The organism is Streptomyces sp. NBC_01190 (genome assembly GCF_045039895.1).
Taxonomy (GTDB): Bacteria; Actinomycetota; Actinomycetes; order Streptomycetales; family Streptomycetaceae; genus Actinacidiphila.
Genome location: NZ_CP108580.1, coordinates 3,231,200 through 3,287,678, shown reverse-complemented (window position 1 = coordinate 3,287,678; position 56,479 = coordinate 3,231,200). Strand labels below are relative to the sequence as shown.

The following is a 56,479-nucleotide window of genomic DNA, read 5'->3' as shown; positions in this document are numbered from 1 at the left end:
CGGGGCTCGATGAGGCGGTCAACCGCTGGCGGGACCGGCTGCGCCTGCTGGCCAAGGAGATCCTCCAGGTGACGACCGCCGAGGGGGCGGCGCTCAGCACGCTGGAACCGCACGGGCAGGCGTTCCGCATCACCTACGCGCTGTTCCAGGGACACCCGCTCTCCGACGTCTTCATGGCGGGCGAACTGCTCAGCGCCTCCGTACTGCCGAGGTTCGAGCAGCGGGAATCGCTGCCGAACAACCACCTGTTCGACCGGGTGCTCGACCAGTTGATCCCGCAGAAGATGCTGACCACCACGACGGCCGTCGCCCGCAGCGGCTTCAGGGACAATCCGCGCCGTGCCTGGCTGGTCGACGAGGAACTCATGCCCGCGGTCATCGAGGTGGTGTGGCACGAGTACGATAGCCTCCGCGAGCCGCTGCGGCTGTGGCTGACCCGGCTGGCCGGCGACAACCTGGTCCGGGTCCGGGTCCGGGCGGCGCAGATCGCCGGCATCCTGCTCGGCCACGACTTCGACAGTGTCTACCGGGACCTGGTCGGGCTCTGGGCGCGGGGCAACGCGGTGTACCGGCAGGGAGCCGCGCTGGCGATGGAGATGGCGGCCGGGGACGAGCAGCTCGCGCCGCGGATCCGCCAGCAGGTCCGTGACTGGTCCACCAGCTCCGACTGGCGGTTGCAGGACGCCGCGGCCCGTACGTACGGAACGCTGGTCGGCGGACAGGACGCGGACGACGCGATCTGGTCGCTGCGCGAGCTGGGCAGGCGCCCCGAGCTGGCCCGGCTGAGCTCGGTCGCCTACTCGATGGCGCTGCTCTTCCTCGGCGGGGCCGCCAAGCCGGTCGCCGACGCCCTGGGCGAGTGGATCGACGTCCGCAACGACCACCTGCCGCGGCACGCGGTCCGCACCATGCTGGCGCTCGGCCGGTTCAGCGCCGCGCCCGATCTCCAGGACCGCCCGGTGCTCGCGCACCTGGCGATGCAGGACTCCATGAGCGCCCGCGTCCTGCTGCGCTCGTGGCGGCTGGCCCTGGCCGGGCAGGACGACGCCGAACGCGCGTGGGACCTGCTGGAGCGCTGGCTGGTGTCGGGGGACGAGGACCCGGACTTCGCCGGCTTCCTCAGGTCGCTCGTGCCCGGAGTCTGTGTCGGCCCGCTGCGCGGCCGGGCGCTGTTCCACCTCGGGGTGTGGTGCCGGCGCCACCCGGACGGGCGGCTGCTCGCCGAGATCCGCCGCCGTCTCGAAGGCGGTCAGGGCCCGACGTCCTGACCGGCGCGGCCGTTCCGCCGCTGTCCCGCCCTCGCTCCGCGCGTTCCCCGGCGCGCACCCGTCCACCTCTCCGTCCATCTGGCCGGACATCGCGCCCGTACATCCCGTTGGCACATCCCGTCCGGACGCTTCCGCACACTCCAGCACGTCCTCCGCACGACGAAAGGAATACCGGCATGCCAAGGCCCAAGGGACTGTTCGCCACCCTGCGCGACTGGTGGCGGTCCAAGTCGCCGCGAACCGGGGTCAACCCGGTCACCCAGTCGACCGACACGACCGGCACCCAGTCCATCGAGACCTCCGGCGTCTCCGCGGACGCGACGGCGCGGGACGAGGTCGCCCCGGGTCGGCGCGACGGGGTGAACCCGCCGAGCGGCGCCGCACTGTGGCTGGACGCCGCGCACGACATGTTCTCCTTCGAGGTCGCCCCGCACTTCCGCTGGACGAGCAGCGCCATGTCGCTTGAACTGCTGCGCCAGCGCGCGCTGATCCACCAGGACGCGGCCGTGGTCGAACTGACCCGCCGTGCCTGGCCGCTCATCCGCACCTGCGACCCGTCCGACCCGATGCTGGCGGAGAAGACCGTCAACGACGCCCTCCGCGCCGGCTGGTGGTACGACGACCAGGAGGGCGGCATCCACTGCGAGCCTTCGGTGCGGGTGCGCATCGACCCGGCGCTGCGGGCGCACGTCAAGCCGTACCACTTGTCCGAGCTGAGCATGGACCGCGAGCGCCGGCTGAGTCTCCAGCGGGCGGACAACGTGAAGGAGCTCGGCGAGAAGTGGATCGAGGTCGTCAGGGAGCTGGAGCGGTTGGGCGAGCTGACGCCGATCGAGCGCCGGCTCATGCTGCCCATGGTGTCCATGCTGGTCGACGCGGACTTCGCCAAGGTGATGCAGAAGCTGGAGACCGCCCGGCGCAGCGGCACCGTCGTGCTGGCCCAGGTGCTCGACCAGGCGGTCAAGAACCACGAGCAGGTCGGCCTCTTCGAGTACGCCAACGCCTATGACAAGGCACTGAGGGCCTTCTGCCAGCAGATGGGGCTCACCCCCTTCTCCTGGGTGGACCAGGCCGTCAACGACGATCACGGGGAGCTGACCCAGTGAAACGGAAGCGCCGCGGGCGGCCGGGCACGAGCCGGTCCGCCATGGCCGCGCTGGTGGGCGCGAGTGTCCTCCTGGCCGGGGTGGTCACGGCCTGCGGCACCCCGGACCCGGGTCCGGCGGCGTCGTGCTCCTGGATGGCGCGGACGGCGGACCCAGTAAGAACAGCGAAAACAGCGGACCCGTCGAAAGCGGCCAGCCCGGCGAAAACGGCGGCGGACAGCGGCAGTTCGGTCGTCCTGGTCGATGATTCGACATCGGTCCAGGGCTCGGCCGGCGGGCAGCAGGGCAGGGACTACGCGGCCGCGGCCAAGGACGCCATCGCGGAGCTGGTCGGCAGGCGCGACACCTTCTCCGTGGGCGCGTTCAGCGGCGATGCGGGCCGGATCACCTGGATCGCCCGCGACCAGAGCGCCGACTGGAAACTGGACAACCCCGATCCGGACAACCGGACGGAGCGTCAGAAGGAGGCCGCGGACTGTCTGGCGAAGGACATCTCCGACGCCGAGCGCGGCAACCCCACCGGCGGCGGTACCGACGTACTGGCCGCCATGACGTCCGGCGTGGGCGCGCTCGCGGCCGACAGCGGCGCCACGAACCGGCACCTGGTCGTGCTGACGGACGGCCTGTCCACCACCGGCTGCGCGGATCTGCGCTCGGCCGGCTTCCGGACCGACGAGGAGATCACCGCCATCGCCGGTGTGTGCGCCGCGCGCCGGGAGATTCCGGCCCTGCACGCGGTGAAGACGGAGATCATCGGGCTCGCGCAGTCGGCGAGCGACCAGAAGAAGCCCTCTGCCCTGCAGCGCGATTGGCTGGCGGATCTGTGGACCGCCCTGTGCGCCAAGGGCGGTGGAGCGTGCGCGGTTCCGCCGGTGACCGTCGACACGACGCGTCGGACCCGGACGGTGGCGGGCGCCGCGCGCGATCCGCTGGTCGGCTACGGCGACGGCCGGGTCCGCACCTACTCGTTGCCGGGCGCGGCGCTGTTCGCCACCGACTCCTGGGCGGTCAGGGACAGCGCCAGGGCTGTCCTCACCACCATCGCGGTCAGCGCCCGCACGGTGGACGGCAGCCGGGTCGTGGTCGACGGTTACGTCGACCCGCGCGGCGGCCCGGGCAACAACCACCAACTGTCACAGGCCCGCGCGGACGCCGTCGGGGGTGTGCTGAGAGAACTGGGCGCGACCCATGTGACCACCCGCGGCCTCGGTGTGGCACCGGGGTGCCCGGCAGCCACGGGTCGGGCCGCACCCGACCCGGACCAGGCCGACCCGGACCAGGCACTCCAGTGCGACCGCCGGGTCGACATCAACATCATCGGCCAGTGAAAGGACGCGGTCAGCCATGAGTGGTCAGACCACCAACGGGGCGGGGCCCGCTCAAGCCGCCAACGGGGCGGGACCCGCCTCCAGGTACCAGTCGGCGCTCGACCACCCGGTCGGAGCCGGCACGTTCGTCGACCGGAACTCGCTGACGAGCCCGCCGGAGGTCAACCGGGAGCCCGACCAGACGGACAGCCGGGAGCAGGCCGTCCTGATGCGGGCCTTCACCCAGGCCAACGCCACCCTGGCCGCGGCTCAGGAGCGGCTCGGCGCCGACGGCGTGGCGGTGGTGAACGCCTACCAGAAGGCGCACGCCGCCGTCGCCGCCGTCGAACGGTTCACCATCGGGGAGACGTCACAGCACGCGCAGGGAAAGGTGGCGGTCGTCCGCACCCGGCACGCCCAGGACGGCCCGGAGAGCCGGCAGCGCCGGACGAGGGAGTGGCGTCTGCTCGCCTTCGTCACCGGCGTCGGCAGCGGGGCGTTCGACACGGTCTTCGTCGGCACCATCATCCGGCGGTTCTTCGGCATCGCCCCGGACACGGTGAGCTACTGGCTCTCCTACGTCCCGGGAATGGGCATGGCGATCAGCCTCTACGGCGCCGCCGGCCTGCTCGCCGAATCGGTCTTCCGGTGGCGGAACCGGGCCGACCGGACACTGGAACGCACCCGCCGCGGCCTGCGCACCGCCGTCGGCGACCTCTTCCGCCCGCGTACACCCCGTACCGAGCACCGTGCCGCCGATGACCTGCCCTGGCCGAACGCCGCGGGTCCCGTCGCCCTCGTCCTCGCGCTGTTCTCGGTGATCGGGGCCTGGGCGGCGATGCGCGCCCGCTACGGAGCACAGGAATTCCGGGAACTCGCCGCGTACCAGCCGATGATCGTGATCTTCATCGTCGTGCTCAGCGTGGCGACCGTGGTGGCCAAGGTGCTCGCGCACAATCCGTTCGCGGACCGTGCCCGGGAGGCGGGCCAGGCGGTGGCCGCCGCGGACCGGGAGTTCACCCGGCTGCTGGCCCGGGCCAGGCGCCGCCTGGTGGCGCACACCAAGGTGTGGCTGCGGCTGGACGCCGCCGTCCGCCAGGCCGAGACCACGGCGCACGCGGTGCTTGAGGACGCCTACGCCCGGATCGTGGAAGAGCGGGCCGACAGCGGCCGGGCGGGACACATCACCCTGCCGCTGGCCCGGCCGGTCTGGCCGTGGCCCGCCGCGCAGAACCGCCCGGACGAACCCGGTCTTCATCTCGAACTTCTCGTACGCGGCCGGGAATTGCTCGAAACCTTCGCGCCGGAGCCGCTGCACGCCTCGCTGCGCGCCACCGCGGCGAGTTCGAATGCCCAATTCAGGCTGCCCGGTCCCGGGGAAGCGTCATCGTGACCGCGTTGACACGCCTTCGCGAGGAGGACCTGAAATATCTGGAACTCCTGCAGACGGTGATCGCCCGGCACGGCAACAACTCATTTCTGGTCAAGAGTTGGGCGGTGACGCTGAACGCCGCATTCATCGTCGTCACCGATCGGCGCCAGTCGTGGCGAGGGGTGATGATCTCCCTGTCATTGGCGGCCGGATTCTGGCTGCTCGACAGTTATTATCTGCGGCAGGAGCGGCTCTTCCGGACCCTGTACGACAGGTTTGTCGTGCAGGGTCCGGCCGGCCCGCCGCTGTTCACCATGGACGCGGCGCGGTACGGCGACAGGGTCGGCTGGCGGAGCGTGGCGCTGTCCCGGACGATGCTCTGCACCTACGGCCTGCTGGTCGCGGTCGACATGGTCGTCGTGCTGCTGGCCTGACCCGGCGGTTCCGGCACTGGTCAGGGGCGGGGCGACGGGGTCCACGGGAGCAGCACGCCGTCCCCGTGGGTCCGGGGGACCAGATGGATGTGCAGATGCCGGACCGTCTGGGTGGCGGCCGGACCGCGTGATGTGATCACGTTGCAGTCGCCCCCTTCCGCGGCGAGTTCGGCCGCTCGCCGCATCGTGATCGCCGACACCGCCGGATCCGTGGCGACATCGGCGACATGCGCCTTCGGCAGGACCAGCACGTGGCCGGCGGTGACGCCGCCGTCCCTGGGCAGGATCGCCAGCGCGTCCGGCCATTCGCGAAGAACGGCGGCGGGCGCGTCACCCCGCACAATGCTGCAGAACGGGCAGTCGGGCGGTGCGCTGCGGGATCCGTAAGGGGATTCGTCATCCGGCACCTCATGGTGCTTTGTTGAAATTCCCATCACTCCCCCGCCTCAGGCCCCGCCATTCCCACCACGCGCATTTCCGCGGGGTCCACCTTCGGTGGCGGGCGAACTCTCTTTATATACCATAGAATTCGCCACCGTTCATCAGTGCCGACCATGCCTGACCTGCCCGCCGGGCGCCTTCGTTCAGGCAATACCGATTTCCGCCCGACGCATTGTCGTACGCCTGCGGCGGGCGTTAGGGGGCCAGGGCCGCGCGGGTGAGGGTGGTGGCGGTGTGGACGACGCTGGCGATCGCGTCCTCGGGGGCGACACCGTGCAGATCGGTGAGGTTGAAGAGCGCGTCGGCGCTGACCACGACCGCGAGATCGCGTTTGAGCTGGGCGAGGGCCTCGGGGTCGGTGGCCGCGAGGGTCTCGGCGACGGGGGAGAGGGCGTGCTCGATCAGGCCGAAGCGCAGGCCGGGGCGGGCGACGGCGTCGCCGGGGCGGGTGACGGTGGCCGCGATCATGGCGCGGACCACGCCCTGCCTGGCCAGCACGTGGCGGAGCAGGAACTCGGTGGCGACGGCGACGCGTTCGACCGGGTCGGCGGAGTCGGCGACGGGTGCGAGCGCTTCCGCCGGGGTGGGGAGCTGCCCGGCGATCGCCTCCTGCAACAGGCTGATCAGGTCGGGGAAGTAGCGGTAGGCGGTGGCCTCGGAGACCAGGGCGAGCCTGGCGACCTCGGGCATGGCCACTTCCCGGCCGGTACGGCTCAGTTCGGCCGCGGCCCGCACGATCGCGGTGCGGGTGCGGAGTTTCTGGTTGGCACGGCCCGCCGTGCTCTGCGCTGTCATCGGTCCACCTTTCGTCCGCCGGTTCCGCGGCCAGGAGCAAGTCGGCTCCCATGATGAGAGCAAGCTTGCATCGTATGACGCAAGCGCCCTACAGTCATGAGAGCATACTCTCACAAAGGAGCGAAACCATGGCTGACGTCTCGATCGTCGCCCCCGACGGGGGCGAGGTCATCGATCTGGGCCCCGCCCGGATACGCGTCCTGGAGGACGGCGCCACCACCGCGCACCGCCTCGGCATCGGCGAGATCACCCTTGCCCCGCGCAGCGCCGGGCCGCCCCAGCACCGGCACGCCGAGCATGACGAGGGGTTCTACGTGGTGGCCGGCACCGCCCGCTTCACCGTCGGCCGCACCGATCACGAGGCGCCGGCCGGCACGCTGGTGATGGTGCCGCCGGGGGCGCCGCACACCTTCGCCAACCCGGGCGACGAGCCGCTGGTGATGATCAATACGTTCACCCCGGACCTGTACGTGCGGTACTTCTCGGAACTCCGGGACACGCTCGCGAGCGCCCCGGAGAACCTCGCCCCCGCGCAGGTCACCGCCGAGGTGATGGAACGTTACGCCACCACGCCGGCAACGGACTTCGCCTGACGACCCTGGCGGCCGGTTCGCTTTCTAGGTGCGGGCGGCGCGGGGGTAGGGAGGGGCGTGGTCGGGAGTGCGTGTCGTGCGGGCGGTTCGCGGATCGTAGATTGGGGCCATGGTCGAGGCAGCATCCCAGGAGCCGTTGGAGCAGCAGCGCGCCGGGCGGGGGCGGCACGCCGCCCGCAGACCCGCCGGTGGCGGTGGCGGCGGGCTGCTGCGCTCGTCCGCGCTGATGGCGGTGGGGACGGTGGCCTCGCGGGCCACCGGGCTCATCCGGCAGGTGCTGCAAGCCGCCGCGCTCGGCACCGGCCTGCTGGCCACCACCTACAACCAGGCCAACACCGTGCCCACCAGCCTGTACTTCCTGCTCATCGGCGGCGCCCTGAACTCCGTGCTCGTCCCCCAACTGGTCCGGGCCCGCGCCACGCACCCGGACGGCGGCGCCGCCTTCGAGCAGCGGCTGGTCACCCTGGTGCTGTGCGTACTCGGCGCCGGCACCGCCCTGGCCGTGTGGGCGGCGCCCGTGATCATCAGCCTCTACCAGCGGGACACACCGGCCACGCACGACGCGTTCGAGCTGACGGTGGTCTTCGCCCGCTTCCTGCTCCCGCAGATCTTCTTTTACGGCGTGTTCAGCATCTTCGGCCAAGTCCTCAACGCCCGGCACCGGTTCGGGGCCATGATGTGGACGCCGGTCCTCAACAACGTCGTCCTGATCACCATGTTCGGCCTCTACCTCGGCCTGATGACGGTGCCCGGCCAGGTCGCGGACATCACCGGGGCGCAGGTCCGGCTGCTCGGGATCGGCACCACCGTGGCCCTGACCGTCCAAGCGCTCGCCCTGATCCCCTACGCCCACGCGGCGGGCTTCCGGCTGCGGCCGCGCTTCGACTGGCGGGGCGCGGGCCTGCGCAAGAGCGTCAGCGCCGCCCGGTGGACGCTGCTGTTCGTGCTGGTGAACCTGGTGGCGAGCACGGTGGTCACCCGCTTCGCCTCGGCCGCCGACGCCGCGCTGCCGGACAGCGGTGTCGGCTTCACCGCGTACAGCTACGCCCAGCAGATCTGGACCCTGCCGCAGGCGATCGTCACGGTCTCCCTGGTCACCGCGCTGCTGCCCCGGATGAGCCGTGCCGTGGCCGAGCGGCGGGTGGCCGACCTTCGCGCCGACCTGTCCCGCGCGCTGCGGGTCAGCGGGGTCGTCATCGTGCCGGCCGCGTTCTTCTTCCTCGCCTTCGGCCCGCAGATCGCGCAGTTGCTCTTCGCCCACGGCGCCGCCGGCGCCGCGGCCACCGCCCCGCTCGGCCGCATGCTGCAAGCCTTCGGACTCGGCCTGATCCCGTTCTCCGCCCAGTACCTGCTGCTGCGCGGCTTCTACGCCTTCGAGGACACCCGCACCCCCTTCCGGCTCGCGGTGTGCGTCGGCGCCGTCAACGTCGCTCTCGCCACGGGCTGCCACCTGCTCCTGCCGCCGCGCTGGGCGGTCACCGGCATGGCCGCCGCGTACGCCGTGTCGTACGGGATCGGCATGCTGCTGACCGCGCTTCGGCTGCGGCGGCGCACCGGAGGACTGCTCGACGGCCGGCGGATCTGCCGCACCTACGGCCGGCTGATCGCGGCCGCGACCTCCGCCGGGACCATCGGCTGGCTCGTCGCGCGCTCCTGCGCCCACGGCCTGGCCGCGGCCGTCTGGGCCCCGGCCCTCTCCCTCGCCGCCGGCGGCACCACGATGGCACTGCTCTTCCTGGTCCTGGCCCGGACCCTCAAAATCGCCGAGCTGCGCAACCTGCCGGGCCTGCGCTGAGATCCGCTTCCCAGGGTGCGCGGTCGCACCGGAAAGCCGCACGGACGGTCGGCGGATCTCCACCGAACGTCTGGTGGCCGCCGGGGTGCCGGTGCGCGCCATCGTCAACCCGCTGCGCGGGATCGCTCCCGTCCGACGTGCTCGCCTTGTCCCAGCGGCCCATCGCGGCGGCGGCGTTCGCGGAGAAGGGCGGCCCGGCGGCGTGGAAGAACCTGCCCGTGTGGGCGGCCGTCGGCACCGGTGACAAGGCGGCGGGCGCCGATGTCGTACGGTCCATGGCCGAGCGCGCGGGCGCGGACATCACCGACATCGACGGCTCCCACGTCATCATGATCTCCGAGCCTGACGCGGTGACCCAGGTCATCCTGACGGCGCTGGACAGCGCGAGCTGACGCCTGGGGCGGACCCGTGCGGCCCGGCCGCCGCGGGGGTTCGCCCGACCCCGGGGCGCGGGTCTCATCGTGGCTGGTCGCGCGGTTCCTCGCGCCCCTGAGGGGGCGCAGCCGGTGCCGGGGTCGGCGCCGGCCGGCGCTCCCGCCGGCGCCCGTGCCGGTTCCCTCGGCGGTCAGCGGGCTTCCGTGGCGAGCCTTCTGGCCAGGTCTTGGAGGCCGACGCTGTTTGATGCCTTGACCAGGACGACGTCTCCGCGGTGCAGTCGGCCGTGCAGGAGGGCGAGGGCTTCCGGGATGTCCTGGACCACCGCCAACTCCGGGGTCAGCCCGGTCTCCCGGGCCGCCTGGCGGGCGCCGTCGAGCACGGCCAGCACCTCCGCCCCGCCGCCCAGCCCGGCGATCAGTGCGAACCCGTGCCGTACGGCCGCGCCGCCGACCGCCTCGTGCTCGGCCGCCGACTTCTCGCCCAACTCGGCCATCTCGCCGAGGACCAGCACCTTGCGCCGGCCGCCCGCCAGCGCGTCCACCGCGCTGAGGGCGGCGCCCACCGAATCCGGGTTCGCGTTGTAGGCGTCATTGACGACGGTGATGCCGTCGGGCCGCTCCAGGATCTCCATCCGCCCGGGCGACCGCCGGACCGCGCCGGTCAGGGCGGCTGCGATGTCCGCCGGATCCAGGCCGAGGCCATGGGCGACGGCCGCCGCCGCCAGGGCGTTGGAGACGTGGTGGGAGCCGACCAGCCCGAGGGTGACACGCTCCCGCCGGTCACCGGCCACCAGCGTGAAGGAGGCGCGGCCCCCCTCGTCCCTGACGTCCTCGGCCCTGACGTCCGCGCCGGGGCCGGTGCCGAAGGTCAGCACCCGGGCGGCGGTCCGGCCGGCCATCGGCAGCACCAGCGGATCGTCGGCGTTGAGCACCGCTAGGCCGCCGTCGGCCGCCGCGGGCAGCGCCTCGACCAGCTCCCCCTTGGCCACCGCGGTCTGTTCCCGGCCGCCGAACTCGCCCAGGTGCGCGGTGCCGATATTGAGCACCAGGCCCACCTTCGGCGGGGTCAGGCCGGCCAGGTACGCGATGTGGCCCCTGCCGCGCGCGCCCATCTCCAGCACCAGGAAGTCGGTCTCAGCGGTGGTGCGCAGCGCGGTCAGCGGCAGGCCGATCTCGTTGTTGAAGGAGCCGACCGGCGCGATGGTCCGGCCGAACCGCTCGAGCACCTGTGCCAGCAGGTCCTTCGTGGACGTCTTGCCCGCCGAACCGGTCAGGCCCACCACCGTGGCCCGCGCGGCCCGGGTCAGCACTTCCTTGGAGAGGGCGCCGAGCGCCTTCACCGAGTCCTCGACGAGAACCGCCGGGGCGTCCACCGCGCGTTGGGCGAGGACCGCGACCGCGCCGGCCCGGACCGCCGCCGCGGCGAAGTCATGACCGTCGACCCGCTCACCCGGGATACAGACGAAGAGATCGCCGGCACCGGCGTCGCGGGAGTCGATGACCACCGCGCCGCTGACCACGGCGCCGGGGTGGCCGACCTGGAGCAGGGTGCCGCCGGTCACCTCGGCCACCTCACGGAGTGTCATCTCGATCATCGTCGGCCTCCTCCACGCCGTGGTCGTGGGGCGGTCCACATGACTCCACCGGCGGTTTCCACCGTACCTTCGGTCGCGACGATATGACGGAGGGTCACCGAAATTTTTTCCGCGGGCGGTCGGCGGGTGGTCGGGAGCCCCCGCCGTCCGCCCGACCGTCCGCCCGACCGCCCGTCCGCCCGACCGCCCGTCGCCCGACGCCCGCCCGAGGATCGCCCCCCGCCCCGGGATCGATGACCGGACGGCGATGTTGCGCCAGGTGAAGGTTCTGCGACAGCAGAGGGAACCGGGGTTCCTGCGACGCGAGGTGCTTCTTAGGGTCGGCATGCACGTATCGCACGCCATGCCCCACCGACTCGTCCCCCGTTGGAGGACCTCCGTGCGCGAGAAACTGCGCAAGAGCGTGATCACCTCGGCCGCCGCGACCACCGCCGCGACGCTCGGCCTGCTGCTGGGAGTGCCGGCCTCGGCCGCCTCCGCCGGACCCGGCGCGCCCGGGATCGGCGACCCGTACTACCCGACCTACGGCAACGGCGGCTACGACGTCTCGCACTACGCCCTCGACCTCGGCTATCAGCCCGCCACCGACACCCTCACCGGCACCACCACCATCACGGCCACCGCCACCCAGAGCCTGACCGCCTTCGACCTCGACTTCGCGCTGACGGTCAGCAAGGTCACGGTCGACGGCCGCCCGGCCGCCTTCGCCACCAGCGGCGAGCAGGAACTCGTGGTCACCCCGGCCCGTACGATCCCGCGCGGGAAGCACTACACCGTCGCGGTCACCTACTCCGGGGTGCCGTCGAGCGTGCAGCGCTACGGCTTCACCTCCTGGCAGCGCACCCCCGACGGCGGCGTGGCGGCGAACGAACCCGAGTCGGCCTGGTGGTGGTTCCCCAGCAACGACCATCCGTCCGACAAGGCCACCTATGACGTCGACATCACCGTGCCCAGCGGCGAACAGGCGATCAGCAACGGCCTGCTGGTCTCGCAGCGCACCCGCAGCGGACTGACCAGCTACCACTGGCGGCAGGACGACCCGCAGGCCACCTACCTCGCCACCCTGGCGGTCGGCCACTTCGACATCACCCACGGCAAGACCCGTACCGGCGTCCCGGTGATCAACGCGTACAGCACCGACCTGCCGGCCGCCACCGCCGCCAACGCCCGGGCCAGCGTCGAACGCACCGGTGAGATCATCGACTTCCTCAGCGGCTGGTTCGGGCCCTACCCCTTCCACGCGGCCGGCGGCTACGTCCCGGACGTCACGTCGCACTTCTCGCTGGAGGCCCAGACCCGGGTCTTCTACAGCCCCAACTTCTACACCTCGGCCCCCAACACCGATGTCGTCGCTCATGAGTTGGCCCACCAGTGGTGGGGCGACGACGTCTCGCTCGACCGCTGGTCGGACATCTGGCTGAACGAGGGATTCGCCAGCTACGCCGAGTACCTGTGGGCGGACCACCTCGGCCAGGGCACCCCGCAGGAGCTGGCCCGGCAGGTGTACGACGCGCACCCGGCCGACGACCCGTTCTGGACCGTCAAGCCCGGTGACCCGGGGCCGCAGAACCAGTTCGACGACGCGGTCTACGATCGCGGCGCCGTCGCCATCCAGGCGCTGCGCGACACCATCGGCGACAAGGCGTTCAAGAAGCTGCTCAAGGCGTGGCCGGCCCAGCACCACTTCGGCAACGGGACGATCGCCCAGTTCCAGCAGCTCGCCGAGCGGATCTCCGGTCAGGACCTGGCGTCGTTCTTCACCACCTGGCTCTACACCCCCGCCAAGCCCGCTTCCTTCCCGGCGTCCTGAGGATCCGCGCGGCTTTCCGAGGCCCACTGTGGCCCCTGAAGCCCCCTGAGGTCTGCTGAGGTTTCCCGAAGTATCCCGAGACCCGTCGCCCCGCCGGTGCGCCCGGCGGGGCGCGGTCGTGTGCTCCGGCGGCCGGGACACCGCTCTCCCGATGGTGGGATCATCCCGTCATTGCGCTGGTGGAGTGACAGCCGGGACAAGGTCTTTCCAAAGGCCGGTTTTCCCGCGACAGTCGGCATTACTCCATCCGGGCCCCTCTGGGCCTGTTGGCGAGAACGGAACGGAGGTCCCACCGTGACCATGGCGGAATGGCTGAAGCAGAATGTGACCACCGACGAGAGAGCGCTCGGCTGGTACAACGGACCGGAGTGCGAGGACCGCATCATCCGCGCCTACCGTGAATTGCTCAGCGGCTACGAGACAGACCCCTCGAAGATCCTCAAGACGACCTGCTTGGTGGAGGGAGAACACGCCGGTGTCGTCCGGGTGCACGACGCCAATTTCTTCTCCATCTGCGCGCACCACTTTCTGCCTTTCTTCGGAAAGATCAGCATCGCGTACGTACCGGGCGACCGAATTCTGGGGCTCGGCAAATTTCCCCGGCTGGTGCAGGCGTACAGCCGTCGCTTCCAGATCCAGGAGTATCTGGTGAAGGAGATCGCCGAGGAGATCATGTCCTCCGGCGGTGCCCAGGCGGTCCGGGTCACGTCAAGCGGCCGGCACATGTGCATGTGCAGCCGTGGGCCGTCCGACCAGACCGTCATCACCGACACCTCCTATGTGGCGGGCCACCAGGAGCTGTTGGGGAAGTACGGACTGGCCGAGTGATCCGGGCCCGGGTGGCGGGCGGCGCGCGTCGCCCGCCACCCGGGCGAGCAGACCGCCGCGGCGGCCGGTGGGGCGCCCCCGCCGACCGCCGCGGCGCCCCCCAACGGGAGAACCCTTGCTCCGCAGCTATGGAAGCGGTCCCGGCCGCGCCACGCCGGACGCGCCCCGGAAGGCCCGACGGCACGCGGCCCCGGTTCGCCGTCGGGCGGCCGCGACCCGCCGTCGGGTGGCCGCCACCTGGCTCGCCGGTGTGCAGGCCGCCATCGGACTCGGCGCGGTCTCACCGGTGAGCTCCGCCGTCCAGTCGTCGTTCGGCCTGTCCTTCTCCACGGTCGCCTGCGCCACCTCCTTCATAACGGCCGTCGGTGCGGTGTTCGGCATTCCGGCCGGGTGGTGGACCAGCCGCTTCGGCGCCGGCCGGGCGCTGCCGGCCGGCCTCGTCGTCATCGCGGTCACGGCCGGCCTCAGCGGCCTCGCCGACTCGTGGCTGCCGCTGCTCGCGCTGCGTACGGTGGAGGGGGCCGGCTATCTGCTGGTCTTCGTGGCCGGGCCGATCGTGCTCACCGGTATGACCAGCGGGCGCGGGCGGGCGGCGGCCCTCGCGCTGTGGGGCACCTGCGTCCCCACCGGACTGGCCGTCGCGGCGGCGGCGGGCGGGGCGTTCGGCGCGGCGCTGACCTGGCACGGCTGGCTCGCCGTCACGGCGATCGGCCCCCTCCTGCTGGCGGCCTACTTCCTCGCGGCCACCCCGCCACCAACGCCCCCCGGTTCCGCTTCCGCGCCCGGCCCCGCTGACGAGCCCACTGCCCGACCCCGGCCGGACTCCCCGCCGGTGGCCGGCGCGATCGCGGCGGCGGTGCGGTGGCCTGGGTCGGAGCGAGGGGTCCGGCCCCGGTCCGCGGGCGAGCCTGTGCCCGGCTCCCGGCCGGCGGCGGGTTTGCGCGCGGCGGCACGGCGGCTTCGGGTCGCGGGCACGGTTCGGCCGCGGTCCGAGGCCCGGCCCCGGCCCGGGTCGCGGTCCGGCCCGGCGGGGGCGACGGGGGCGGCGGAGGCGGCGAGGGTCGGGTCGCGGCGCCGACGGGCCGGCCGCGGGGACGAGCGGTGGGGCGAGGCGGTGGGGCGGTTCTGCGTGCTGGCCGGGGCGTATGCCCTGCTGTCGCTGATCGGGGTGGCCGTGGTGGTGATACTGCCGAGGTTTCTGGTCGAGGTGCGGCATCAGAGTGCCGCGGCGGCCGGCGCGGTCGTCGCGGTCGTCGCCGCCGCGAGCGCGGTGGGCGGTCTGCTCGCCAGCCGGCTGCTGCGCCGAGGTGTCCCCGTCAAAGCCCTCGTACCGCTGGCCGCGCTGATGCCGCTCGGCTGCGTCCCCGCCTTCTCCGCCGCCGTGCCGTCCGCCGCCGGCCTGGGCGGCGCGGTGGTCGTCCTGCTGGTGGACGGGCTGCTGATCTCCGCGGTCTTCGCCGCCGTACCGGCCGTCGCCCGCGGGCCGGCCGACGTCAACCTCGCCAACGGCGCCCTCGTCCAGTTCGGCAGCCTGGGGATTCTGACCGGCCCCCCGGTCTTCGGCCTGGTGGTGGGGTACACCGGCTGGAGCGGCACCGCCGCCGCGACACTCTGCTGTACGGCGCTCGCCTCGGGTCTGCTGCTCGTCACCGCCCACCGCGTCAGCGCGGCGGCCCCCGACCGACCGGCCGCCGCGCCCGGGCGGTGCGGGCCGGACCCCGGGGCGCCCGCCGAAACGCTCGGCCGGAGGTCCGAATGAGAATCGACTTTCTGCAACCCGTGGACAACGCCTATCGCGAATACTGTCTGCACTGCCGTGCGGCCGCCGTCGAATGGTGCACCGTCGGCGGCAGAAAGGAGTGCGTCTGCCGGGTGTGCGGCAGGCACTCGGCCCGGGCGCTGATCATCGACCCGGGAATTTCCTGGTGGACCGACGAGGTCGGTGAGTACTGGCACGAAAGCGCTGGCGTATTCGTCCGAGATCCGGCACGCCGCTTTCTTTTCTTCGAAAGGGTGGCTTTCCCGTTCTCGATGACGGTTCCCGCGGGCCATGTGGACCGGGGTGAAACCCCGGACGTCACCGCTGCCCGCGAACTCATGGAGGAAGTCGGAATCCGGGCCGGCCACCTTGAGCACATCGCCAGTGAGCGCCTGCGGGGAGACAGTTGCAGAAGAGGTTCCGACGCACATCTGTGGCACGCCTATCTTCTCGATGTCACCGCCGCCCCAGAAGTAACGGTGAACGACGAGGGCGAATCCCCGGTCTGGCTCTCCCTCGGCGAGGCCCGGTCGCGCCGGCTCACCTTCGCGGTGGAGACGATCATCGAGAAGCACGGCCGCCGACTGGTCGCCACCGCCGGGCGGCACTGAACCGCCGGGCGGGGCGCTGAACCGGCGGGCGACGCCGGATCGTTGAGCGGCGCTGGATCGCCCAGCGGCGCGGACCACACCGGTCAGGCGGACACCGCTGTCGGTGCCCGCCTGACCGGCGGCGGTCAGAAGTCGTTGTCGTAGGTGACGCTCTGCGGATCGTCGACCACATGCATCGCCGCTTCCTCGGCGGACGCCGCCCCGCCCGAGATGCCGACGTCGGTCGCCCACAGATCCGCGCTCTCGCCCTCGGCCAGCGGGACACCGGGGTCGTGGGAGACCAGCCGCCCGCTGCGGAGTTCGCCCACCTCCGGGTCGACGACCTCGCCGTCGGTGAGGGAGTCGCCCACCCCGTCCCCCCACAAGGGAGCGACGTCGGGCTCCTCCTCGGCGAGGAGCTGGTCGAGGGACTCGCCCCTGCGCTGCTCCTCGGCGGTGACACCGAAGCGGTTGACGCCCAGCGGCCGCTCCGGCGGTGAGTAGCCCTCGTCCTCGTCGTCTTCGAGTCCCCGGTCCTCAAGGGTGTCGAGCGGGTCGAGCAGCCCCTCGTCGTCCTGTACCTCGGAGCCGTCGGGCTGATACACCTCGTCGCCCATCAATTCGTCCTCGGGCATGCCCATCCTCCAGGTCCTGTGACGCCAGCCGTGCACTTCTACGCTAAAGCCCCTCCTGCCCAGCCCCTGTCCCACCCCCACAAAGTCCCCGCAGACCGGTCCGGCCCGCATCCACCTGCCCCAAGCCGCCGCCGACCTCCCGCCGGGGCCCCGTGTACTTGTCGGGGCCAGGGGAAGCGGGGCTAAAAGGGGCGCGAGGAACTGCGCGAGAAGCCCCACCGCACCCGCACCCGGCGATTCCCCGCAAGGATCTCCCCCGTCCCCGCCAGGGGCGAAGGGCACCGTGGACTTGCCCGGAGCGGGGGAAGCGGGGCTCAAAAGGGGCGCGAGGAACTGCGCGACCAGCCCAAGCGCACCCGCAGCCGGCGAAGCCCCGCAAGGGTCTCCCCCGTCCCCGCCAGGGGCGAAGGGCACCGTGGACTTGCCCGGGTAGGGGAAGCGGCGCTAAAAGCGGACGCGCCAAAGGCACCGCACCGCTCAGCCCGGCGGCACCTCCCGCACGACCTCGGCAGGTCGTTTGTCATCCCGCAACCCCAAAAAGCGCGGATGCCGCAGCATGCCGTCCCGTGTCCACTCGGTGAAACCGACCTGGGCGACCAGTTCGGGCGCGACCCAGTGCGGGGCGCGTTCACGGACCGGATCGGCGAAGGGAGACCGTGCCTGCTCCAGCGCGTCCATCCGGGAGCGCAGAGCCCGCAGCGTTCGCTCGTTGAAGCCCGTGCCGACCTTGCCGGCGTAACGCAGCCGGCGCCGCTCGTCGTAGTAGCCGAGCAGCAGCGCGCCGTAGCCGGTCCTGCTGCCGGCCGGCTCGGTGAAGCCGCCGATCACGAACTCCTGCCCGCCCTCGCACTTCAGCTTGAGCCAGTGAGTGGTCCGGCGGTGCTGGTACGGGGCGTCGGCGCGTTTGGCGATCAGCCCCTCCCAGCCCTTGGCGCACGCGTCGCGCAGCAGCCTGGCGTCGTTGGCCGAGTGGTTGCGGTGGGTGGTGTAGCGCAGCGGGCCGTGGAAGGCGAGGGCGCCGCGCAGCAGCGTCTTCCGGGTGCGCTGCGGCAGGCCCGTCGTGTCCCAGCCGTCGATGCCGAGCAGGTCGAAGAGGTAGTAGTGGACGGTGACCGGGCTGGCCCGTACCGCACGCGGATCCGTCAGGCCCATCCGCTGCTGGAGCAGCGAGAAGTCGGTACGGCCGTCCCGCAGCGCGACGATCTCACCGTCCACCGCGAAGTCGCCGCACGCCTGCTCGGCCAGCAGCTCGACGAGTTCGGGGTAGGTGCTGTTCATCACCCGGCCGGTACGTGAGACCAGCCGGACACCGTCGGCGTCGCGTACGGCCAGGGCCCGTACCCCGTCCATCTTCCGCTCGAAGAGCCAGCGTTCGTCGAAGGCGGGCGGCCGCCCGGTGAGGGTGGCGAGCATCGGGTGGTCGGCCAGCGCGAGCCGGTCCTCGGGGGCGGGGCGCAGCCGTACCTTCTCGACGGCGGGGAGCCGGGCGAGGTCGGCGGGCAGGGCGGGCTCGTCGGTGCCCCGGGCCCGGGACGATGCCCGCACGTCGGCCCCGGCGTCGGGCGCCCGCTCCCTCGGGGGGCTCACCCCTCAGCCTCCGCCGCCGCCACCTGCCGCAGCGTGCGCCCCGTCCGTACCGAACGGGCCCGCTCCGGGTCGGGCGTGGCGCCGCCCGGTTTGGCCGACCGGTCGGCCTCCTTGATCAGCAGCCACACCTCCCCCTCGCCGCGGTTGTTGCGGATCCGGGTGAGCGCGTAGCCGCCGTGCAGCTTGGCGCCGTTCATCCGGAAGGAGGCGTGGCCCTTGCGCAGGGCGTCGGCGAAGGGGATCTCCGCGCCCGAACGCCGGTCCCTGCTGAGGTTGCTGAAGTGCCCCTCGTCCCAGAGGATCACCGTCCCGCCGCCGTACTCGCCCTGAGCGATGACCCCTTCGAAGTGCCGGTACTCCAGCGGGTGGTCCTCGGTGGGCACCGCGAGCCGCTTGACCTGCGGATCGGGCGACGGGCCCTTCGGGACCGCCCACGACTTGAGGGCGCCGTCGACCTCCAGCCGGAAGTCGAAGTGCATGCTGCTCGCGTCGTGGATCTGGACGACGAAACGGTGTCCGCCGTCGCCATCGCCGCCGCCGCCGTCGTCCGCGCCGGCCCGCGCCTGGCTCTCGGCACCCGCCCGGGGTCCGTCCGGCTCGCCGGTCCTGGCGAAGTCCCGCTTGCGCCGGTACTCGTCCAGCGAATCCCTGGGGGCCACCACCGTCTCCCTCCGGTCACCTCTCGCGCGCGCTCGGATCCGATTCAGGTCGCTCGCGGAGTACGCGGATCACTGTCTGATCGCTCGCGGGCCGTTCCGTTCACCCGCCTCTCAGCGCCTCTCCATCCCGGCCGACCGGTAAACCGGACAGTTCGGGCACTCGGTCTAGACAGATCGGTCTGACCCGGCATCAGAGTGGGATCGCGACACGACCCCCATCAGCCCAAAGGCCCAACAACTTGACTTCAACAGACAGGTCTGTCTAATCTCATCCCCGACGTCGTTCCGCTCGGCGTCACCCTCCGGCACCAGGAGCCACCCGTGTCCAGTCGCCTCCGATTCGGTCCCACCGCCTCCCTCACCCTGCTCGCCTCGATCGTGGTGGCGCTGCTGGCCGCGTCCAGCGCCCCGACCCCGCTCTACGCGGTCTACCAACGGGAATGGGGCTTCTCGCCGATCACCACCACGGTCGTCTTCGGCGTCTACGCACTCGCCGTCCTCGCCGCGCTGCTCGTCTTCGGCCGGATCTCGGACCACATAGGCCGCCGCCCGGTGCTCTTCGCCGCGCTGGCCGGCCAGGCAGCCGCGATGGTGGTCTTCGCCACCGCGGGCAGCGTCGACGCGCTGCTCACCGCGCGGGTGGTCCAGGGTGTCTCCACCGGCGCCGCGCTCGGCGCGATCGGCGCCGGGCTGCTGGACATCGACCGGGTGCGCGGCGCGGTCGCCAACTCCTTCGCCCCCGCGACCGGCACCGCCACCGGCGCGCTGATCTCCGGGATCGTCGTGCAGTACCTGCCGTCGCCGACGCACCTGGTCTATCTGCTGCTGCTCGGCGTCTTCGCCCTCCAGGCGCTCGGCCTGGTCGCGCTGCCGGAGTCGGTGAGCCGCAAGCGCGGCGCGCTGGCCAGCATGAAGCCCGACATCGGGCTGCCGCGCGCGGCCCGCGGGTCGGTCGCCATCGCCGCCCCGGTGCTCTTCGCGGTCTGGGCGCTGGCCGGCTTCTACGGGGCGCTCGCACCAGGCATCACCGCCGGCCTGGTGCACTCCCACTCGGTGGTCTACGGCGGCCTCGGCCTCTTCGTCTTCGCCGCCGCCGGCGCCCTGTCCGTGCTGGTGCTGCGCGCCACGCCGACCCGTACGGTGATGGTGCTCGGCGTGATCTCGCTGATCGTCGGGGTCGGGGTGACGCTGCTCTCGATCGGTTCCGGCGCGGGCGGTACGGCCTCGGTGACCGGCTTCTTCGTGGGCACCGCGGTGGCCGGTGTGGGCTTCGGCGGCGGTTTCCAGGGCGGTATCCGGCTGGTGGTGCCGCTGGTGGAGCCGCATGAGCGGGCCGGGGTGCTGTCGCTGCTCTACGTGGTGTCGTACCTGGGCATGGGCGTGCCCGCGGTCATCGGCGGTGTGCTGGTGGTGCACGGCGGCGGGCTGCTCGACACCGCGCGGGAGTACGGCGTCGCGGTGGTCGTGCTGGCCGCCGCCGCGCTGGCCGGGCTGCTGCTCAGCGGGGACCGTACGCCGCGGGCCACCGGGCGGATCGTCGCCAGGTCCGGCGCCGGACCGCTGGCGGACGCCGGACAGCCGGCCGGCCCGGCGACCGCCGCCGAGCCCGTACGTGGGCCGGTCCGTCAGCCAGAGCCGATCCGTGAGCCGGCCCGCGCTTCGGTGGCGGCAGGGGCGGAGGCCGCGGAACAGGCGGCCCGGCCGGCCGCTGAGAGCTAAGCTAGACAGACCTGTCTGACCAGTTGATGGGGATGAGGGACATGGTGACCAGGACACCCGACGGGAACCCGGGCCCGGCCGAGCCCGCCGCGGCGGCGCTCGCCGAGCGGTCGGCGACGCGGCCCACGACACCCAACACGCCGGCGGCGACCGGAGTGCGCCCCACGCCCGCCGGGCCCGCCGCCCCCACCACGCCCAAGCGGTCCGCGGCCAAGGCCGGGAACAAGGCCGGGGCCAAGGGGGCCCCGGCCCCCGCGGGCAAGGCCCAGGCCAAACCCTCCGCCCGCGACCGCCTGCTCGCCGCCGCCAACGATCTCTTCTACCGCGACGGTGTGCAGAGCGTCGGCATCGACCGGGTCATCGAGCACGCCGGGGTCGCCAAGGCGTCCCTCTACAACGCCTTCGGCAACAAGGAAGGGCTGGTCCGCGCCTATCTCGAAGGCCGCCACGACCGGGTCGAGGAGCGCGTCAACCGGACCCTGACCCGTTTCCGTACCCCCCGGGAGCGGCTGCTCGGCGTCTTCGACGCGGCCGGCGAGACGGTGACCGCGCCGGGATTCAACGGCTGTGCTTTCGTCGCCGCGTCGGCCGAGGCCCACCCCGGCGGCGCCATCGAGTCCGTCTCCGACGACCACCGCGGCTGGATGCGCGCGCTGCTCACCGAACTCGCCGCCGAGGCGGGCGCGGCCGAGCCCGAAGTGCTCGCGCAGCAATTGCACTTGCTCTACGACGGCGCGGTGCTCTCCGGCCGGATGGACCGCGACCCGTCGGCCGCCACCGCGGCCCGTGCGGCGGCCACCGTGCTCTTCGACGCGGCCCCCAGGAACCCTGTGCGGCGACCGGCCGCCGGCCTGCCGGAAACGGGCCCCGCCGCAGGCTGAGCCCGTCGGCTGGCGGTCACTCGAGAAGCCGATGACCGCTCGGGTGGCCGTATCCCTAATGTCGGTTTTACAGTGAATTGGTGGATGTGTGAGTTCCGGGGCTAGAAGCCCGGACGACATCCGGGGGCCCGGCGAAGTCCGGTGGCCTGAGCGGTCGGGACCAACTCGGCCGTAAATGAACTTCACTTCCGACATGGAACGAAGGAGGTGGCTTGAATGGCCACCCATTCGACCGACACGTCCCATTTGGACACCCATCCCGACCTGGTGTCCCTGCGAGACCGGCACACGGCGATGTCGCACAAGCCGGTGAGCAACATGCTGGAGGGCCTGTGCATCATCACGGGCCTTTACCTGGCGATCTCGCCCTGGGTGATCGGTTTTCAGAACTTCAGCCAGAGCCTGCGGGTGACCAACCTGATCATGGGCATCGCGCTCGCCGTGCTGGGCTTCAGCTTCGGGTCGGTCCTCGAGCGGGCCCACGGCCTCGGCTGGGTCGTAGCGGCGATCGGTGTGTGGACGATCATCGCCCCTTGGGTGGTGTCCGGGCATCCGGTGTTCTACAAGATCATCTGGAACAACTCGTTCACCGGGGGTGTGGCGGTCCTCGTCGGCCTCGCCACGATGGCCCTCGGTCTGATGGCGACCCGGCGACTCAGCCGCCGATCCTGACATACGTCCGCAGGGACGTATTGACGGCAGCATGACCCGCCGGACAGTGGGCGGCCCCGCTCAGGGGCCGCCCACACCCATGCCGGGCCTCCTGCCGGCGGGACTCCCGGGACTCCCGGGACTCCCGCCCGCCCCCGGGTCTCAGGGCGCGCTCGTCTTCGGGGTGCCGCGCAGCGCCGAGGCGGTGGCCGCGAGCAGGGACATCGCCGCGGCGGTCGCGAAGACGATGATCAGACCGTGGTGGAAGGGCGACGAGATCAGATGCGGGAAGAACTCCTTGCCGGTCAGCACCGCCCGGTTGTGCGCGGGCAGCCGGGCCAGCGTGCCGGACGGCTTGAGCAGCGTCTCGATCGGATTGATGCCGAGGAACGCGGAGAACACCGTGGAGACCGGCGGCAGTCCGGCCGCCTGGTGCGCCACCCCCGGCGGTACGCCCTGGGCCCGCAGCCCGGCCTCCAGCGCGCCCGGCAGCCGGTTGGCCAGTCCGATGATCAGCAGTGAGAAGAAGACACCGATGGAGAGCGACGTACCGGAGTTCTGGAAGGTCGACCGCATGCCGGAGGCGGCTCCCCGGGTGGACGCCGGCACACTGCTCATGATCGCCGAGGTGTTCGGCGCCGAGAACATCCCGGAACCCATCCCGTTGAGCAGCACCAGCAGCGCGAACGCCCAGTACGGGAAGTCGATCGGCAGCAGGAGCAGCCCGACGAAGCTGGCGCCGAAGAGCACCAGGCCGCCGGTGGTGAACCAGCGCACCCCGAACCGGTCGGACAGCGTGCCGGAGACCGGCCCGGCGAGCAGAAAGCCCGCGGTCAGCGGCAGCAGGAAGATGCCGGCCCACAGCGGCGCGTCGGCGAAGTCGTAGCCGTGCAGCGGCAGCCAGATGCCCTGCAACCAGATGATCAGCATGAACTGGAGCCCGCCGCGGGCGACCGACGCCAGCAGCGCCGCCGCGTTGCCCGCCGCGAAGTGCCGGTTGCGGAAGAGCGCGAGGTCGAACATGGGCTGCGCCACCCTCGTCTCCACCATCCCGAAGACGATCAGCAGGACCGCGCCGGATATCAGACCGGTGAGCACCTTGGGGCTGGTCCAGCCCATGGTGTCGTGGCCGTAGGGCTGGATGCCGTAGGTGATGGAGATCAGGATCAGACCGCAGCCCAGCGCGAAGGTGAGGTTGCCCCACCAGTCGATCCTGGCCGGCTGGCGGGCGGATATCTCGCGCAGCGAGCGGTACGCCCAGATGGTGCCGAAGACGCCGACCGGCACATTGACCCAGAAGACCGCCCGCCAGTCCCACGCGGAGAGCAGTCCGCCGAGCACCAGGCCGATGAACTGCCCGGACAGCGCCGCGATCTGGTTGATGCCCAGCGCCATGCCGCGCTGCCTGGCCGGGAAGGCGTCGGTGAGGATCGCCGCCGAGTTGGCCATCAGCATCGCGCCGCCGAGCGCCTGCACGATCCGCCAGGCGATCAGCCACATCGCGCCCTTCCCGCCGTGCGCCGGGTCGAAGGAGAGCGCCACCGAGGCGAGGGTGAAGACGACAAAGCCGAGGTTGTAGATCTTGACCCGGCCGACGATGTCGCCGAGCCGGCCGAGGCTGACCACCAGGACCGCGGTGACCAGCAGATATCCCATGATCATCCACAGCAGATAGCTGATGTTCCCGGCGGCGAAGGGGTCCAGGTGGATCCCGCGGAAGATGGCCGGCATGGAGATGATCACGATCGAGGAGTCGACCGTCGCCATGAACATCCCCAGGCTGGTGTTGGACAGCGCCAGCCACTTGTAGGAGTCGGACCCCTGGGCGGAGCCGGCGGACTCGGGGCGGTCCGCGCCTCCGGCGACGGCGGGGGACGCGGCCCCGGCGGCCTCAGACATGGGGGGTGATCCTCTCCAGCAGCGGGATGGCGGCGGCCAGTCGCTCCTGTTCCGCGGGGGTGAGTTCGGCGGCGATCGCGGCGGTCAGCCGGCGGGCCCGCTCGCGGCGGGCGCCGTGCAGTCCCTCCCGGCCGGCCTGGGTGAGCGAGACGACCATCCGGCGGCCGTCGGCCGGGTCCTGGTCACGGCCGACCAGGCCGCGGTCCTGGAGGGCGCCGACGATCGTGCACATCGACTGCGGGCGGATGCCTTCCGCGGCGGCCAGTTCGGAGGCGGTGGCCGGGCCGTCCCGGTCGAGCCGGACCAGGGCGGAGGTCTGGGAGAGGGTGAGTTCGCCGTCAGGACGGAATTGGCGGAGCCGGCGCACCAGCGGGCCGAGCGCGGCCCGCAGCTCGGTGGCGGTCCGCGCGGCGAGGTCCCCGGCGGGGTCCGGGGCGGGTTCCGCGAGGGCGGCAGCGGGCGGGGCGGGGTCCGGGGCGGCGCCAGTCCGTACGAGGCCGGTCGGGGCGGGTTCCGCGGGGGCGGCCTGCTCGGGAGGGCCGGTGGGAAGGCCGGTCGGACCGCCGGTTCCGGCGCGGCTGGTTGACATAATCTTCAGTATAAACTTAGCAGTCCAGCCTTATGGTATAGCTGACGTCATGAGTGAATCTTCAACCTCCCCCACCGGCTCCCTGACCGCGACCACGATCAGCATCGCGGGACACGGCGACGACCGGATCGAGGCGTACCTGGCCCGCCCCGAGGGTGAGACGACCCGGGGCGGCGTCGTCGTCATCCACCACATGCCCGGCTACGACCGGGCCTCGAAGGAGATCACGCGCCGCTTCGCCGAACTCGGCTACGACGCCATCTGCCCGAACCTCTACCACCGCGACGCCCCCGGTGCCGCGCCCGACGACGCCGCGGCGGTCGGCCGCGCCAACGGCGGTGTGCCGGACGAGCGGCTGGTCGGCGACGTGGCCGGCGCCGCCGCCCACCTGCGCTCGCTGTCCACCTCCAACGGCAAGGTCGGCACGATCGGTTACTGCTCCGGCGGCCGGCAGTCCGTACTCGCCGCGTGCAGCACCCCGGTCGACGCGGCCGTCGACTGCTACGGCGCCTTCGTCACCGGCGTGGTCCCCGAGGGCTTCCCGATGAAGATCACCACCCTCGTAGACAAGCTGCCCGACCTCGGCGCACCGCTGCTCGGCCTCTTCGGCGCCGAGGACCAGTACCCGAGCCCCGAGCAGGTCGCCGAGCTCGACCAGCGGCTGACCGACCTCGGCAAGGAGTTCGAGTTCCACAGCTACGAGGGCGCGGGCCACGCCTTCTTCGCGGTGGACCGCCCCAGCTACAACGTGCCCGCCGCCAACGACGGTTGGGAGCGGATCGAGACGTTCTTCGGCCGCCACCTCGGGAGCTGACCATGTGCACCTACCTCACCGTCAAGGACGAGATCGACGGCAGTGCCAAGGGCCCGAACGGCTCCTGGTTCCATGTCTCCGACGTGACCGTCTACTTCGACCACCCGGTCCACGCGATGGCCGAGCACACCCTGAACATCGACTTCACCGACCCGTCGAAGGGCCCGTCGGCGCGGGTCGCCGTCGAGCTGACCGCCGACTCCGCGCGGAAGCTGGTGGCCGCGATCCAGGAGGCGCTGGACGCGGTGCCGGCGGAGATGCAGCGGGCGTGAGGCGCGGGATTCGCTGAGGCCGTACGGACAGTCCGGACCGTACGGGCCGTTTGGCCGGCGAACCATGACGGCGGCCCGGGGACGCGGTCCCCGGGCCGCCGTCATCGGTGCCCGGGTCGGCGGGGTGTGCCAAGGCTCTGTCGAGGGGCCGTCCAGGCGACCCGTAAAGTATGAATTGAACCCATATGGCACCACGAATCGACCCCGATGATCGAGTCCATGGGCGGTCAGGGCTTCCCGTTCACGAGCTTTTTGCGCATGCTTTGAGTACCCGAGTGTCGTGACCCATGGCTTTCGGGCGACAATGCGGAAGTCGAAGCGTGAGCGGTCGACCCTTAACGAAGCGAGGATCCCATGTTGCGAAACGGGCTGGAGCCGTGGCACCTGATCGTGGTGGCGATCGTCGTCATCGTGCTCTTCGGTTCCAAGAAGCTGCCGGAGGCCGCCCGCGGCCTCGGTAAGTCGATGCGCATCCTGAAGTCCGAGGCCAAGGCGATGAAGACCGACGACACGCCCGCCGCGGGCAGCGCGCCGGCCTCCTCGACGGTCCAGGCCCCCGAGGCGATCACCCCCAGCGACGTGGTCCCCGCGCACGAGGCCGGCGCCGCGAAGGCGGAGCCGCAGCACTCGAGCGTCAAGTAGTCCGGAGGGGCGGCCGGCGTGCCCCGGGCCGACCGGACCGCCCGGGCCGCTCCCTGCCGCCGTCGCCGGACCACCGGCCGGCGGCCGGTCGCTCGCGCGCTCCCTGCCCAGGGCTTCGTCTCGGGGTAGCCCCAGCGCCCCTGATGGTGCGGGTTCGCCGCGGCGACCAGCCGCGTACCGGCGGATGATCGGGCGATCGAGCGCGGCCGAGCGGGCCGAGCGGATGCAGTAGTACGGATCGACGCCGCCCCGGACCTCCCTCCGTCCGGGCCCGGCTGACTTGGTACGTTCATGTCAGGACGTCCGGGTTTCGGGCGAGTGAACCGGGTGGCACAGTGGGGGGCCTGTGGGGGCATCGGGGTTGGGGGCGGCCGCGCACGCGGTGCCCCCGGAGTTCGTCGCGGGGTTTCCGGAGGCGCTCGCGGAGGTCTCCCGAAGCTGTCGCACCCTCAGCCGGGCGGAGCGGGAGAGCCGGCGGGTGCTCGGTGAGCAGGCCGCCAACTCCGGGCTGGCCTTACGGGAACTCACCGCGGAACACCTCGCCGCCGCCCGCCGCGCCTGGCCGCACCTGCCGGGGGTGACCGCCGCGCACGACGCGGCCGAACTGCGCCGGGTCGGCAGCGCCGTACTCACCGCGCTGGAAACGGGTATCGCCGCGCTCGCCGAGGGCCACGACCGGGCCCAGCGCCACGCCGTCCACCGCGCGGAGGCGGAGCGCCGGGCTTTCGTGGACGCGCTGCTCTACGGACGCAGCGACCCCGGACAGATCGCCGAGCAGGCCGAGCGGTACGGGCTGCGGCTGGCGGACCGGCACCTGGTCGCGGTCTCGGCCGCGCCCGAGGGGCAGACCTACGACCGTACGCATCCGCTGGTCCAGCGGGTGGAGCGGGAGTTGGCCGGGCGGTTCGGTGACCACGACGCGCTGATCGCGCCCAAGGACGGCCGGCTGGTGTGTATCGCGCCGACCACGCAGCAGGCGGTGCTGGACGCGTTCGTCAAGCTCACCGCGAGCCACCGGGTCGCGGTCAGCCGCCCGCACAGCGGCGCGCCGGGTGTGGTCCGCTCCTACGAGGAGGCGCTCAGCGCGCTCGACCTCGCCGACCGGCTGGGCCTGACCGCGCCGGTCCTCAACGCCGCGGAACTGGTGGTCTTCCCGGTCCTGCTGCGGGACCGGGCGGCGATGGCCGACCTCATCCGTACGGTGCTGGGGCCGCTGGCCCACGCGCGGGGCGGCGCGGAGCCGCTGCTCGAGACGATCACGGCGTACGCGGCGGCGGGCTACATCGGGGCGGAGGCCGCGCGGCGGCTGGACCTGAGTGTGCGGGCGCTTTCTTATCGGTTGGAGCGGATCGCTGCGCTGACTGGGTTTGACCCTGATGACGCGTTGCAGCGGTACACCCTGGAGACGGCCGCGCTAGGCGCCCGCCTCATGAACTGGCCCACCCGCCCCCTCTAACCTCCCCCTCCCCGGGGCGCGGTTGCCTTCCCGGCGGGGGGCGCGGTCGCTCCCGGCCTGCGGGCCCGTCGTGGTTGCCCGCGCAGTTCCTCGCGCCCCTTGGGGGGCCGGAGTTGGCGCTTTGTTTGGCGTCTCGGGGGTGCCGCGTACCTGTGCCCCAAAGGGGCGCGGGGAACTGCGCGACCAGCCACAATGCAGCCGCAGCCCGGATGAGACGGAAGCACCCCGTTGGATCCGCTCAGGCACTCCGAGGTTGCCGCAAAGCTTCGGGGCGGCGGGCCCGGGCCCAAAGGGGCGCGGGGAACTGCGCGACCAGCCACAGCGCAGCCGCAGCCCGAATGGCACGGAAGCCCCCCACCGGATCCGCTCCGGCGGTGGAACCGTACGCGAGGAACTGCGCGACCAGCCACGACGCAAGCTGCGGCCCGGATGAGACGGAAACGCTCGCCGCGGGACCGGTCAGAGCGTCAAGCCTCGCAAGGCTCCTCGCCCGCCGAAGCGCCGCAGGCATCCTCGCAGTCGGCCTTCAGCCCCGCACTGATCGCCACCCCAATCTCCCGCAACGTCTCCAACTGCTCCGGGGTCAAAACATCGAAAAGCTTTTCCCGCACCGTCGTCACATGCCCAGGCGCCGCCGCCGCCAAGGTGGCATACCCCTCCGACGTCAGCGAGCACACCCACCCGCGCCGATCCCCGTCGGCCGGCCGCCGCTCGACCCAGCCGTTCTTCTCCAGCGACGACACCGCGTGTGAGAGCCTGCTCCGGGAGGAGAGCGACGCACTGGCCAGCTCGCTCATCCGCAAGCAGTGGTCCGGCGCCTCGGAGAGCCGGACCAGGATCTCGTAGTACGCCATGGGCATGCCGGACTCCCGGCGCAGCTGCCGGTCGATATGGGCCCCGAACTCCACACTCGCGGCCAGGTAGGCCCGCCAGATCTCCTGCTCCCGCTCCGTCAGCCACCGCACATCGCTCATGTGACCCAGCATACGGGTGGTTGAACTCTCAACCCCATGTGCGCTAAGGTTTCCGTGAAAGCTCAAGCATTTCCAGCTTCACCCGCACCGCCCGCCCCACCCGCACCTTCGCGCGCTCCGCGCGACCGCGGCACCCGTGCCCGCGGTACGTGCGGTACGCGCAGCACTTTCCACACCCTGGTCCCCCTTTGGAGCTCTCGCCATGACCACGCAGACCGACGTGATCGACGGATACGTCGCCGGTACCTGGACCATCGACGCCGTGCACTCCGACGTCTCCTTCTACGTCCGTCACCTCGGTGTCTCCAAGGTCCGCGGGCACTTCGCCACCTTCGAAGGCACCATCGTCACCGCCGAGGACCCGCTGGACTCCACCGTCACCGCGGTGATCAAGACCGGCTCGGTCAGCACCAACAACGAGATGCGCGACAACCACGTCCGCAGCGCCGACTTCCTCGATGTCGAGCAGTTCCCGGAGCTGACCTTCACCTCCACCGCGGTCCGCCCGCAGTCCTCCGAGCTCTTCGAGGTCGACGGCGAGCTGTCGCTGCACGGCGTGACCAAGGCGGTCACCCTCAAGCTGGAGCTCAACGGCTTCGGCAAGGGCCAGGACGGCAGCCCGATCGCCGGCTTCTCCGCCGCGACCGAGATCAGCCGCACCGAGTTCGGCGTGACCGGTGGCGCCGCCGGTGCCGCGGTCAGCGACAAGGTCCGTATCGCCCTTGAGGTCGAGGCCGTGCAGGCCCAGGCCTGAGCCGTAACGATTCTCCCGGCGGCCGCCGCCACGCCCTCGGGCGTGGTCGGCGGCCGTTCGTCGTCTCCCGCCGGGCCGGCTCCTCCGCCGGCACCCGTGACGCAGCGGCGCCCGCCGCGGTTGCGGTCGACCGGACTCGCGGCGGGCGCCGCACCCACGACCACGTTGACGCACGTACGACCGCCACCGCCGTAGGGGAAGGACGACGGTGACGGACGGTACGGGGGCCGGGTGCGCCGATCCGACAATCGCACCTGGGGGCGCGGGCCCCGGCCGATTGCTCCGTTCATCGGCGTGCCGCCGCCGGCGGGCGGGGGCGGTGGCGGACCCTTGCGCGGTTTCGCCGGGTGCGGGTGCGTTGTGGCTGGTCGGCGTAGTTCCGCCCCCAGCGCCACCCTTTGGGCCCGCTTCCCCCGCGCGGACAGGTCCGCGGGGCCCAACGCCGTGCGCCGGGTCAGAGGGGTTCGGAGGATTTGACCGGGGGAGTGGGGGTCGAGGGCTGCTCCTCGGGTGCGGCGGGACTGGACCTCTTGCGGCCGCGTCGCAGTTCGAGCGCCAGCGGGGTCAGCGACGCCACGACGATCAGCGCGACGATCGGCAGCAGATACGTATCCACGTGCGGGATCGACGAGCCGAGCGCGTACCCGCCGAGCACCAGCCCGACCGTCCACACCGTGCCGCCCACCACCTGCCACAGCACGAAGGTGCGGGCGGGCACCTTCAGTACGCCGGCCAGCGGGTTGAGGACGGTGCGGACCACCGGGATGAAGCGCGCCAGGACGACGGCCTTCGCGTGCCCGTACCGGTCGAGCAGCTCCGCCGCCCGGTCGGCGCCCTCGTGCAGCTTGCGGCTCCGGCTTCTGGCGAGCAGGGCGGAACCGGCCCGGCGCCCGATGGTGTATCCGGCCTGCGCCCCCAGGAGCGCGCCGGTCGCCGCGGCGATCAGCACCTGCCACAGGGAGAGGTGCACCGCGTCGGACGCCCTCGGGACACAGAGCAGCCCGGCGGTGAAGAGGAGCGAGTCGCCGGGCAGCAGGAAGCCGATCAGCAGACCCGTTTCCGCGAACATCACGAACGCGATGCCGAGCGCGCCGAAGGAGGAGAGCAGGGACGTGGCGTCCAGCACGTTCACGGCCTGGTCGAGCATGGGCAGCGGCATGGCGGTGGTGCCCTCTCATAATGGGTCGGGTAGGTGGGTCAGTGCGTCGGTCGGGGCGTAGATCGGGGCGCGGGTCGGTGCGTCGGTCAGGGTCGGGTCGATGGTCGGGTCCATGGGCGGGTCGTCGCTGGGTCGGGGTACCCTGCCGACTACAGTGATGTAGTCGGTCGACAGCACTGTAGGCGAACGAGCGGGAAGGAGCGATCCATGCCGGACCTGCCAGGGCCGGAAGGCGGCGCGGCCCGCCGCCCGTCGGGCGAACTCGAGGCGAGCGTGCTCGCCGCCCTGTGGGCGGCCGGCGGCCGCCCGCTCACGCCTGCCGAGGTCCAACGCGACCTCGGTACCGACCTCGCGCGCACCACGGTCACCACCATCCTGGCCCGGCTCTACGAAAAGGGCACGGTGAGCCGGGCCCGGGCCGGCCGTGGCTACTCCTACCTCCCGGTCCAGGACTCGCCGGGACTCGCCGCCCGGCGGATGCGTACGGAGCTGGACAAGTCGGCGTCCGACGACCGGGGGACGGTGCTGGCGCGCTTTGTCTCCGGGCTGAATCCGGCGGATGAGGCGCTGCTGCGGGAGTTGCTGTGGGAGGGGGAGCCGGGGGCGGGGGCGGCGCCGGACGGGGGTGGGGCCGGGCGTTCGGCGGCCGTCGGCGATGTGGCCGGCGGCGTTGCTCCGTCCAGGTCCGTAGGGGTGGGTGACGCGTCGGCGGGTGACGTGGCGGACGGCGGTTCGGGTGCCGGGGGTACGGCGGCCGGCCGTTTTCCGCGTCCTGTGGCCGGCTTCGACGCGGCCGACGGTCCCCGGACCTCCCCGGGTGAGCCGGTGGGGGACGGCGGCGAGGGCTCGTCGGAGCCCGGCGGGGAGCGGCACTCGTGAACCTCAGTGTGTGGGTGCCGTTGCTCTTGCCGCTGCTGGCCGCGCCTTCCGCCCGGCGGCTCGCGGATGCGTTGCCCCCGCGTGCGGCGGCCTGGCTGCTGGCGGGGTCGGCGGCGGCGCTCGCCGTGTGCAGTACCGCGGCGCTGGCGTTGCTGGCCGGGGCGGGGGCGCTGCGGTTGCCGCCGGTGGCCGCGCTCGGGCACCTCGTCCTGCCGGTGGTCGGTGATCAGGTGACCGTACCGGCCGCGTGCCTGGCCGCCGTGGTGCTCACCGCCGTCGCGGTGGCGCTGGTGCGGACCGGGCGGCGCCACGTCGTACAACCCGCGCGGGCCCGGCGGGCGGCCGCGGCGGCCGGTACGGCGGTGGGGGATCTGACCGTACTGCCCGACGCCGGTCCCGACGCGTACGCGCTGCCCGGGCGGCCCGGGCGGATCGTGGTCACCAGCGGGATGCTGCGGGCGCTGGACCCGGCGGAACGGGAGGTGTTGCTCGCGCATGAGCGGGCGCATCTGAGTGGGCGCCACCACCTCTTCCTCACCACCCTCGCGCTGGCCTGCGCGTGCCATCCCGCGCTGCGGGTCCTGCGGGGGCCGCTCTCGTACGCGCTGGAGCGGTGGGCCGACGAGGCGGCGGCGGTGGCGGTGGGGGATCGGCGCCTCGCGGCGCGCGCGATCGGGCGGGCGGCGCTTGCCACGGTTCGGCCGAGCGGGGCGGTTCTCTCCGTGGCCGCGGGGCCGGTTCCGCGGCGGGTCGCCGCGCTGCTGGCGCCGGCGGCGCGGCCCGCTCCGCCCGCGCCGCGGGCGATAGCGGCGGTCCTGGCGGCCTGCCTCACCCTCTCCGCGGGGTGCGCGCTGGAGGCGGCGCACGAGCTCCACGGCACGATTGAGGTGGCGCAGGCCGAACGCTAGCGCTCCCGGGTGACCACCTCTCCGGTGCGTTGTCGGCTGCGGGCACGTCGTGGCTGGTCGTGCAGTTCCTCGCGCCCCTGGGGTGGTGGTGGGTTCGGTGGACGGTTGTGTGCGGGTGTGTGGTGGTTGCTCGCGCAGTTCCTCCCCCCAGAGCTTCGCCTGGGGGTACCCCCAGCGCCTCCTTGGGTTGTGGTCCGCTCGGGGAGTCGGTCTCTGCGGGTACGTCGTGCTCTGTCCTGCCGGCGCTCCGGGGCTCCGCCTACCCGACCCGAGCCCCGTCAGGGCTACCCGCGCACCCTGCGTGCAAGGGAATCGCCCCGCTAGGGGCGCGAGGAACTGCGCGACGTCGCCTACCCGCGGGTCGCCGCTTCCGGCCCCGGTGACGCGAAGCCCCACCGTATGCTGAGGCAAGCGCTCACAACCGGGGGACGCGTGAATCCCACCTCGCTCCAGGCCCAGTTGACTCTCGCGCGGCAGCGCCTCGCCGAGGCCGAGCGGATGGTCGGGGAGTTCCGGGGGCGGGAGTCCGCCAAGCGGGGTGCCGCGGCAAAAGCGCGGGCCGTCGCGGCGGGCACCGGCAACCGACTGGTTTCCGCGCAGCACCTGCGCGAAGCCGGCCTCCGCGAACGAGAAGCCGCGCGGGCCGCTCAAGACGCCGACTCCTGGCTGCGCCGAGCCACGTCGTACCAGCGAGAGATCCTCACCCTCCAAGCCCAAGTCACCCGCGCGGAGGGGGCGGAACGGGAGACGCTGACCGGCCGCCTCGCCACTACGGAAGCCCGAATGGAGCAGGTCATCCGCGAACTCCGCGCCCCAAAACCGGAAAAGCTGCGCATCCTCATGCTCGCCGCCTCCGCCGAGGGCGACTTACGGATCGGCCGGGAGGCAACCCGCATCCGCGCCGCCGTCGAACGCGCCTTGCACCGCGACCTGGTGGAGATCGACCTGCGCCCCTCGGCGACGACCGGCGACCTGCTGGACGGCCTCGCCCGATTCCGGCCGCACGTCGTGCACTTCTCCGGCCACAGCGGCGAGGACCTGATCGTCTTCGAGTACGACACCGATGCCTTCCACGGCGGCGCGGTCGTCTCCGCCGGCGCCTTCGCCCGCGCGCTCGCGGCTACCGACGCCCCACCCCTCCTGGTGCTGCTCAACTCCTGCGGCTCGGCTGCCCAAACCCCCGGCCTGGTCGCAGAGGTCGGCCCCTTCGCCATCGGCATGTCCGACAGCGTCGCCGACCAGGACGCGATCACGTACGCCGCCCAGTTCTACGCCGCGGTCGCCAACGGCCAGTCCCTCGGTTCGGCTCACGCCTCCGGACGTTCCGCGATCGAACTCGCCGGTCTCCCGGGGCACGACCTGCCCACACTGGACCACCGCGCCGACGTCGACCCGTACGGGACTTTTCTCGTCACCCCGCCGGAACAACAGCCGTAATCCGTAAGCCCGTTGCCGTAGCGGCAAGTAGGCGGAGGAAGCCGAAGATATCTGACATCGAGGCAGGATTCTCCTCCCCGCCGCACTCCCGCGCGTTCCCCGTACACCCTGGAGACCAACCGGCGCAGGAGGTTGCCATGGCGTCCGAACTTCTCAAGGAGCTGCTCCGGACCGCGAATCCCGAGGATCTCGCGCTCCTCAGCGATCACCATCCGCACACGGGTCACGCGCACGACGCGGATGGCACGGACCACGACCCGCATTCCTTCGGACATCACGCGGCCCACGCGCTCGGCGAGTTGAGTGAGGCGGCATCACTTTTCATCGTCGGCCGCCAAGCCTGGGGCCAGGTACGGCGGATGAAGGCCAAGCGCGCGAAAGCGGCGGGAAGGGACGCCGCCACCGCGCCCATGGCCGCGGATCCGTCCCCGCCGGCCACCACAACCCCCGCCTCGACCTCGACGGAAACGGCCTCGGCCCAGCGCCCGGCCGTCCTCTCCTACGCGCGGCGGGCGGTCGCCCGGCATTACGCCATCGCCGACGAGAACGACCTGGAACTCATCTTCGACGAATACGACGCGGCCGAAGCGGCCTGGCGTTTCGACTTCCGGACCATGGCGCCCGGCACGTACTACGTGGCCGTCAAGTCGAACGGCAAGCAGGCCGTGGCGGTGAACTTTCACCACACCATTGGCTGAACGACAGGGGGGATCTGTCATGGCTCAACATCCCGGCACCACAACCGCGCACGGGCTCTACCGGGTCAATGTACGACTCGCACAGGGGGAGATCGTCCAACTGGTCATCGAGGACGTGCAGTACCTGTCGGCTCCGCACAACCGGATCTTCCACCAACAGGACCCGGTCGTCCGGCACTTCCACGTCCCGCAGCAGAACGGAACTCTGGAGATCCTCTACAACCCGGGATTCCTCACCAACGCCGAACACACCCTGGAGGACGCGGCCCTCGCGATCGCCTATGGGCTGGCGCTGGCGTCCGTCATCAGAAAAGTCCGGGTACGGTCGGCCGGGGCCGGCAAGAACGAGGTGCTGGAACTGGAGACCGGTGAGATCGCGGGCCATTCGTACCACCCGGCCGACCAGATCCGCGACGGCCTCACCGCCAAAAAGCACGGCATCCACACGGGCACTTACTCCTGGGCTGGCCTGCGGGATGGAAAAGCGACCGTCCACAACGTGATGGACTGGCTCAACGATCACCCCGGTCAGGGCTATTACATCGTCGAAAACGGCCGCCCCCAGGAAAACCCCGCGATCCTCCACGAGATCCGCTTCAGCAACCTCATCAAACTCTGAGTCACATTCCCCGTCGGGCCGCTTCCCCTCGTTCGGATCTTGGTGGGTGAAGGAGGCGGAGGAGGGAGGCGACGCGGTGGGGGTACACCCGGGCCGCCAGGCCGGGCGGCATCCCGGACGAAGTCCTGGCGGGAGGCGACGCCGCGAAGGTCCGAACGACAGACCCCGGCTAGGGCCGGGAGTGGGTGGGGAGGGTGGCGGAGTCGGCGGCGGTGTGGCCGTGGGTCCAGCCTTCGGGGTCGCGGCCCTTGAGGCGGGAGGTGGTGGTGGTCGGGAAGAGGCGGCGGGTCTCGTCGTGGACCGCGAGGTCTCGGGAGGCGAGGGCGGGGAGCAGGTCGGGGGCGGTGTGCGCGGCGGCCTCCTCGGCGCTCGCGGCGGTGAGGCGTTCGCGGATACGGGAGGCGTACGCGATGAGAAAGGACTCGCGGAAGTCGCGGGAGCGAGAGGCGCCGCGGTGCAGGGCGCGGTCGGCCTGGACGAGGAGTGAGGTGTAGAGGAGTTCGACGGCGTCGAGGTCGGCGACGTGGCCGACGACGGTGGAGAAGCCGAAGTCGGCGGACCATACGGCCTCGCAGCGGTTCGCGGCGGCGACGGCGTCGAGGAGCAGCGCTTTGGCGCCTTCGTAGGGGCGGTCCACGCCGAGGCGGCGGGCGCCGGGGCGGTCGGCGGCGCCTTCGCCGCTCGCGCCGAGCAGCGCCGCGTCGATGCTGTGCCGGGCCATCAGGTGCTGGGCCTTCGCCGAGAGCGCCTCGGCCTCCTCCGGGAAGCCGGTGGACTCGGCCTTGGCGAGCAGCGCGCGGATCCGGCCGAGCATTTTGCTTTCGCCGGCGGGGGCGGGGGCGTGCTTCGGGGGGACGAGCGGGGTGATGCGGGGGAGGCGGCCGTAGAGGCAGAGGGTTTCTACGGTGAGGGTGGCCGCGGAGAAGCGGCCGAGGCGTTCTCGCGTGGCGAAGGCGGTCAGGGCGGCGGCGCCTTCCGCCAGGGCTTCCGCGGCTTTGCGGTGGCGCGGGGTGAGTTCGCGGTCGACCATCCGGAGGAGGTCCGGGGGGTCCCAGCCGCGGGCTCGGCATTCCCTTTCCAACCGGGCGGCCGCTTGGCCCGCGACGGCGGCCCACCCTTCTCCCCCGGCCGCCAGCGTGGACGCGGCGGCGTCCACCTCGCCCTCCGCCCCACCCGCGGCCACGGCCCGCGCGAACGCGGCGTCGAATTCTTCCACGGCTCCAATTGTGAGCGATGCTGTCGCCTGGTCCCGCCGCCCCCCGCCGCAGGGCTTCCCCCGTCCCCGGGGCGCGGCTCTCACCGTGGCTGAGCGCGCGGTTCCTCGCGCCCCTGTAGGGCGCCGCCTACTGCCGCGGCGGCGAAAGGTGGAGCGGGAGTACCCCCAGGCGAAGCTCTGGGGGCGGAACCGCGCGCGCAACCGGCCATGGTCCGCACCCCGAAGACGGCCCGACGCACCCCGCCCCTACCGCCGGGTCCAAAAGAAGAGTGCGGCCCCGACTGCCACGACGGCGGCGCCCGCCACCAGGGAACCCCACGGGAGGCTGGTGAGGAGCACGGCGCAGCCGGCCAGCCCGGCCAGGGGCACCGCCCGCGGGGGCCGGCCCTCAGCTCGGGTGAGACGCAGCGCGCTCGCGTTGGCCACGGCGTAATAGAGCAGCACGCCGAAAGACGAGAAGCCGATGGCCCCCCGCAGGTCGGTCGTCAGGGTCAGCAGCAGCACCACCGCGCCGACGGCGAGTTCGGCCCGTACGGGCGTCCCGCCGCGGACCTCCGCGAGGACGCCGGGAAAGTGCCGGTCCCGCGCCATCGCCAGTACCGTCCTGGAGACCCCGAGGATCAGCGCGAGCAGGGCGCCGAGGGCGGCGACCGCCGCACCGGCCCGGACCGCCGGGGCCAGGGCCGACGCCCCCGCCGCCCGTACCGCGTCCGCGACCGGTGCCGGGGCGGCGGCGAGCCGGTCGGGGCCGAGGACGGCGAGCAGGGCGACGGCGACGGCCGCGTACACCGCCAGGGTGATGCCGAGTGCGGTCGGGATCGCCCGCGGGATGGTCCGGGCCGGGTCTTTGACCTCCTCGCCGAGCGTGGCGATCCGCGCGTAGCCGGCGAAGGCGAAGAAGAGCAGGCCCGCGGCCTGGAGCAGGCCCCGGGCGGAGGTGGGGCGGCCACCGGCGGCCCAGCCGAGCCGAGCCGCCTCGGCGTGTTCCGAGGACAGGCATACGGTGACGGCCGCCACCAGTACGGCCAGCGTCACCGCGACGATCAGCCGGGTCAGCCAGGTGGCCTTCCGCAGGCCGAGGCAGTTGACTGCGGTCAGCGCGACGACGGCGGCGACCGCGACGGCCCGCCGCTCGCCCGGCCACACGTACTGCCCCACGGTGAGCGCCATCGCCGCGCACGAGGCGCTCTTTCCCGCGACGAAGCTCCACCCCGCGAGGTAGCCCCAGAACGGGCCGAGCCGCTCCCGCCCGTACACATAGGTGCCGCCGGACCGCGGGTACCGGGCGGCGAGCCGTGCGGAGGAGGTGGCGTTGCAGTACGCGACGGCGGCGGCCAGCCCGAGCGCGGCGAGCAGCCCACTGCCGGCCGCCCGGGCGGCGGGCCCGAACGCCGCGAAGACGCCGGCGCCGAGCATGGCCCCGAGCCCCACCACCACGGCGTCCGTGACACCCAGCCGCCGCGCCAGCGGTATCCCGTTCATCACGCGCGCATGATGCCATGCCCAGGTGACGGGACGGGGGGCGATGCGGGCGGCTTTTCTTCGACGGCCGGGCGGGGGCCGGCCGCGGGGGTCAGGGCGTGTCCTTCGGATCTCGGTGGGTGAGGGAGGCGGCGGAGGGAGGCGACGCGGTGGGGCACCCCCAGGGGAAGCTCCGGGGGCGGAACTGCGCGCTCGGCCACGACGGGCCTGATGGGACGGGCCGATCCGTAACGGACGGGGCCGTAAGGGCCGCGGGGTGCTCTACGGGGTCAGAGGGGAGAGCGGCATCGGGCGGACCTTGCCCTCGATCATCGCGCCCAGGCCGCGGACGGCGACCGTGTCGGGGTCGGGGGCGATGTGGACCGGCATGCGGGTGGCCCGGCGGAGCATCAGATCGAGGCCGGGCATCTTCGCGCTGCCGCCGGCCAGCATGATGCCGCGGTCGGCGAGGTCGGCCACCAGGTCCGGAGGGCAGTCGCGGAGCACATTGGTGATCGCGTCCAGCACCGACGTGAGCGGCGTGCGCATCGCGTGCCGCACCCCCTCCGTCGAGACCAGCACCGAACGCCCCATGCCGCTCAGCACATCGCGGCCGTGCACCTCCGTGGTCTCGGTGCCGCCCGTGGCGGGCGCGCCGAGCATCTGGTGCAGCGGCCGCACCGCCCGCCGCGGCAGCATCAACTCATGCCGGCTGCGCAGATGTTCGATCACCGCCCGGTCGATCGCGTCCCCGCCGACCGGCACCGTCTCCGCCGACACGATCGAGCCGAGGGCGAGCACCGCCACCTGGGTCGTACCGGCCCCGCACACCACGATCATGGTGGCCTCGGGCTGCTCCACCGGAAGCCCGCAGCCGACCGCCGCCGCGATCAGCGTGTCCACCAGCTCGACCCGGCGCGCGCCGAGCCCGTAGAGCGTCTCGACCGCCGCCCGCCGGGCCACCGGCTCGCTGCCGTGCGGTGTGCACACCGCCGCCCGGATCACCGGCATCCCGCGGAACACCGACATCCGCAGCCAGCGGCGGCCCAGCTTCTGCCGCAGGATGTGCCGCAGCATCCGCTGGGCCATGGAGACGTCGACCACCGCGCCGCCGGCCACCGGGCGTACCACCCGGATGTGGGCCGGGGTGCGGCCCTCCATCATCTCGGCGCGGGCGCCGACGGCGATCAGCGCGCCGGTACGGATGTCGACGGCCGCCACGCTCGGCTCGTCGGCGACCAGTCCGCTGCCGCGCAGATGCACCCGGGTACGGGACGCGCCGATGTCGACCGCGACCGAGCAGCGGCGGAGCTGGACCAGGGTCGGCGAGAGCGGGACGTGGTCGTCGAAGGTGAGGTAGGAGGGGTTCGCCGTCACAGCGCACCGCCCGCGGAAGCCGGGCGGGTGCCGCGGAGCGCCGCGGTGACGGCCGGGACGGCCGGGACGTCCCGGCGGGCCGGCTGCCCGGCCGGCGGCGGAGTGTCGGCGGGGGAGGGACCCGTGGGCTGCGGCCCGGTCGGCCCCGGCGGCTTGGACCCGGGGCGCGGGGGCTGCGAGGCGGGCGGTTCCTGCTGGTCCATGGCGGGGCTCCCGGGAATGCGGTCGGCGTCCAAACGCGGGCTGTCGAGCAGAGCGGACTGGAGGAGACGAGTCCGGCGAATGCCCGCCTTCATGACAAAAGGATTTGACGCATTGTCGGATCGCGCGACCGCACTTAACCCGACCGGGCTACCCTCACCCCCCAAATCCCCCCCTGATGGGCGAGCCCGGCGTGCCGATCTCCGGCCGTGGCGGTATCAGGGGCTGCCGCTGCCGCTGCCGCTGCCGCTGCCGCTGCCGCTGCCGCTGCCGCACCCGCGCTCGCAGCCCCTGCCCGCGCCAGCCCGCCGCAGCCCCCGCCCCGCCAGGGGCCACGCCTCGGGCCTACTGAACCTCCTCCAGCCGGAACCCGACCTTCAGCCCCACCTGGTAGTGGTCCACCGCCCCGTCCACGATGTGGCCCCGGATCTCCGTGACCTCGAACCAGTCCAGGTCCCGCAGCGTCTTGCCGGCCCGCTCGATGCCGTTGCGGACAGCGGCGTCCACGCCCTCCTTCGAGGTGCCGACGATCTCGGTGACGCGGTAGGTGTGCTCGGCCATGGTGCTCTCCCTTTCGGTGGACAAAACCAACGGAATGAACGGAATGAACGGAATGAACGGGAACTACGGGAACTCAGCGGGTGGACCCCCAGGGCTGCTTCCCCGGCTCGCCGGAATCAGTGGTGGAACGCCGTCGCCCTGCTCTCCGGCATGTTCATCGGCCCCTGCTGCCGCCGCAGTTCGGGCAGCAGCCGGTTCACGTCCTCGATCAGCAGATCGGCCAGGTCCTCGGAGAACCCGTTGCGGCACACCACCCGCAGCACCGCCAGGTCCTTGCGGTCGGCCGGGTAGGTGTACGCCGGCACCAGCCAACCGCGCTCCCGCAGCCGCCGGGACAGGTCGAAGACGTCGTACCGCGTCACGTCCGGCGTCGTGTTGAAGGCGAAGACCGGCAACTGATCGCCCTTGCTGACCAGTTGGAAGTCGGCCATCTCCGCCAGCCGGGAGGCGAGCGACATCGCCACCTCGCGCCCGTTCTGCTGCACCGCCCGGTAGCCTTCCCGGCCCAGCCGCAGGAACGTGTAGTACTGCGCGACCACTTGGGCGCCGGGCCGGGAGAAGTTGAGCGCGAAGGTCGGCATCTCGCCGCCGAGGTAGTTGACCCGGAAGACCAGCTCCTCCGGCAGCGCCTCGGCGTCCCGCCACAGCGCCCAGCCGACGCCCGGGTAGACCAGCCCGTACTTGTGGCCCGAGGTGTTGATCGAGGCGACCCTCGGCAGCCGGAAGTCCCAGACCAGGTCCGGGTCGAGGAAGGGCGCGATCATGGCGCCGGAGGCACCGTCCACATGCACCGGGATGTGCGTACCGGTCCGCTCCTCGTACGCGTCGAGCGCCGCGCAGATCTCGGCGACCGGCTCGTACGACCCGTCGTAGGTGGAGCCGAGGACCGCGACGACGCCGATGGTGTGCTCGTCGCAGTGGGCCAGCGCGCTCTCGGCGTCCAGGTGCAGGCGGTCGCCGCTCACCGGCACCAGCCGCGCCTCCACCTCCCAGTAGGCGCAGAACTTCTCCCAGCACACCTGGACGTTGGCGCCCATCACCAGATTGGGCCGGGCGGTCGCCGGATAGCCCGGGGTCCGCTTGGCCCAGCGCCGCTTCAGCGCCATGCCGGCCAGCATGCACGCCTCGGAGGAGCCGGTGGTGGAGCAGCCGACGGTCGCGTCCGGGTCGGGGGCGTTCCACAGGTGGGAGAGGATCGAGACGCAGCGCCGCTCGAGTTCGGCGGTACGCGGGTACTCGTCCTTGTCGATGATGTTCTTGTCGGCGCACTCGGTCATCAGCCGGCCGGCCTCCGGCTCCATCCAGGTGGTGACGAAGGTGGCGAGGTTGAGCCGGGCGTTGCCGTCGAGGAGCAGCTCGTCGTGGACGAGCTGGTACGCCGCGGCCGGCATCATCGGCCGCTCGGCCAGCTCGTGCTTGGGCGGGGCGGTGGCCATGCCGCCCAGCGGGTCGGCGCCGTCGAAGAACGGGTTGACGGACACCTCGCGACGGGAGCCGGAGCCTTTGTGCAGGGACATACGGGTCCTCCGGACGGTGGTGGTGAACCGAGCCGTACGCCCTTGGTGACCGCGGTGGGCCTCACGCGTCGTACGTGACAATCGCGACAATACGGTCATCTCGCCCGGCTCGCAGGTCGTCGGCCGGGTCGCTGCGCAGGCCGTCGTGCGGGCGGTGCTGCGGGCTGTCGTACGGGCCGTCGTGGCGGGCCGCGGGCCGCGGGCCGCTCGGTTGCGTTGCCGTTCGGGGCTCAGCCTTCCCCGCCCGGCGCGTCCTACCGGACCGAGCACGGTCCTGCCGGACGCGCGGGCCCGCCACCGGGCTCAGAACCCGCGGGTCCGCTTCGCCGCCCCGCGCGCCTTGCGCGGCCGGGCACCACCGGGCGCCTTGAGCGTCAGCCGGACGATCTCATGGCCCAGATTGACGCCGATCGCTATCGCCAGGGCCAGCGCGGCGGCCTTGGTGAGCTGGGTGAACCCCTGGTCGGTGTGGTGCTGGGTGAGCGCCAGCAGCCCGAAGTAGGTGGCGGAACCCGGCAGCAGCGGGCCGATCGCGGCGGTCACGTACGGCAGCACGGAGACGTACCGATAGCGGGCCATGAGCTGGCCGAAGAGGCCGACCAGGCCGGCCGCGGCGGCGGTGGCGGCCACCTGGTTGCCGCCGGCCCGCTGGTGCAGCACGCCGAAGACCGTCCAGGCGACCCCGCCGTTGAGGGTGACCAGCGGCAGTACGTGCCGCTCGCACTGGAGCAGTACCGCGAACGCCAGCGTCAGCACCATCGCGGCGACCAACTGCACCCAGGGGTGGTCGTAGGCCCGCGGCGCCTGGTCCGGGTCGAGGTCGGCGCCGAGCGACACCCCGGCGTACAGGATCAGCGTCACGCCGACGACGATGCCGACGATCAGGTACATCACTTCGAGGAGCCGGGCCGAGGCGGTGATGTAGAAGCCGGTCAGGCCGTCCTGGACGGCGGCGACCAGCGCCCGCCCGGGCAGCAGCGCGAACAGCCCACCGGTGATCACCGCGGAGGACTGTACGGCCCCGCCGCCCGGTATCCAGTGCCCGTAGCGGTCGATCACCACGCCCATCGCGGCGGCCGGCATCGCCGCCGCGGCGAACTGGTAGAACTCCGGCAGCCCGCGCCCGGCCAGCAGCCAGGCCAGCCGGTCGCCGAGCATCGCGGCCAGCGCCGCCGCCACGAAGACGGTCGGACCACCGCCGACCAGGATGCTCGCCGCGCCCGCCAGCAGCCCGGCCGCGCCGGTCAGCGCCCAACTGCTGTACGGGTGCCGGTTGCGGCGGATGCCGGCGAGCCGCCGGTAGGCGTCCTCCAGCGTCACCTCGTGCGCGGTGATCGCGCCGACCAGCGCGAAGACCGCCGCCAGCCGGGTGTAGTCGGTGCCGCGCCGCCGGACCGTACGGCTCATGGCCAGCGGCGGCTCGGTGAGCGAGGGCTGGTACGAGATGCCGATCAGGGTGAAGGTGACGGCGGGTTCGACGCGCGCCAGCCCGTAGGCGTACGAGACGCCGAACATCGCCGCCTCCACGTCCTCGGCGCCCTCGCCGCCGGACAGCAGCAGTTCGCCGATCCGCAGCGTCAGGTCGAGGATCCTCGGGACGGGGACGGTGTGCGCGGCCTCGGCGCGCTCCAGGGGGACGCGGGGGACCGGCCGTTCGGTGGCGGGCAGCCGGATCATGGCCCTCATCCGGTCCTGCCACCCGGCGTCGTCGGGCGGCAGGACCACCACCGGGATGCCGTCCGGCGGGGTGAACGGGCCGCCGGGGGCGGTGGTGCCGTCCGGGACGGGGACGGGAACGGGGGTGGAGGTGGGGCCCGAGGCGGGACCGGGGGTGTGACCGGGCACCGGCCCCGCGGCGCCGCCGTAGCCGTAACCGCTGCCGGGCGGCTGTGCCGCCGCCCCTGAGCTTGCCCCCGTTTCCGTGCCGCTCAAGACATTCAGCGCTTCTGCGCCCGGTGCCGGCCGCCCCGGGCCGCCGCGACCGGCGGCTCGGCGGAGCCCTCGGCGTAACCGGACAGGGATCCGGCGCCCTCGGCGGGGCCGCCGACCGCCGCCTTCTTCGCCTTGCCCTTCGACCGCAGGTACTCGATGCCGAGCGGCACCACCGAGACCAGTACCACCAGCACCAGGATCGCCTCGATGTTCTTGCTGACGAAGCTGATCTGGCCGAGCCAGTAGCCGAGCAGGGTGACGCCGGCGCCCCACATCGTGCCGCCGATGAGGTTGAAGGTGAGGAAGGTGCGGTAGTTCATCCGGCTCACTCCCGCGACGATCGGGGTGAAGGTCCGGACGACCGGCACGAAGCAGGCCATCACGATGGCCTTCGGGCCGTGATGCTCGAAGAAGCCGTGCGCCTTCTCGATGTTCTCCATCTTGAACAGGCGGGAGTCGGGGCGGCTGAAGAGCGAGGGGCCCACCTTGCGCCCGAAGAGGTAGCCCACCTGCTCGCCGGCCACCGCCGCCACCGCGATCAGCGCGGCCACCAGGGCCAGCGGCTTGTGCAGGGTGCCGGAGGCGACGAGCAGGCCGGTGGTGAAGAGCAGGGAGTCGCCGGGCAGAAAGAAACCGATCAGCAGACCGGACTCGGCGAACACGATCAGCAGTACACCCCACAGGCCGTATGTGCTGATGAGGTGGTTTGGGTCGAGCCAGCTCGGGCCCAGCGCGATGGTGTTCACGGTCCAAAAGTATCAATCCTGTGTTGACACAAACGTTCCGCTGGCCGTCGATCGTGCACTACCTTCTCGGCAGCGTCATGCGCGTACCACTGCAAGTTTGCCCGGACCAGCGGTAACCAGAGGAAATCCAGCACGTCTGGCATGTCACGCACCACCGGAAATTCAGGCACCACCAGTAAGGCCAGCACCTTGCGTCACCCTCGTACCTTCAGCGCTACCCGTACCGCCCGCGGCACCCCGCACCTCGCGTACCAGCAGCACCCAGCCCCCCACGTGCCCCGTCACCGCGTCCGACCACCCTGGCGGCTCCCGTTATGACACGCGCCATCACCCTGCATGAAGTCTCCAAGTACTACCCGAAGCAGCCGACGCCGGCCGTGGACAGGTTCTCGCTCGATATCGCACCGGGGGAGTTCCTGGTCCTGCTGGGCCCGTCGGGCTGCGGCAAATCCACCGTGCTGCGGATGATCGCCGGCCTTGAGGACATCACCACCGGCGAACTGCTGCTCGACGGCGAGTACTCCAACGACCTGGCGCCCGGCGACCGCAAGATGGCGATGGTCTTCCAGAACTTCGCCCTCTATCCGAGCATGACCAGCCGGGAGAACATCGGCTTCCCGCTGCGCTTCGAGATGCCCGGCGCGGAGCCCGGGCCCCGGGTGGACGAGACCGCCCGGATCCTCGGCATCGAGGAGATCCTGGACCGCTACCCCGGGCAGCTCTCCGGCGGTGAGCGGCAGCGCGTCGCCATGGGCCGGGCGATCTCCCGGCACCCCTCGGTCTTCCTGATGGACGAGCCGCTCTCCAACCTCGACGCCAAGCTCCGCGCCCATCTGCGCACTGAGATCGCCCGGCTCACCCACGGGATGGGCGTCACCACGGTCTACGTCACCCACGACCAGGCCGAGGCGATGTCGCTCGGCGACCGGGTGGCGATCATGCGCAGCGGGGTGCTCCAGCAGCTCAGCACGCCGCGCGAGGCGTACCACCTGCCGGCGAACGTGTTCGTGGCGGCCTTCGTCGGCACGCCGCGGATCAATCTGCTCCAGGCCACCGTGATCGCCCCGCTGACCGGCGGGATGTGGATCGACTTCGGCCGGCAGCGGCTCGGCCTCTCCGATCCGCTCAGCTACGACCACCAGATGCTGCGGATCCAGCAGGGGCGGCGGATCATCGTCGGGCTGCGCTCGGAGGCGGTACGGATCGCCCAGCCGAGCCAGGCCCGGCCCGGGGAGGTGGTGCTCAGCGGGATCGTCGAGCACGTGGAGTACCAGGGCCATGAGTGTCTGGTCCATCTCAACACCGGGTCCCGGCCGGCGTATGTGCCCGAGCTGGAATCGCCGCGTCCGATCGACGGCACCGGGAGCCGGGCCGGCAACCGGCGCGCGGCGGCCGGCGGCAACGGGCTCGGCAAGCTCGCCCAGAAGGCGGCCCGGCGCATCCAGGCGTCGGTGATGGAACGGGACCGCTCGGAACCCGGCGCCCCCGGCGCCCCTGCTGACGGGGCGGCGACCCCGGCCAAGCCGGACCGGACCCGCCGCGTCGGCTCGGCTCCGCCCGTCGAGGTGCTCGACCGCCCGATCGGCGGCCCCGACCAGCAAACCGGCGACCTCGTCGTCCGCACCGGCCCCGACATCCGCGTCCGCCGCGGCGACCGCGTCCCCCTCCTCGTCGACCTCGCCCACCTCTACGTCTTCGACCAGTCCGGCAACCGCATCTGCCCGGTCCCACCCCACCAGCAACGCCTGGAGTAACCCCCGGGTACGAGGGCGCGGGCGGTAATTGCGTGGAGCCGCGGCCGGCTCGCGCCCTAGGGTCCCGGTCATGGCCGACAACGCTGCTGCGCACCTGGACGATGACGAGTCGACGACGGAGCCGGACCGGGAGGTGCACTGGCGGGGCAGCGGGGTCGGCTTGTCCGCCCTCGACGTGGACGACGCGGAGCTGCTGCACACGTGGCGGTCCGATCCGGTCGCCGGGTTCGAGATCGGCATCTGGCCGCAGCCGCTGTCACGGCTCCGTGACCGTGTCGAGCGGGATGTCGCCGACCACGAACGTGACGACTTCCTCGTCCTGCTGCCGGACGGGACACCCGTCGGCCACATCGCGCTGGTGGACCAGGACATCGTGGACGGCACGGCCGAGATCGTGCTGCTGCTCGACCCGCGGCACCGAGGCCGCGGCCACGGTGCCGGCGCGGTGGACGCCCTGGTCGACATGGCCTTCGGCGAACTCCCCATGCACCGGCTCGAAGCCGTCACCCACACCACCAACGCGCCCGCCCTGGCCACCCTGGCGAAGTCGGGCTTCACCCAGGAGGGCATCCGCCGCTCGGCCTGCCTCCACCGGGGAACCCGCCACGACGTCGCCGTCTGGTCCCTCCTCCGCCCCGAATGGCAATCCCTCCCCCGCCCGAAAAGCTGGGACCTGAACCCCGGAGCCCACCTGCTTCACTGACCCCGCGGGGCGATGGCTCGCGGCCACGCTGTCGGTGGGGGTGGACGTTCATCTCAGTCCGACGGGTGGGTCGGCTGTCAGCTTTGATACGCGGGCCGCGTAGGCAGGACGGGGCGGGGCGGGGACGGCGAAGGGCGGCCGGCGGGGGGCCGGCCGCCCTTCGTTACGCGGTGGGGGTCAGTGAGCGCCGCCGTGTTCCTTGAGGCGGCGGAAGGACTCCTCGATCTCCGCCTCGGCCTCGGCGCGGCCGACCCAGTCGGCGCCCTCGACGGACTTGCCGGGCTCCAGGTCCTTGTAGACCTCGAAGAAGTGCTGGATCTCCAGCCGGTCGAACTCGCTGACGTGGTGGATGTCGCGAAGGTGCTCGACGCGGGGGTCGGACGCCGGCACGCACAGCACCTTGTCGTCGCCGCCGGCCTCGTCGGTCATGCGGAACATGCCGATCGCCCGGCAGGTGATGAGGCAGCCGGGGAACGTCGGCTCGTCCAGGATGACCAGCGCGTCCAGCGGGTCGCCGTCCTCGCCGAGGGTGTTCTCGACGAAGCCGTAATCCGCCGGGTAGCTGGTCGAGGTGAAGAGCCGGCGGTCCAGGCGGATACGACCGGTCTCGTGGTCCACCTCGTACTTGTTCCGGGAACCCTTCGGGATCTCGATCGTGACGTCGAACTCCAAGGCCCTACTCCTCCATGATCAGCGCACAGTGCGGGTGGTTAAGTGTCCCCCACGCATATGGGTGGTCGCGAAAGGGGCTGGTCGTCGGTGCCGCTCGGCAGGACATGGCAGGTCGTGGCGGGATCCGCCGCTTTGGGTCTGGCGGTGTCCGCCGGGGTGGTGGCCGCGGCGGGCCCGTGGGATTCGGGTCAGCGTACGGCCGAACGGTCCTTCGCCGGCGCCAGGGACCAGCGACTTGACCGGATCGCGCACCCGGTACCGGTACGCCGGGTAGCGGCGCCCCCGCCGTCGGCCCCGCCCGTGCTGATCCCCGTGCGGCTCGGCGCGGGCACCACGGCGGCCGCGCCGTCCGGCGGCCGGACCGCCCCCGCCACCCGGGCCACCGGCCCGGCCACGGCCCCCGCCGCAGCGGCCGCCGCCGGCGAGGCCAAGAGCCTCGCCGCCCGGCTCGGCCCGCTGATGGCCGCCTCCGCCCTCGGCCCCTTCCGTACCGGCGCGGTCGTCGACGTCGCCACCGGCACGCTGCTCTACGACCACCGGGCCACCGCCGCCTCCACCCCGGCGTCCACCACCAAGCTCGCCACCGCCGCCGCCGCGCTGAGCACCCTCGGGGCCGGCCACCGCTTCAGCACCACCGTCGTCAGCACCGCCCCGGGGCGGATCGTGCTGGTCGGCGGCGGCGACCCCAGCCTCGGCTCCGAGGGCCTCGACGGCCTCGCCGACGACACCGCCAAGGCCCTCACCGCCGCCGGTACGACCACGGTCACCCTCGCGTACGACACCTCGTGGTTCGCCGGCCCCGCGCTCCACCCGATCGGGGTCAACGACAACCTCGCCCCGGTGACGGCGCTGATGGTGCGCGAAGGCCGGCTGGACCACACCGCCAGCGGCCCGGCGCCCCGCGCGCAGGACCCGGCGGAGGCGGCCGCGGCGACCTTCGCCGAGCGGCTCGCGGTGCGCGGCGTCACCGTCAAGGGCCGCCCCGGGCCCGGCTCGGGCGCGGGCGGTACGCGGCTGGCCGTGCACGGCTCCGCGCCGCTGTCTGACCTGGTCGAGACGATGCTGACCAACAGCGACAACGACTTCGCCGAGGCGCTGGCCCGCCAGACCGCCCGGGCGCGCGGTCTGCCCGCCGATTTCGCCGGGGGCGCCAAGGCGATCGCCGCCGTGCTGGCCCGGGACGGCATCCCGCTCACCGGCGCGGTCTTCACCGACGGCAGCGGCCTCGACCACGCCGACCGGCTCGCCCCGGTCACCGAGGCGGACCTGCTCGCCCTGGCCGCCTCCCCGGCCCAGCCCGAGCTGCGCGCGATCGTCACGGGGCTGCCGATCGCGGCCTTCACCGGCACCCTCACCGCCCGTTTCCACGCCTCGCCCGGCGCGGGTCTCGTCCACGCCAAGACCGGCACCCTCACCGGCACCAACACCATCGCCGGCCTCACCGTCACGCCGGCCGGGCGACTGCTCGCCTTCTCCTTCATGACCCAGCGCGCCCCGGACCCGGCCGGCGCCCAAGCGGCCCTGGACCGTCTGGCGGCGGCGCTCGCCGGACCCTGACCGGCCCGGGACCGCTCCCTGACGGCCCGGCACCGCTCGCGGCCGGCCCGTGACCGCCCCCGGAAAAACCCCGATCCGGCGGCCCGATGACGCGGGTGCAACCCCCAAAGGGTGACCGGCAACGTACCGTGAAGACATGACGAGCATCGGTGGAAGCGAGATGGTCGACTGGAACCTCGCCGTGGCGACCGCACAGCGGCTGACCCGGCCGGGTCCGGAGGTGAGCCGCGACGAGGCGCGGGCGATCGTGGCCGAGCTGCGGGAGCACGCCCGGGAGTCGGAGGCGCACGTCCGCGCGTACACCAGGATGTTCGGGGACGCCGAACCTCCACCGCACGGCACCCCGGTGCTGATCGTGGACCGGCCCGGGTGGGTGAAGGCGAATGTGGCCGGATTCCGCGAGGTGATGAAGCCGCTGCTGGGGAAGATGCAGGCCCGGCGGCCCGGCGGGGCCGGCGGCCTGGTGCTCGGCACCGTCGGCGGCAAGGTGACCGGGGTCGAGGTCGGGATGCTGCTGAGCTTCCTGTCCTCGCGGGTGCTCGGGCAGTACGAGACGTTCGCGCCGCCGACCAGGGAGCTGCCCGCCGGGCCGGTGAAGCCGGGCCCGGGGGAGGCGAAGGCGGGCCGGCTGCTGCTGGTGGCGCCCAACATCGTGCACGTGGAGCGGGAACTCGACGTCGACCCGCACGACTTCCGGCTCTGGGTGTGCCTGCACGAGGAGACCCACCGCACCCAGTTCTCCGCCGTGCCGTGGCTGCGCGACCACATCGAGGGCGAGATCCAGTCGTTCCTCGGCGAGACCGAACTCGACCCGTCGACGGTGATCGAGCGGGTACGGCAGGCCGTGCAGTCCTTCACCGGCTCCGGCGCCGGGGGTCCGAACGCCGACGAGGCGTCGGACAGCGAGGGCCGCAGCCTGGTGGACCTGGTGCAGACGCCCACCCAGCGGGAGATCCTCGGCCGGATGACCGCGGTGATGTCGCTGCTCGAAGGCCACGCGGACTACGTGATGGACGGGGTGGGGCCGCAGGTCGTGCCGAGCGTCGCGGAGATCCGGGAGAAGTTCAGCCAGCGCCGGGCCAGCGGCGCCGGCCGCCTCGACCAGGCGCTGCGCAAGCTGCTCGGCCTGGACGCGAAGCTGCGGCAGTACCGCGACGGTGAGCGCTTCGTCCGCGCGGTGGTGGACGAGGTCGGCATGGACGGCTTCAACCGGGTCTGGACCTCCCCGAACACGCTGCCGACCAAGACGGAGATCGCCAAGCCGGCGGAGTGGGTGGCGAGGGTGCACAGCAAGGGCGAGGCAGCCGAGTAGCCACGTGGCGCCGCCACCTCGCCGGGGACTTCTGGAGGCCCTCGGCGGGGCCGGCGGTGCGCGGCGGGTCGCGGCGGCGGGTCGGGGTCGCGGCGCTGGGTCGGGGTGGCGGGTCACGGCGGCGGGTGGCGGGTCGCGGTGACGGCAGTGGGGGCCACCGAAAGCGACTGTGTGACAACCGGTTCACCCGTCCGAGGGACCGTTGGCGTGGGGTACCGCGTGCGATGCTCGGGTTATGCCCGGTCTTCTGTCACCATCTGAATACCCTGCGTCATCTTCACTGCCCCGCGCGTGCTCACCCGACGTCACCCACACGGCCGCTCACGACCTCCCCGACGCGCCTCAAGCGCCTCACGACCCTCTTGCCTTCCACGCCTCTCATCCCCATCGCACCCCTCACGCCCCTCGCACCTCTCTCGCCTCTCTCGCCTCTCTTAAGCTCCCCCGGAGGGAACCGGACATGGGACCCCACCCCACGGTCGCGGCGATACGCCTGGCGGTCCGCCGCGTCCTGCACGACGTGCTCACCGCGACTCCCGACCCGCGACCTCTCGTGCTCGCCGCTTCGAGCGGCGGTGCCGACTCCATGGCGCTCGCCGCCGCCCTGGCCTTCGAGGCCCCCAGAGTCGGCGTGCGGGCCGGCGCCGTCACCGTCGACCACGGCCTCCAGGACGGCTCGGCCGTGCGCGCCGTCGAGGTCGCCGAGCGCCTGCGCGGCCTCGGCCTCAACCCGGTGGAGGCGGTCGGCATCACCGTCGGCCGCCAGGGCGGACCGGAAGCCGCCGCCCGCGACGCGCGATACGCCGCGCTCGACGCCGTCGCCGACCGCCACGGCGCCGTCTCCGTGCTGCTCGGACATACCCGCGACGACCAGGCCGAAACGGTGCTGCTCGGCCTCGCCCGCGGCTCCGGCACCCGCTCGCTCTCCGGGATGGCCGCGGTCTCCGGGACCAACGGCCGCTACCGCCGGCCCTTCCTGCTGCTCGACCGCGACACCGTACGCCAGGGCTGCCTCGCCCAGGGCATCACGGTCTGGGAGGACCCGCACAACGCCGACCCGGCCTACACCCGCTCCCGGGTCAGACACGAAGCGCTGCCGGTGCTGGAGAAATCCCTCGGCAAGGGCGTGATCGAGGCGCTGGCCAGGACCGCCCAGCTCTCCAGGGACGACGCCGACGCGCTCGACCAGTGGGCGGCCGACGCCGAGGGCGAGGCGGCCGGCGAGGACGGCAGCCTCGACGTCCCGCGCCTGTACGAGCTGCCCCCGGCCGTCCGCCGGCGGGTGCTCCGGCGGGCCGCCATCGCGGCGGGCTCACCACCGGGCTTCCTCTTCGCCCGGCACATCGAGGAGGTGGACCGGCTCGTCACCGACTGGCACGGGCAGAAAGCACTGAACCTACCGGGCGGCGTAGCCGTGCTCAGGGTGAATGGCAGACTGTTCTTCTCGCCGTCGTAGAGCCGACCACCTGAGGACGTACCGCGCAGTGAACGAGACCGACATGGGCGCCGATCTGGAAAAGGTGCTCATCTCCAAGGCAGAGATCGACGCGAAGCTCATCGAGCTCGCCGCCGAGATCGACCGGGACTACGCGGGCAAGGACCTGCTGATCGTGGGTGTGCTCAAGGGCGCCGTCATGGTGATGGCCGACCTGGCGCGCGCCCTGTCCAGCGAGGTCACCATGGACTGGATGGCGGTGTCGTCGTACGGCGCCGGCACCAAGTCCTCCGGCGTGGTCCGCATCCTCAAGGACCTGGACACCGACATCGCCGACCGGGACGTACTGATCGTCGAGGACATCATCGACTCCGGTCTGACCCTCTCCTGGCTGATCAGCAATCTCGGCTCGCGCGGGCCCGCCTCCCTGGAGGTGTGCACGCTGCTGCGCAAGCCCGAGGCGGCCAAGGTCAAGATCGATGTGAAGTACACCGGCTTCGAGATCCCCAATGAGTTCGTGGTGGGCTACGGCCTGGACTACGCCGAGAAGTACCGCAATCTGCCCTTCGTCGGCACCCTGGCCCCGCATGTGTACGGAGGCTGAGATCCGGCCAGCCGCCCATCGCGCGGATCGGCCGCGGGGCGACGGGAACCCCGACCGGTTTCCCGCCGTTGGAGCAGGGGAAAGCGGGATTGTTAACGGTCGGCGGCAACCTCGGGTGACAATGCTGGGGTACCGTCCGAAGGTCGGATCAATACAACACCGGATGCACACGGCGCCAACAGGCGCCGGTGCCTCACTGTGGCAGGAGGGACGGGGCGTGTTCGCCCCGCATGGATGGACGTGAAGCGCTATTTCCGTGGGCCAGTGATGTGGATCGTGCTGGCTGTCCTCGCCGTGGTCGTGCTGATGCAGGTCGTCGGGTCCGGCGGCGGCTTCAAGACGGTGGACACCGGCGCGGTACTGCACGCGGTCAACACCAACCAGGCCAAGTCCGCCGAGCTCACGACCGGAGACGACAACTCCATCAAGGTCCAGCTCAAGAGCGGCGTCAAGATCGAGGGCAGCAGCAAGGTCCGGGCCAGCTACATCGGCAACCAGGGCGCTGCCATCGCCAACAACCTGCAGAACATCGTGGACGGCAAGGTCCGCGGCGTTCAGCTCCCGGACAAGTACACGGTCTCGCAGTCCAAGCAGAACGCCTTCGTCGGCATCCTGCTGTCGCTGCTGCCGTTCGTCCTGATCGTGCTGGTCTTCCTCTTCCTGATGAACCAGATGCAGGGCGGCGGTTCGCGCGTCATGCAGTTCGGGAAGTCCAAGGCCAAGCTGATCACCAAGGACACCCCCAAGACCACGTTCGCCGACGTGGCCGGCTGTGACGAGGCGGTGGAAGAGCTCCAGGAGATCAAGGAGTTCCTCCAGGAACCGGCCAAGTTCCAGGCCGTCGGCGCCAAGATCCCCAAGGGCGTGCTGCTCTACGGCCGCCCGGGTACCGGTAAGACGCTGCTCGCCCGCGCGGTCGCGGGTGAGGCCGGGGTGCCGTTCTACTCGATCTCGGGTTCCGACTTCGTCGAGATGTTCGTCGGTGTCGGTGCCTCCCGGGTCCGTGACCTCTTCGAGCAGGCCAAGGCGAACGCCCCGGCGATCGTCTTCGTCGACGAGATCGACGCCGTCGGCCGGCACCGCGGCGCGGGCCTCGGGGGCGGGCACGACGAGCGCGAGCAGACGCTCAACCAGCTCCTCGTCGAGATGGACGGCTTCGACGTGAAGGGCGGCGTGATCCTCATCGCCGCCACCAACCGGCCGGACATCCTCGACCCGGCGCTGCTGCGTCCCGGCCGCTTCGACCGCCAGATCGCGGTCGACCCGCCGGACCTGATGGGCCGCCTGGAGATCCTCAAGGTGCACCAGAAGGGCAAGCCGGTCGCACCGGACGTCGACCTGATGGCCGTCGCCCGCCGCACCCCCGGCTTCACCGGCGCCGACCTGAGCAACGTACTCAACGAGGCGGCGCTGCTGACCGCCCGCGGCGACAAGAAGGTCATCGACAACAACGCGCTCGACGAGGCCATCGACCGCGTGGTGGCCGGTCCGCAGAAGCGCACCCGGATCATGTCGGACAAGGAGAAGAAGATCACCGCGTACCACGAGGGCGGACACGCCCTGGTCGCGGCGGCTTCCCCCAACTCCGACCCGGTGCACAAGGTGACGATCCTGTCCCGTGGCCGCGCCCTGGGTTACACCATGGTGCTGCCCGACGAGGACAAGTACTCCACCACGCGCAACGAGATGCTGGACCAGCTCGCGTACATGATGGGCGGCCGGGCCGCGGAGGAACTCGTCTTCCACGACCCGACCACCGGCGCCTCGAACGACATCGAGAAGGCCACCGCCACCGCTCGCGCCATGGTCACGCAGTACGGCATGACCGAGCGGCTCGGCGCCATCAAGTTCGGTTCGGAGAACGCCGAGCCGTTCCTGGGCCGTGAGATGGGTCACCAGCGCGACTACTCGGAAGAGGTCGCCGGGCTGGTCGACGAAGAGGTCAAGAAGCTCATCGAGACCGCGCACAACGAGGCCTGGGAGATCCTGGTCGAGAACCGGGATGTGCTGGACAACCTGGTGCTGGCCCTGCTGGAGCGGGAGACGCTGAACAAGGAGGAGATCGCTGAGGTCTTCGCCCCGATCGTGAAGCGTCCGCCGCGCCCGGCCTGGACCGGCTCCGCCCGGCGCAGTCCGTCCACCCGGCCGCCGGTGCTCTCGCCGCGTGAGCTGGCGCTGACCAACGGCTCCCAGACCACCAACGGCAACGGGATCTCGCCGGTGTCCACCACCAAGCCCGTCACCGAGCCGGTGGACCATCCGGAGGAGCACCCGGAGAGCTGACCGGTACGTCCCGGAATGCGCAGTGCGGCCCCAGGGGTTCTACCCTTGGGGCCGCGGTGCTGTGCGGGGGCCCAGGGGACACGGACGCCCGGCAATCGAGTACGCACAAGGAGCGAGGCACTCTTCATGACGGATCCCGTGACGCTCGACGGCGAGGGCACGATTGGCGAGTTCGACGAGAAGCGGGCCGAGTCCGCGATCCGGGAGCTGCTGATCGCGGTCGGCGAGGACCCGGACCGCGAGGGACTGCGCGAGACGCCGGCCCGGGTGGCCCGCGCCTACCGGGAGATATTCAGCGGGCTGCGGCAGGAGCCGGAAGACGTGCTGACCACCACCTTCGACATCGGGCACGACGAGATGGTGCTGGTGAAGGACATCGAGGTGATGTCGTCCTGCGAGCACCACCTGGTGCCCTTCGTCGGGGTGGCCCACGTCGGCTACATCCCGGCGAGCAGCGGCAAGATCACCGGCCTGTCCAAGCTGGCCCGGCTGGTGGACGTCTACGCCCGGCGCCCCCAGGTGCAGGAGCGGATGACCACGCAGATCGCCGACGCCCTGATGCGCATCCTGGAGCCGCGCGGGGTGATCGTGGTGGTCGAGTGCGAGCACATGTGCATGACGATGCGCGGGGTGCGCAAGCCCGGCGCCAAGACGATCACCTCGGCGGTCCGCGGCCAGCTCCGCAATCCGACCACCCGCGCCGAGGCGATGAGCCTGATCATCGGCCGCGGCTGACCCCGGCCCCTGCTGCCGGGTCCGTCACCAGCCGGGCGGCAGCCGGGCCCTGTAACGGCCGGGCCCCCTACCAGCCGGGATCGCGCCAACTCGTAAGACTCCCCGTGGCCGTGTACCTTTCCGTCTCGCGCGCGATATCCGGGACGGGAGGGAACCCCCGAGCCCCGGATCTCGTCCTACAGGGGGCGCATATATTCGTACCGGAGTTGGTAGCGGGTCCGAGTCCCGCGGCCCGGTGAAGTCGGGGTTTGGTGACCCATGTCAGCACAAGCAGCGGGCGAGAGCCCAGCACGGGTCCAAGGACCCGGCGAGCCGGCCCGGCGACGGCGATGGCCCCGCCCCAAGGCCGTACCGAAGATCATGGGCTCCGCCACCGCGGTGATCGGACTGCTCGATGTGGTCTCGGCGGTGTTCCCGGCGTTCCGCAACGGCCGGATGCACCACATGGCCGCGGTCTTCCCCGGCACCGTCAGCTCGCTGGCCGCCGCCACCTCGGTGGTCACCGGCATCCTGCTGCTGATGCTCGCGCACGGCCTCAAGCGCGGCAAGCAGCGTGCCTGGTGGGCGGCGGTGGTGCTGATGCCCGTCGGCGCGGCCACCCAGCTCGTCTACCGGCACTCCGTCTTCGGCGTGGCCGTCTCGCTCGGGCTGCTCGCCCTGCTGATCCGGCACCGCGGTGAGTTCACCGCGCTCTCCGACCCGCGCACCCGCTGGCGGGCCGCGGCCAACTTCTTCGGGCTGAGCGGCGTCGCCTTCGCCCTCGGCCTGGTGATCACCAGCGCCCACCCGGCGGCCGAGACCGGCAACCCGGGCTTCACCGACCGGTGCCTGCACGTGATCGAGGGCCTCTTCGGCTTCAGCGGCCCGGTGCACTACACCAGCGACCGGGTCGGCGACGTGGTCAGCTACTCGCTCGGCGGCCTCGGCCTGCTCATCGCCTGCTCCACCGTCTATCTGGTGCTCCGCCCGGCCCGCCCGGTCGCCGAACTCAGCGCCGACGACGAGGACCGGCTGCGCGGCCTGCTGGCCCGGCACGGCGCCCGTGACTCGCTCGGCCACTTCGCGCTGCGCCGGGACAAGTCGGTGGTCTTCTCGGCCAGCGGCAAGGCCG

At 72.1% G+C, this 56,479-nt stretch carries 52 protein-coding genes and 1 pseudogene (2 of these 53 cut by a window edge); 34 read left to right on the top strand and 19 right to left on the bottom strand.

Annotation, left to right across the window (positions count from 1 at the left end; genetic code table 11):
- From OG519_RS13685 to OG519_RS13665, 5 genes are all read left to right on the top strand, one after another.
- Window positions 1-1,268 carry the 3' portion of a hypothetical protein gene (locus OG519_RS13685; RefSeq protein ID WP_405583012.1) on the top strand. Its footprint begins 1,057 nt before the window's first position, so only the last 1,268 of its 2,325 coding nucleotides appear in the window; the start codon falls outside the window, past its left edge; its stop codon occupies window positions 1,266-1,268.
- A 176-nt stretch (window positions 1,269-1,444) separates the two neighbouring features.
- Window positions 1,445-2,374 carry a hypothetical protein gene (locus tag OG519_RS13680; RefSeq protein WP_405583010.1) on the top strand — a complete coding sequence of 310 codons (930 nt, stop codon included), beginning with the start codon at window positions 1,445-1,447 and terminating at the stop codon, window positions 2,372-2,374.
- Window positions 2,371-3,702 carry an OmpA family protein gene (locus OG519_RS13675; RefSeq protein WP_405583008.1) on the top strand — a complete coding sequence of 444 codons (1,332 nt, stop codon included), beginning with the start codon at window positions 2,371-2,373 and terminating at the stop codon, window positions 3,700-3,702. The genes OG519_RS13680 and OG519_RS13675 overlap by 4 nt, the downstream gene beginning before the upstream one ends.
- Before the next feature lie 16 nt (window positions 3,703-3,718).
- The gene (locus tag OG519_RS13670; protein ID WP_405583006.1) at window positions 3,719-5,074 is read left to right on the top strand and encodes a hypothetical protein; all 1,356 of its coding nucleotides are present in this window, start codon (window positions 3,719-3,721) and stop codon (window positions 5,072-5,074) included.
- The gene (locus OG519_RS13665) at window positions 5,071-5,487 is read left to right on the top strand and encodes a hypothetical protein (protein ID WP_405583004.1); all 417 of its coding nucleotides are present in this window, start codon (window positions 5,071-5,073) and stop codon (window positions 5,485-5,487) included. Before OG519_RS13670 ends, OG519_RS13665 begins: the two co-directional genes overlap by 4 nt.
- 20 nt (window positions 5,488-5,507) lie before the next feature.
- Here the strand turns inward: OG519_RS13665 and OG519_RS13660 are convergent, their stop codons facing one another.
- Both OG519_RS13660 and OG519_RS13655 read right to left on the bottom strand, forming a co-directional pair.
- Window positions 5,508-5,921 carry an HIT family protein gene (locus OG519_RS13660; RefSeq protein WP_405583002.1) on the bottom strand — a complete coding sequence of 138 codons (414 nt, stop codon included), beginning with the start codon at window positions 5,919-5,921 and terminating at the stop codon, window positions 5,508-5,510.
- 202 nt (window positions 5,922-6,123) lie between these two features.
- Complete coding sequence (locus tag OG519_RS13655; protein WP_405583001.1) at window positions 6,124-6,723, bottom strand: TetR/AcrR family transcriptional regulator; 600 nt, start codon at window positions 6,721-6,723, stop codon at window positions 6,124-6,126.
- 128 nt (window positions 6,724-6,851) lie between these two features.
- On the opposite strand from OG519_RS13655, the gene OG519_RS13650 reads away from it, so the two are divergent.
- The 3 genes from OG519_RS13650 (at window position 6,852) to OG519_RS13640 (ending at window position 9,503) form a co-directional block, all read left to right on the top strand.
- Complete coding sequence (locus OG519_RS13650; RefSeq protein WP_405582999.1) at window positions 6,852-7,316, top strand: cupin domain-containing protein; 465 nt, start codon at window positions 6,852-6,854, stop codon at window positions 7,314-7,316.
- 109 nt (window positions 7,317-7,425) lie between these two features.
- The gene (murJ, locus tag OG519_RS13645; RefSeq protein ID WP_405582997.1) at window positions 7,426-9,111 is read left to right on the top strand and encodes a murein biosynthesis integral membrane protein MurJ; all 1,686 of its coding nucleotides are present in this window, start codon (window positions 7,426-7,428) and stop codon (window positions 9,109-9,111) included.
- A 146-nt stretch (window positions 9,112-9,257) separates the two neighbouring features.
- On the top strand, window positions 9,258-9,503 hold the full coding sequence (locus OG519_RS13640) for an alpha/beta fold hydrolase (RefSeq protein ID WP_405582995.1): 246 nt from the start codon (window positions 9,258-9,260) through the stop codon (window positions 9,501-9,503).
- A 173-nt stretch (window positions 9,504-9,676) separates the two neighbouring features.
- Here OG519_RS13640 and murF read toward each other — a convergent pair whose 3' ends face one another.
- The gene (murF, locus tag OG519_RS13635) at window positions 9,677-11,083 is read right to left on the bottom strand and encodes a UDP-N-acetylmuramoyl-tripeptide--D-alanyl-D-alanine ligase (RefSeq protein ID WP_405582994.1); all 1,407 of its coding nucleotides are present in this window, start codon (window positions 11,081-11,083) and stop codon (window positions 9,677-9,679) included.
- A gap of 343 nt (window positions 11,084-11,426) precedes the next feature.
- Between murF and OG519_RS13630 the strand changes: the two genes are divergently transcribed.
- The 4 genes from OG519_RS13630 to OG519_RS13615 all read left to right on the top strand — a co-directional run bounded on the left by OG519_RS13630 (window position 11,427) and on the right by OG519_RS13615 (window position 16,091).
- The gene (locus OG519_RS13630) at window positions 11,427-12,893 is read left to right on the top strand and encodes a M1 family metallopeptidase (RefSeq protein ID WP_405592712.1); all 1,467 of its coding nucleotides are present in this window, start codon (window positions 11,427-11,429) and stop codon (window positions 12,891-12,893) included.
- A 300-nt stretch (window positions 12,894-13,193) separates the two neighbouring features.
- A complete protein-coding gene (gene folE, locus OG519_RS13625) occupies window positions 13,194-13,721 on the top strand; it encodes a GTP cyclohydrolase I (RefSeq protein ID WP_405592710.1) in 528 nt (175 codons plus the stop codon).
- A gap of 226 nt (window positions 13,722-13,947) precedes the next feature.
- The gene (locus OG519_RS13620; protein WP_405582992.1) at window positions 13,948-15,480 is read left to right on the top strand and encodes an MFS transporter; all 1,533 of its coding nucleotides are present in this window, start codon (window positions 13,948-13,950) and stop codon (window positions 15,478-15,480) included.
- A complete protein-coding gene (locus tag OG519_RS13615) occupies window positions 15,477-16,091 on the top strand; it encodes an NUDIX hydrolase (RefSeq protein WP_405582990.1) in 615 nt (204 codons plus the stop codon). The genes OG519_RS13620 and OG519_RS13615 overlap by 4 nt, the downstream gene beginning before the upstream one ends.
- Before the next feature lie 125 nt (window positions 16,092-16,216).
- Here OG519_RS13615 and OG519_RS13610 read toward each other — a convergent pair whose 3' ends face one another.
- The 3 genes from OG519_RS13610 to OG519_RS13600 form a co-directional block, all read right to left on the bottom strand.
- On the bottom strand, window positions 16,217-16,705 hold the full coding sequence (locus tag OG519_RS13610; protein ID WP_405582988.1) for a DUF5709 domain-containing protein: 489 nt from the start codon (window positions 16,703-16,705) through the stop codon (window positions 16,217-16,219).
- Between the two features lie 477 nt (window positions 16,706-17,182).
- Window positions 17,183-18,292: a non-homologous end-joining DNA ligase gene (gene ligD, locus OG519_RS13605; RefSeq protein WP_405582986.1), complete on the bottom strand. Its 1,110-nt coding sequence runs from the start codon at window positions 18,290-18,292 to the stop codon at window positions 17,183-17,185.
- Window positions 18,289-18,951: a DNA polymerase ligase N-terminal domain-containing protein gene (locus tag OG519_RS13600; RefSeq protein ID WP_405582985.1), complete on the bottom strand. Its 663-nt coding sequence runs from the start codon at window positions 18,949-18,951 to the stop codon at window positions 18,289-18,291. The genes ligD and OG519_RS13600 overlap by 4 nt, the downstream gene beginning before the upstream one ends.
- Before the next feature lie 321 nt (window positions 18,952-19,272).
- Between OG519_RS13600 and OG519_RS13595 the strand changes: the two genes are divergently transcribed.
- The 3 genes from OG519_RS13595 to OG519_RS13585 all read left to right on the top strand — a co-directional run bounded on the left by OG519_RS13595 (window position 19,273) and on the right by OG519_RS13585 (window position 22,223).
- Entirely contained in the window at window positions 19,273-20,670 is a 1,398-nt protein-coding gene (locus OG519_RS13595) for an MFS transporter (protein WP_405582983.1), read from the top strand.
- 41 nt (window positions 20,671-20,711) lie between these two features.
- Window positions 20,712-21,551 carry a TetR/AcrR family transcriptional regulator gene (locus OG519_RS13590; protein WP_405582981.1) on the top strand — a complete coding sequence of 280 codons (840 nt, stop codon included), beginning with the start codon at window positions 20,712-20,714 and terminating at the stop codon, window positions 21,549-21,551.
- 216 nt (window positions 21,552-21,767) lie between these two features.
- Window positions 21,768-22,223: an SPW repeat protein gene (locus OG519_RS13585; protein ID WP_405582979.1), complete on the top strand. Its 456-nt coding sequence runs from the start codon at window positions 21,768-21,770 to the stop codon at window positions 22,221-22,223.
- Between the two features lie 141 nt (window positions 22,224-22,364).
- Here the strand turns inward: OG519_RS13585 and OG519_RS13580 are convergent, their stop codons facing one another.
- Together OG519_RS13580 and OG519_RS13575 are read right to left on the bottom strand one after the other, a co-directional pair.
- Complete coding sequence (locus OG519_RS13580; protein WP_405582977.1) at window positions 22,365-24,101, bottom strand: MFS transporter; 1,737 nt, start codon at window positions 24,099-24,101, stop codon at window positions 22,365-22,367.
- Window positions 24,094-24,690, bottom strand: a complete 597-nt coding sequence (locus tag OG519_RS13575; RefSeq protein ID WP_405582975.1) for a MarR family winged helix-turn-helix transcriptional regulator — start codon at window positions 24,688-24,690, stop codon at window positions 24,094-24,096. Before OG519_RS13575 ends, OG519_RS13580 begins: the two co-directional genes overlap by 8 nt.
- Window positions 24,691-24,739: 49 nt before the next feature.
- On the opposite strand from OG519_RS13575, the gene OG519_RS13570 reads away from it, so the two are divergent.
- The 4 genes from OG519_RS13570 to OG519_RS13555 all read left to right on the top strand — a co-directional run bounded on the left by OG519_RS13570 (window position 24,740) and on the right by OG519_RS13555 (window position 27,874).
- Window positions 24,740-25,504 carry a dienelactone hydrolase family protein gene (locus OG519_RS13570; protein WP_405582973.1) on the top strand — a complete coding sequence of 255 codons (765 nt, stop codon included), beginning with the start codon at window positions 24,740-24,742 and terminating at the stop codon, window positions 25,502-25,504.
- A gap of 2 nt (window positions 25,505-25,506) precedes the next feature.
- Window positions 25,507-25,776, top strand: a complete 270-nt coding sequence (locus OG519_RS13565) for a DUF6295 family protein (protein ID WP_405582971.1) — start codon at window positions 25,507-25,509, stop codon at window positions 25,774-25,776.
- 354 nt (window positions 25,777-26,130) lie between these two features.
- Window positions 26,131-26,418, top strand: coding sequence for a Sec-independent protein translocase subunit TatA (gene tatA, locus OG519_RS13560; protein WP_405582969.1), 288 nt, complete (start codon window positions 26,131-26,133; stop codon window positions 26,416-26,418).
- 346 nt (window positions 26,419-26,764) lie between these two features.
- A complete protein-coding gene (locus tag OG519_RS13555; RefSeq protein ID WP_405582967.1) occupies window positions 26,765-27,874 on the top strand; it encodes a PucR family transcriptional regulator in 1,110 nt (369 codons plus the stop codon).
- A gap of 467 nt (window positions 27,875-28,341) precedes the next feature.
- Here OG519_RS13555 and OG519_RS13550 read toward each other — a convergent pair whose 3' ends face one another.
- Window positions 28,342-28,848: a MarR family winged helix-turn-helix transcriptional regulator gene (locus OG519_RS13550; RefSeq protein WP_405582965.1), complete on the bottom strand. Its 507-nt coding sequence runs from the start codon at window positions 28,846-28,848 to the stop codon at window positions 28,342-28,344.
- Between the two features lie 202 nt (window positions 28,849-29,050).
- Between OG519_RS13550 and OG519_RS13545 the strand changes: the two genes are divergently transcribed.
- On the top strand, window positions 29,051-29,602 hold the full coding sequence (locus tag OG519_RS13545) for a YceI family protein (protein WP_405582963.1): 552 nt from the start codon (window positions 29,051-29,053) through the stop codon (window positions 29,600-29,602).
- 454 nt (window positions 29,603-30,056) lie between these two features.
- Here the strand turns inward: OG519_RS13545 and OG519_RS13540 are convergent, their stop codons facing one another.
- On the bottom strand, window positions 30,057-30,761 hold the full coding sequence (locus tag OG519_RS13540) for a DedA family protein (RefSeq protein ID WP_405582961.1): 705 nt from the start codon (window positions 30,759-30,761) through the stop codon (window positions 30,057-30,059).
- 207 nt (window positions 30,762-30,968) lie between these two features.
- Here OG519_RS13540 and OG519_RS13535 point away from each other — a divergent pair.
- The 5 genes and pseudogenes from OG519_RS13535 to OG519_RS13515 all read left to right on the top strand — a co-directional run.
- Window positions 30,969-31,358: pseudogene (locus OG519_RS13535) on the top strand (BlaI/MecI/CopY family transcriptional regulator); the annotation flags it as partial.
- A 278-nt stretch (window positions 31,359-31,636) separates the two neighbouring features.
- A complete protein-coding gene (locus OG519_RS13530) occupies window positions 31,637-32,548 on the top strand; it encodes a M56 family metallopeptidase (protein WP_405582959.1) in 912 nt (303 codons plus the stop codon).
- 432 nt (window positions 32,549-32,980) lie between these two features.
- Window positions 32,981-33,985, top strand: coding sequence for a hypothetical protein (locus OG519_RS13525; RefSeq protein ID WP_405582957.1), 1,005 nt, complete (start codon window positions 32,981-32,983; stop codon window positions 33,983-33,985).
- A gap of 137 nt (window positions 33,986-34,122) precedes the next feature.
- The gene (locus OG519_RS13520) at window positions 34,123-34,683 is read left to right on the top strand and encodes a hypothetical protein (protein WP_405582955.1); all 561 of its coding nucleotides are present in this window, start codon (window positions 34,123-34,125) and stop codon (window positions 34,681-34,683) included.
- Between the two features lie 19 nt (window positions 34,684-34,702).
- Complete coding sequence (locus OG519_RS13515) at window positions 34,703-35,302, top strand: hypothetical protein (protein WP_405582953.1); 600 nt, start codon at window positions 34,703-34,705, stop codon at window positions 35,300-35,302.
- 169 nt (window positions 35,303-35,471) lie between these two features.
- Here OG519_RS13515 and OG519_RS13510 read toward each other — a convergent pair whose 3' ends face one another.
- From OG519_RS13510 to OG519_RS13475, 8 genes are all read right to left on the bottom strand, one after another.
- The gene (locus OG519_RS13510; RefSeq protein WP_405592708.1) at window positions 35,472-36,527 is read right to left on the bottom strand and encodes a DUF2786 domain-containing protein; all 1,056 of its coding nucleotides are present in this window, start codon (window positions 36,525-36,527) and stop codon (window positions 35,472-35,474) included.
- Between the two features lie 237 nt (window positions 36,528-36,764).
- Window positions 36,765-38,000, bottom strand: coding sequence for an APC family permease (locus OG519_RS13505; RefSeq protein WP_405592706.1), 1,236 nt, complete (start codon window positions 37,998-38,000; stop codon window positions 36,765-36,767).
- Between the two features lie 261 nt (window positions 38,001-38,261).
- Complete coding sequence (locus tag OG519_RS13500) at window positions 38,262-39,356, bottom strand: rod shape-determining protein (protein WP_405582951.1); 1,095 nt, start codon at window positions 39,354-39,356, stop codon at window positions 38,262-38,264.
- Window positions 39,353-39,559: a hypothetical protein gene (locus OG519_RS13495; protein ID WP_405582949.1), complete on the bottom strand. Its 207-nt coding sequence runs from the start codon at window positions 39,557-39,559 to the stop codon at window positions 39,353-39,355. Before OG519_RS13495 ends, OG519_RS13500 begins: the two co-directional genes overlap by 4 nt.
- A gap of 343 nt (window positions 39,560-39,902) precedes the next feature.
- Window positions 39,903-40,118 carry a dodecin gene (locus OG519_RS13490; protein WP_405582947.1) on the bottom strand — a complete coding sequence of 72 codons (216 nt, stop codon included), beginning with the start codon at window positions 40,116-40,118 and terminating at the stop codon, window positions 39,903-39,905.
- A gap of 116 nt (window positions 40,119-40,234) precedes the next feature.
- Window positions 40,235-41,635 carry a glutamate decarboxylase gene (locus OG519_RS13485; RefSeq protein WP_405582945.1) on the bottom strand — a complete coding sequence of 467 codons (1,401 nt, stop codon included), beginning with the start codon at window positions 41,633-41,635 and terminating at the stop codon, window positions 40,235-40,237.
- 303 nt (window positions 41,636-41,938) lie between these two features.
- Window positions 41,939-43,567 (bottom strand): threonine/serine exporter ThrE family protein, encoded by a 1,629-nt coding sequence (locus OG519_RS13480; protein WP_405582943.1) that lies wholly within the window; start codon window positions 43,565-43,567, stop codon window positions 41,939-41,941.
- Window positions 43,568-43,572: 5 nt separating this feature from the next.
- Window positions 43,573-44,313, bottom strand: a complete 741-nt coding sequence (locus OG519_RS13475) for a DedA family protein (RefSeq protein ID WP_405582941.1) — start codon at window positions 44,311-44,313, stop codon at window positions 43,573-43,575.
- Between the two features lie 314 nt (window positions 44,314-44,627).
- On the opposite strand from OG519_RS13475, the gene OG519_RS13470 reads away from it, so the two are divergent.
- Window positions 44,628-46,067, top strand: coding sequence for an ABC transporter ATP-binding protein (locus OG519_RS13470; protein WP_405582939.1), 1,440 nt, complete (start codon window positions 44,628-44,630; stop codon window positions 46,065-46,067).
- A 70-nt stretch (window positions 46,068-46,137) separates the two neighbouring features.
- Entirely contained in the window at window positions 46,138-46,770 is a 633-nt protein-coding gene (locus OG519_RS13465) for a GNAT family N-acetyltransferase (protein ID WP_405582937.1), read from the top strand.
- A 177-nt stretch (window positions 46,771-46,947) separates the two neighbouring features.
- On the opposite strand, the gene OG519_RS13460 is transcribed toward OG519_RS13465, so the two are convergent.
- Entirely contained in the window at window positions 46,948-47,442 is a 495-nt protein-coding gene (locus OG519_RS13460) for an inorganic diphosphatase (RefSeq protein ID WP_405582935.1), read from the bottom strand.
- Between the two features lie 42 nt (window positions 47,443-47,484).
- Here OG519_RS13460 and dacB point away from each other — a divergent pair, with 42 nt between their 5' ends.
- From dacB to OG519_RS13425, 7 genes are all read left to right on the top strand, one after another.
- Window positions 47,485-48,999 carry a D-alanyl-D-alanine carboxypeptidase/D-alanyl-D-alanine-endopeptidase gene (gene dacB, locus OG519_RS13455; protein ID WP_405582933.1) on the top strand — a complete coding sequence of 505 codons (1,515 nt, stop codon included), beginning with the start codon at window positions 47,485-47,487 and terminating at the stop codon, window positions 48,997-48,999.
- 136 nt (window positions 49,000-49,135) lie between these two features.
- Entirely contained in the window at window positions 49,136-50,311 is a 1,176-nt protein-coding gene (locus OG519_RS13450) for a zinc-dependent metalloprotease (RefSeq protein ID WP_405582931.1), read from the top strand.
- A 460-nt stretch (window positions 50,312-50,771) separates the two neighbouring features.
- On the top strand, window positions 50,772-51,767 hold the full coding sequence (gene tilS / locus OG519_RS13445; protein ID WP_405582929.1) for a tRNA lysidine(34) synthetase TilS: 996 nt from the start codon (window positions 50,772-50,774) through the stop codon (window positions 51,765-51,767).
- Window positions 51,768-51,810: 43 nt separating this feature from the next.
- Window positions 51,811-52,350, top strand: coding sequence for a hypoxanthine phosphoribosyltransferase (gene hpt / locus OG519_RS13440; protein ID WP_405592704.1), 540 nt, complete (start codon window positions 51,811-51,813; stop codon window positions 52,348-52,350).
- 234 nt (window positions 52,351-52,584) lie between these two features.
- Entirely contained in the window at window positions 52,585-54,633 is a 2,049-nt protein-coding gene (gene ftsH / locus OG519_RS13435) for an ATP-dependent zinc metalloprotease FtsH (RefSeq protein ID WP_405582927.1), read from the top strand.
- Window positions 54,634-54,759: 126 nt separating this feature from the next.
- A complete protein-coding gene (gene folE / locus OG519_RS13430; RefSeq protein WP_405582925.1) occupies window positions 54,760-55,368 on the top strand; it encodes a GTP cyclohydrolase I FolE in 609 nt (202 codons plus the stop codon).
- A gap of 258 nt (window positions 55,369-55,626) precedes the next feature.
- On the top strand, window positions 55,627-56,479 hold the 5' portion of the coding sequence (locus OG519_RS13425) for a phosphatidylglycerol lysyltransferase domain-containing protein (RefSeq protein WP_405582923.1). Its footprint extends 1,043 nt past the window's final position; 853 of the gene's 1,896 nt are visible here — the first part of the coding sequence; the start codon lies at window positions 55,627-55,629; the stop codon falls past the right edge of the window.

Bases quoted from the DNA above. Each gene is read 5' to 3' on its own strand.
- OG519_RS13680 (WP_405583010.1), top strand. From the start codon at position 1,445: ATGCCAAGGCCCAAGGGACTGTTCGCCACCCTGCGCGACTGGTGGCGG.
- OG519_RS13670 (WP_405583006.1), top strand. From the start codon at position 3,719: ATGAGTGGTCAGACCACCAACGGGGCGGGGCCCGCTCAAGCCGCCAAC.
- OG519_RS13660 (WP_405583002.1), bottom strand. From the start codon at position 5,921: ATGGGAATTTCAACAAAGCACCATGAGGTGCCGGATGACGAATCCCCT.
- OG519_RS13655 (WP_405583001.1), bottom strand. From the start codon at position 6,723: ATGACAGCGCAGAGCACGGCGGGCCGTGCCAACCAGAAACTCCGCACC.
- OG519_RS13650 (WP_405582999.1), top strand. From the start codon at position 6,852: ATGGCTGACGTCTCGATCGTCGCCCCCGACGGGGGCGAGGTCATCGAT.
- murJ (WP_405582997.1), top strand. From the start codon at position 7,426: ATGGTCGAGGCAGCATCCCAGGAGCCGTTGGAGCAGCAGCGCGCCGGG.
- murF (WP_405582994.1), bottom strand. From the start codon at position 11,083: ATGATCGAGATGACACTCCGTGAGGTGGCCGAGGTGACCGGCGGCACC.
- OG519_RS13630 (WP_405592712.1), top strand. From the start codon at position 11,427: ATGCCCCACCGACTCGTCCCCCGTTGGAGGACCTCCGTGCGCGAGAAA.
- folE (WP_405592710.1), top strand. From the start codon at position 13,194: ATGGCGGAATGGCTGAAGCAGAATGTGACCACCGACGAGAGAGCGCTC.
- OG519_RS13615 (WP_405582990.1), top strand. From the start codon at position 15,477: ATGAGAATCGACTTTCTGCAACCCGTGGACAACGCCTATCGCGAATAC.
- OG519_RS13610 (WP_405582988.1), bottom strand. From the start codon at position 16,705: ATGCCCGAGGACGAATTGATGGGCGACGAGGTGTATCAGCCCGACGGC.
- OG519_RS13590 (WP_405582981.1), top strand. From the start codon at position 20,712: ATGGTGACCAGGACACCCGACGGGAACCCGGGCCCGGCCGAGCCCGCC.
- OG519_RS13585 (WP_405582979.1), top strand. From the start codon at position 21,768: ATGGCCACCCATTCGACCGACACGTCCCATTTGGACACCCATCCCGAC.
- OG519_RS13580 (WP_405582977.1), bottom strand. From the start codon at position 24,101: ATGTCTGAGGCCGCCGGGGCCGCGTCCCCCGCCGTCGCCGGAGGCGCG.
- OG519_RS13575 (WP_405582975.1), bottom strand. From the start codon at position 24,690: ATGTCAACCAGCCGCGCCGGAACCGGCGGTCCGACCGGCCTTCCCACC.
- OG519_RS13570 (WP_405582973.1), top strand. From the start codon at position 24,740: ATGAGTGAATCTTCAACCTCCCCCACCGGCTCCCTGACCGCGACCACG.
- OG519_RS13565 (WP_405582971.1), top strand. From the start codon at position 25,507: ATGTGCACCTACCTCACCGTCAAGGACGAGATCGACGGCAGTGCCAAG.
- tatA (WP_405582969.1), top strand. From the start codon at position 26,131: ATGTTGCGAAACGGGCTGGAGCCGTGGCACCTGATCGTGGTGGCGATC.
- OG519_RS13550 (WP_405582965.1), bottom strand. From the start codon at position 28,848: ATGAGCGATGTGCGGTGGCTGACGGAGCGGGAGCAGGAGATCTGGCGG.
- OG519_RS13545 (WP_405582963.1), top strand. From the start codon at position 29,051: ATGACCACGCAGACCGACGTGATCGACGGATACGTCGCCGGTACCTGG.
- OG519_RS13540 (WP_405582961.1), bottom strand. From the start codon at position 30,761: ATGCCGCTGCCCATGCTCGACCAGGCCGTGAACGTGCTGGACGCCACG.
- OG519_RS13520 (WP_405582955.1), top strand. From the start codon at position 34,123: ATGGCGTCCGAACTTCTCAAGGAGCTGCTCCGGACCGCGAATCCCGAG.
- OG519_RS13515 (WP_405582953.1), top strand. From the start codon at position 34,703: ATGGCTCAACATCCCGGCACCACAACCGCGCACGGGCTCTACCGGGTC.
- OG519_RS13505 (WP_405592706.1), bottom strand. From the start codon at position 38,000: ATGAACGGGATACCGCTGGCGCGGCGGCTGGGTGTCACGGACGCCGTG.
- OG519_RS13495 (WP_405582949.1), bottom strand. From the start codon at position 39,559: ATGGACCAGCAGGAACCGCCCGCCTCGCAGCCCCCGCGCCCCGGGTCC.
- OG519_RS13490 (WP_405582947.1), bottom strand. From the start codon at position 40,118: ATGGCCGAGCACACCTACCGCGTCACCGAGATCGTCGGCACCTCGAAG.
- OG519_RS13485 (WP_405582945.1), bottom strand. From the start codon at position 41,635: ATGTCCCTGCACAAAGGCTCCGGCTCCCGTCGCGAGGTGTCCGTCAAC.
- OG519_RS13470 (WP_405582939.1), top strand. From the start codon at position 44,628: ATGACACGCGCCATCACCCTGCATGAAGTCTCCAAGTACTACCCGAAG.
- OG519_RS13465 (WP_405582937.1), top strand. From the start codon at position 46,138: ATGGCCGACAACGCTGCTGCGCACCTGGACGATGACGAGTCGACGACG.
- OG519_RS13450 (WP_405582931.1), top strand. From the start codon at position 49,136: ATGACGAGCATCGGTGGAAGCGAGATGGTCGACTGGAACCTCGCCGTG.
- tilS (WP_405582929.1), top strand. From the start codon at position 50,772: ATGGGACCCCACCCCACGGTCGCGGCGATACGCCTGGCGGTCCGCCGC.
- hpt (WP_405592704.1), top strand. From the start codon at position 51,811: ATGGGCGCCGATCTGGAAAAGGTGCTCATCTCCAAGGCAGAGATCGAC.
- ftsH (WP_405582927.1), top strand. From the start codon at position 52,585: ATGGACGTGAAGCGCTATTTCCGTGGGCCAGTGATGTGGATCGTGCTG.
- folE (WP_405582925.1), top strand. From the start codon at position 54,760: ATGACGGATCCCGTGACGCTCGACGGCGAGGGCACGATTGGCGAGTTC.